The sequence below is a fragment of the Micromonospora sp. NPDC047074 genome, assembly GCF_040643815.1.
In the GTDB taxonomy this organism is placed as follows: domain Bacteria; phylum Actinomycetota; class Actinomycetes; order Mycobacteriales; family Micromonosporaceae; genus Micromonospora.
In genome coordinates this window covers 1-57,671 of sequence record NZ_JBEYVB010000017.1, presented here as the reverse complement: position 1 = coordinate 57,671, position 57,671 = coordinate 1, and the positions used below count along the sequence as shown (strand labels likewise).

Here is a 57,671-nt window from a genome sequence, read left to right as displayed (position 1 = left end):
GTGGTGGAAGCTCAGCGGCGAGGGACGGGCCCTGCCCAAGAGCGTGCACTCGAAGTGGTTCGCCATCTCCGGCCAGCTCAAGAGCGGCGCCCGGGAGGAGATTGTCTACACCGGCGCGCTCAACTGGACGGGCCCCGCGATCTACGCCAACGACGAGTCGCTCCTGCGGATCTCGGGCGGGGCCACCTTCCAGGCGTACTTCGACAACTTCTCCACCATCGTGCACGCCCCGGAGGCCACCGCCACCACGGCCGACGACTGGAAGACCACGACCGAACCCGGGGGAAGCTGCTGACGGCCGTTTCCGGCCTCACCCGACCACCAGCCCCGCCGGTGCCGATGCCGGCATTCCGGCGGGCTGGTGGCCCAGCAGCCGCACCGCGTTGCCCCCGGCGACCAGGCTTGCCCGGCCGGCGTACGCTGCCGCGATGAGCGCACCGTCCCGCATCCTGGTCTACGCGGTGTACGGGGCCGGCAAGTCCACCCTCGCGGCCCGGCTGGCCGAGCGCCTCGGCGTGCCGTGGTACCCGGTCGACGACCTGCTCTGGCAGCCCGGCTGGGTCGAGGTGCCGGTGACGCAGCAGCGCGACCGGATCGAGGCGATCTGCCGCCGGGAGCGCTGGATCCTCGACGGGGCCTACCACGGGTGGCGGGACGTGGTGCTGGCCCGCGCCGATCTGGTGGTCGGTCTGGACTACCCGCGCTGGCTCTCCTTCTGGCGGCTGCTGCGCCGCACCGCCCGCCGGCTGGTGACGGGGGAGGAGATCTGCAACGGCAACCGCGAGTCGCTGGGCAGTGTGCTGGGCCCGGACTCGATCCTGGTGTGGCACGTCGCCTCGTTCGGCCGGGCGCGGCGGCGGATGCGGGCCTGGCACGCCGACCCGGCCGGTCCGCCGGTGCTGCTCTTCCACTCCCCGGCGGCCCTGGACCGCTGGCTGGCCGGCCTGCCCCACCGCTGAGCGGCGCACCGCCGGCCGCCGTGCCCGCCGACAGCGGGTTTCAAACATGGCCGCTTGCGTGTCCCGCGACGCAATCTGCCTGAGTCAGGCAGGCGTCACGACCCGCTGACCCTCGGCTGCTGGTGGTCGGTCAGCCGGAACCCCACGCCGCGTACGGCCACGATGGTCACGCCGGTGCCTATCTCCTGGAGCTTGCGCCGTAGTCGCTTCACCAGGGACTGCACGTCCGCCTTGCGGTGGAGGCCCTCGTCGCGCCAGACCGAGCGGTGCAACTCGGCGTAGCTCCAGACCCGGATCGGCGCGGTGGTCAGGCAGGCCAGCAGGTGGTGTTCGAGTCTGGTCAGGCCGACCTCGCGGCCCTGGCAGCTGGCGACCGACCGGACCGAGTCGATGGTCAGGGTGTCGTCGACGACGTCTCCCGCCGGTGCCACGGGCGAGGGCTGCCGCGGGACCGCGATCAGTCTGCGCAGCTCGTCGAGGTCGGCGACAAGCAGCAGCGGCGCCACGCCGTCGAGGAGTTCCGCGAGTCGGATCCGCTCGGCTGGTGTCGGCGTCACCGCGATGACCAGCGGAAACGGTTCGTCTGCCGGAGCGGATCCGCCCGGCGCGACGCCTTCGTCGCGTGCCTCCACAGCACCCACCCGGAAACGATTGGCAATTTCTGCCCAGCTTCGTGCCGACCATGACAACTATTGGCAAGCGCCTCGTCAGCCGGCCTGCGGCTAGTGACAAATTGCTTACGGCAAGTTCTTGATCGTCCTTTCTTGTCGATCATAGTGTCCAGTCGGGCAGCCCACGTGATCCGTGCGGTTCCTTGGGGGGCATGGAGGGGCCCGATCCGGTTCGTCCGAACGGAGACCACCCCTGCACCCTCCACCATGGCTCGTTCAGCTCTGGGTCGTTCTGGAGGAGGCACCACTGATGCACAGACGTCCACCCGCGAGACGCTTAGCCAGGTCACTGGTGAGCGGCGGCGCGGCGATCATCCTCGCCGCCACAGGTTTGGCCACCATCGGTTCAGCCGCGCAGGCCGACACGGCCGACAAGATCCGGCCGGAACTCGCGAAGGAACTCCAGGGCAAGACGGAGGGCGACTTCTGGATCCGCTTCAAGGACCGGGCGGACCTGACCGGGGCCGCCGCGATCAAGGACTGGGCCAAGCGCGGCACCGCGGTCGCCGACGCGCTGAAGAAGACCGCCGCCGAGAGCCAGGCCAAGGTCCGCTCTGAGCTCGACGGCTCGGGCACGAAGTACCAGACCTTCTGGGCGTCCAACGCGATCAGGGTGAGCGGTGGCTCGCTGACGATGGCGCAGAACTTCGCCGCCCACGCCGAGGTCGAGGGCCTCTACGCCCCGGTCGCCTACGAGGTGCCCGAGGTCACCTCGGGCGCCGACGAGAAGACGGTGAACGCCCTGGAGTGGGGCATCGCCAACATCAACGCGGACGACGTCTGGTCCCAGTACGGCGTCAAGGGCGCCGGCATCACGGTGGCGAACATCGACACCGGGGTCCAGTTCAACCACCCGGCGCTGGTGAACTCCTACCGGGGCAACAACGGCGACGGCACGTTCGACCACAACTACAACTGGTTCAACGCTGCCGGCACCTCCGGGGCCTGTGCCACCGCGCCCTGCGACACCAACGGCCACGGCACGCACACGATGGGCACGATGGCCGGCGCCGACGGTGCCAACCAGATCGGTGTGGCGCCCGAGGTCAAGTGGATCGCCGCCAACGGCTGCTGCCCGAGCGACGCGGCGCTTGTCACCTCCGGCGAGTGGATGCTCGAGCCGACGGACCTCAACGGCCAGAACCCGGACGCCAGCAAGCGGCCGAACATCATCAACAACTCGTGGGGTACCCGGGTTCCCTCCAACGACCCGTTCATGGAGGACGTGACCCTGGCCTGGGCCGCGTCGGGCATCTTCGGCGTCTGGTCCAACGGCAACAACGGTTCGGCCTGCCAGACCAGCGGCTCCCCGGGCAGCCGGATCAGCAACTACTCGGCCGGCGCCTACGACATCAACAACAACATCGCCAGCTTCTCGTCCCGTGGCGCCGGCCAGGACGGCGAGATCAAGCCCAACATCGCGGCTCCGGGCGTGAACGTCCGGTCGAGCATTCCGGGCAGCAGTTACGCCAGTTACAACGGCACCTCGATGGCCGCCCCGCACCTCGCGGGCGCGATCGCGCTGCTGTGGTCGGCCGCGCCGGCGCTGGTCGGTGAGGTCACCGCCACCCAGGCGCTGCTCGACAACTCGGCGACCGACAAGGCCGACGCCCAGTGCGGTGGCACCACCGACGACAACAACGTCTTCGGCGAGGGCCGGCTGGACGCGCTCGCGCTGCTCAGCGCCGCCCCGATCGGTGACACCGGCACCCTGGCCGGCAAGGTCACCGACGCGGCCACCGGCGCCCCGCTCGCCGGTGCCACGGTGAGCCTGACCGGTCCGGCGGCCCGTGACCTGGTCACCGGCGCCGACGGGACGTACTCGTCGCTGCTTCCGGAAGGCGACTACCAGGTCGCCGTGTCCTCGTTCGGCTACGCGACCAAGACGACGCCGGCCACGGTCACCCGCAACGTGACCACGACGCTCGATGTCGCGCTGTCGGCGGTGCCGAGCGTCACCGTCAGCGGATCCGTCACCGACGGCTCCGGGCACGGCTGGCCGCTCTACGCGAAGGTGACCGTGGAGGGCCCGTCGGGTGTCTCCGACTACACCACGCCCGCCAACGGCCGCTACAGCCTCAGCCTGCCGGCCGGCGCCACGTACACCCTGAAGGTCGCCCCGCAGTACCCGGGCTACCAGACGGTGACCAAGGAGGTCGTGGTCGGCACGGGCAACCTCACGGCCAACGTGGCCGTGCCGGTGCAGACCAACGCCTGCACCGCGGCGCCCGGTTACAAGTTCGGCTCCGACGGCGTCTACGAGACCTTCGACGGCCGCTCCGTGCCGGCCGGCTGGTCGGTGGTGGACCACGCGAACAGCGGTCAGGTCTGGCAGTTCACGGACCCGGGCGCCCGTGGCAACCTCACCGGCGGTGCCGGCAACTTCGCGATCATCGACAGCGACGAGTACGGCTCCGGCGGCAAGCAGGACACCTCGCTCGTCAGCCCGGTCGTCGACCTGACCGGCGTCGCGGCTCCGGTGATCCGGTTCAACCAGGACTACAACTGGCTCAACAGCGACCGCGCCGACGTCGACCTCAGCCTCGACGGCGGGGCCACGTGGACCAACGTGCTCCGGCAGGCTGCCGACGCCCGTGGCCCGCGGGTGACCGAGATCAAGATCCCGCAGGCTGCCGGCCAGGCTCAGGTCCAGGTCCGGTTCCACTACTACGACGCCTCGTACGAGTGGTTCTGGGCGGTCGACAACGTGCTGATCGGCAGCCAGCTCACCTGCGTGCCGGTCAACGGTGGCCTGGTGGTCGGCCACGTCCGCGACAAGAACGACAACGGCTACGTCAACGGCGCCACCGTCACCAGCGTCGACAAGCCGGCGGAGAAGGCCACCACCGTGGCGACGCCGGACGACCCGGGGCTGGCGGACGGCTACTACTGGCTGTACTCGTCCGTGACGGGCGCGCACAAGTTCACCGCCGCGGCCGGCAACTACGTCAGCCAGACCAAGTCGATCGACGTCGAGACCGACTGGGCGACCGCGGCGAACTTCCAGCTGGCGGCCGGCCGTCTGACGGTCAAGCCGGCTCAGCTGGCCGGGACTCTCCGGATGCCGAGCGGCAAGGTCGCCAAGACGTTCACGGTGACCAACACCGGCGGTGCTCCGGTCGACGTCAAGTTCAGTGAGCAGGCCGGCGGGTTCGAGCTGCTCAAGGCCGACGGGTCCCGGATCACCCAGCAGCAGGTGATCGGGTCCCAGGGCGCGCCGGAACAGCGGCTCGAGGTCCCGACCTCGTTCGCCGCCAGCGCGTCCGGCATGTCGTCCACGTCCACCAAGGCCGCCGTGACTCCGCAGGCGGCGCCCTGGACCGACATCGCCGACTACCCGGCGGTGGTGATGGACAACCGGGTGGTGAACCTGGGCGGCAAGGTGTACTCCATCGCGGGTGGCACCGGGTCGGCGTCGTCGGCGAAGAACTACGTCTACGACCCGGTCGCGCTGAGCTGGGCGCCGATCGCCGATCTGCCCGGCGCGCGTACCGCCATGACGGTGGGCGTACTGGACGGAAAGATCATCGCGAGCGGTGGCTGGGGGCCGTCCGGCCCCGACGCCACCACCTGGTCGTACGACCCGGCGGCCAACACCTGGACGGAGAAGGCCGACAACCCCGCGCCGCGCTCCGCCGCCGGCCAGGCGGTCGTGGACGGCAAGCTGTACGCCGTCGGCGGCTGCACCACGGCGTCCTGCACGCCGATGTCGAACGACGTCGTCCGGTACGACCCGGCCAGTGACAGCTGGGAGACCCTGCCCGACTACCCGAAGGCGGTGGCGTTCGCCTCCTGCGGCGGGATCGACGGCGTCGTCTACTGCACCGGTGGCAACGACGGCACCGTCGCGCAGAAGGCCGGCTACTCGTTCGACCCGGGTGCCAACACCTGGACCGCCATCGCCGACGCGCCGGCCGACAACTGGGCCAGCTCGTTCGCCGTGGCCAACGGCAAGCTCCTCGTCGTCGGTGGCTCGCAGGGCGGCGCCATCACCAACGCGGGCTTCGCCTACGACCCGGCGAGCGACTCGTGGTCCGACCTGCCGAACTCCAACACGGCGCGGTACCGCGGTGGCGCGGCGTGCGGCTTCTACAAGGTCGGCGGCTCGTCCGGTGGCTTCACCGCCACCAACGACAGCGAGGCGCTGCCCGGGTTCGAGGAGTGCACGGCGAGCACCGCCGACGTCAGCTGGCTGACGATCGACAAGACGGAGGCCACGCTGGCTCCGGGTGAGGCCGTAACGGTCACCGTCGGACTGTCGGCGGCCGTCGACCAGCCCGGCACCTACACCGCCTCGGTCGCCATCAAGCAGAACACCCCGTACACGGTGGAGCCGGTCGCGGTGACGATGAACGTCCTGCAGCCGACGACGTGGGGCAAGCTGATGGGTACGGTCACCGGGACGAAGTGCCAGGGTGGCAGCGCGCCGATCGCCGGTGCCACGGTTCAGGTCGACTCGTGGGCGATGTCGTTCACCTTCGCCACCGACGACGAGGGCAAGTACGCCTACTGGCTGGACCGGCGGAACAACCCGCTCACGTTGATCGTCGCCAAGGACGACTGGAAGCCCCAGACCCGTCAGACGAAGATCAACACCACCACTCCCACCGTGGAGGACTTCGCACTGTCGCCCGTCCGCTGCTGACGGCTGACACCTGCTGACAGATCCGGCCCGTCTGGTTTCGACCAGGCGGGCCGGATCCGTCCTCGTGGGCGGCGATCAGGAGGTGGCCCGGCCGCGGACGGCGTCGGTGACCGGCCGCGCCGCGGCGACGGGTGGTGGGTGGTGGGTCAGACCGGGGCGAGACGGAAGCCGACGCCACGGACCGCGTGGATGGTGGCCGAGGCGCCCAGCCCGACGAGCTTGCGCCGCACCCTCCGTACCACGGAATGGATGTCGGAGCCGCGACCGAGGTGCTCGTTGCCCCAGACCTCGAGGTGCAGCCGTTCGAACGTCCAGACCTGCCCGGGCGCGCCGACCAGGCACAGCAGCAGATCGTGCTCCAGCCGGGTCAGCGAGATCTCGCGATCCAGCCAGCGCAGCACCCGTCGGTCGGAGTCGACGCTCAGGTCGGGTGGCGGCGGCGGGCCGGCGCCTTCCCCGACCTCGGCGACCACGGCCGGCACGGGCGTGGCGTCACCCGTGCCGTCGGGCGCCCCGGCCACGTCGAGGAACTCCCGCGCCTGGTCGACGCTCGAGACGATCAGAAACGCCTCGGTGTCGCCGAGCAGCCGGGCGAGCTGCCTGCGTTCGGCCGGCGAGGACGCAATGCCGATGACCAAGGACATGGCCCCCCTCATCCCACCCCTTCGGGTCCCCACCCGTACGAGGCTTCTCCCACGACGTCGATCGATCAGCGCCCTGACCCTAGTGGCGTTTGGTCTCGCTCCGGTTAAAAGTTCCGCGCCTAGGCGGACATGAATGGCCGGACCGTCGTGGGTGGAGCCGGGATGGGACCCTTCCGGGTGACTTGATAGTGTTCGGTCTGCAGTGTTCTGCGTCCTGCGGGGCGGTGGCCGCGCGTGACGCGTTGGTCTCGTCGCCGTGCCGTGACGTGCCGAAACTTGTGCTGGCAGCGGCGGATCAGGGCGGACGCGTGAGTGGCGCGGCTGCGGTGGCAGTCGCGTCGTCATAGGCCGAGATGGATGGGAAACCGCCCACAGCGTAGTGCGGCCCCACGTCCCGGACAACATCTCCCGAACATGTCCCCATGGCCCTCCACCAGGTCCGCTTTATCGGACTTGTATTTGTAGAAAATCCGACACGGGCACCGGGAGCCGGGTCCGGGCCGCATCCGCCGGTACGGTCCGGGAATGACGACGGGAGCGCTGACGCCGCGGTCGAGCACCGCCACCTTCGACTACTACCTGCTGCGCGCCGAGGCGGGCGACGGCCCGGCGACCGGGCTGCTGGTCGAGGAGTTCGTCCTGGGCGACGACCTGTCGGCGGTGTGTCTGCGCAGCGCCGGCTGGGCACCGGCCGAGGGCTGGTGGAGCTCGGCCGGGTTCGCCCGGGCGATCCGTACGGATCCGCGACTGCGCGCCCGCCTCACGGCCGTCGACCGTCCCGCCGCCGAGGCGACCCACCGCCGGCTCGGCGGTGGCAGCCTGCCCGACGAGGAGACGCTGCGCGGTCACTTCCGCGACGACGCCCCGCTGACCTCCGGGGCACCGCTGCGGCTGGGTGCCGGCCCGGACGTGCACCGGATACTCTTCGCCGGCGCACCGGACGGTCACCAGATCGCCCGCCTCAGCGCGCGGTTGCGGATGAACGACGTCCCCGGCCCGGGTGGGCCCGATCCCGGCGTGGCGGGCACCGGAGGGCTGCGGGTCAACGACACGAACCTCCGCTGGGACCTGCGCCGGGTCGGTGGCGGCATCGCCTGGTGCATCGACGTGACGTCCGAGCCAGCCGGTGGCGACGCGCTGCGCTGGCTGCTGCGTCAACTCATCGACATCGCACGCGGCCACGATCTGGTGCCCGCCACGATCGAGCGGCTCGGCTGAGCGCGGCGCGGCTCACCCGCGGGCTCGGCCCCGCTGGCGCCGTTTGTGCTTGGCGCGGACCGTGAACCCGGTGCCGTTCCCGGCGGGCATTCCCGGCCGGGCACGGCGTGGGCAGAGCAGCGCACCGCCGGTCACCACCAGCAGGGCGGAGCCGACGGTCGCCAGAATCGAGGAGCGACGCGGCGCGCTCTGCACACTCATCCGGTCGTGGTGTCCCGCCGAGGCAGATTCCTCCGGTGCCGGAACCCAGCCCGCTCGGGCGGTGTCATCAGTGCGTCCCGATCGGAGGTTGCCCTGGACGACGAAGAACTGGTCACCCGCGCCCGGGCGGGCGATCCGGCGGCCTACGAACTCCTGGTCGCCCGGCACACGGCGTCGGCGTACCGGACGGCGGTGCTGCTCGGCGCCGGCCCCGACGCGGAGGACATCATCCAGGAGGCGTTCGTGAAGGGCCACCGCAAGCTCGCCCGGTACCGGGGCGAGGCGACCTTCCGCTCGTGGCTCCTGGCGATCGTGGCCAACGAGACCCGCAACCTGCACCGGTCGCGCAGCCGGCGCGACGGGCTCGTCCTGCGCGCGGCGGTGGCGAACCCGGTGTCGGAGGCCATCGGTGACGTCGCCGTCGAGGCGGTCCTCGCCGGGGAACGCCGGACGACCCTGGTGCGGGCCCTGCGCATGCTGCCGGAGCGGGACCGCGAGGTGATCGTCTGCCGGTTCTTCCTCGACCTCAGCGAGGACGAGACCGTGACACTGCTGGGCTGGCCGCGCGGCACCGTCAAGTCGCGGACCCACCGGGCGCTGGCGAAGCTCCGCGGCCTGCTCGACGTCGAGGAGGTACGGCGTGGATGACCTCGAACGCGAGCTGCGCGACCTCTCCGCCTGGTTGGAGACACCCGAACCCCCCGACGTGACCGCCCGGGTACGCGCCCGCCTCGCCGCGCCCGTGCGTCGGCGACGTCGGTGGCGCTACCACCTCGCCGCGCTGCTCGTCGCCGTGCTCGTGGCGGTGCTGCCGCCGGGCCGCGCCGCTCTCGCCGACGCCGTGGCCGGCCTGCTGCGCTTCGCGGGGATCACGATCGCCGTGGCCCCCGCGCCGGCACCGCCCACCGGCAGCCCGTCGCCGCTGCCCGCGCAGCGGCCCGCGGCCGTCGACGAGGCGCAGCGGAAGGTGCGCTTCCCGATCCGCGTGCCGGCCAGGCTGGGCCAGCCCGAGCGGGTGTTGGTGGCCGACCCGGACGACAGGGGCAACTGCCGGGTGGCGACACTGCTCTACCGCGCTGGCACCCTGCGTGTCGATGCCTTCGACGGCCGTCTCGACGTGGTGTTCCACAAGCGGGTCAGCGGCCCGGGAACGGAGTGGGTGCGGGTCGACGGCAACTTCGCCGTCTGGATCAGCGCCCCCCACTCGGTGTCCTACACGGATCGCACGGGCGTCGTCCGTCTGGAGACCGCACGGCTCGCCGCGTCGACCCTGATCTGGGAGGAGGCCGGCGTGAGCTACCGGATCGAGGGCGATCTCACCGGCGCGGAGGCGATCGAGATCGCCGAGTCGCTGGAGTAGGGCCGGGGTGCGCGGTGGGTGCGTCCGCGCGGTACAGCCCAGGCGGGGCTGCCCGGGAACCCGGGTCGCCCGGGCGGTGTCGGACAGTGGGAGGCACGAGCCTCCCGCCGATGGACACGAGACCCTCCGGGAGGCACGAAGTGAATTCGGTACGCGGGGTGGTGCTGGCGGCGGTCGTCCTGCTGGCGGGGTGCTCGACAGCGGACCCGCCGGTGACCCGGGCCGGGACCGCGCCCAGCACGGCTGCGCCCAGCACGGCTGTGGCGGGCGCGGCGGCCAGCCCACCGACGGGCTGCGCTTCGCGGGTCGAAACGGGACGCCTGCCGGAGTGGGCGGACGCCGGCTTCAGCGGCGAACCCCGGGTGCCACACGTTCTCGGCGGGCAGGGCGAGATCGTCGCGATCCTGTTCGGGCGTCCACTCACCGCCTCCAGGCGGGACGGGGCGAACAACAAGATCCTCTGGGTGGCGCACCCCGCCGCGACGCCGTCCGCCGCGACCTCGCCGACCACCCTGACGATCACCGCGACCCTTCACGGCACGCGGACGCGGGTGACCCGGGAGGTCGCCGGTGGTCCCGGCCCGTCGATCGTCGACCTGCCGCAGGCGGGTTGCTGGCACCTCGAACTTCGCTGGTCCGGGCACACCGACACGATGGACCTCGTCTACGCCGACAGCTGACGGGGCAACCAGGCGGGATCTCCCACCGCACGCCGCCGGTCGGATCCACGGCGCGCCCGCGTCGGCCTGACGGTCGCGACCGTCGTCCGCCTCAGGTTCGGCCCTGGGCCGCCGCGGCGAGCGAAGCCGGGGTCTCCGCCGGCGACGCACCTGTCGACCGACACCTCGGCGGGGATGGCGCGGGCGACCGCTGCCTTCCCCGCCGAGGCTGCGCGACCAGGGCGCGTGGCGATGTGGTCCGACTGGCGGGTGACCCAGCGGTCAGGGGGTGCAGCCGGTGAGGTCGGGGCTGGACGGTGTGCCGGTGGCGGGCCCGAAGAAGAGCAACGCGCAGGCACTGAGGAAGGTCGGGTTCTCCTCGGGGATCCAGTGTCCACTGTCGGGGGCGACGACGGTGCGGACGTCGCTGGCGACCTGTTGGAAGGAGGTGGCGACGGCCGGTCCGAAAACGGCCTGGGCGCCCATGGCCATCACGGGAATGGTCAGGCGCTTGCTCTGCGCGTGGGCCTGGTAGTCGGCGGCGTCGGCCGGGAACGCCCGGTAGTATTCGTATCCCGCCGTCCGCTTGGCCGGGTCGGAATACGCCCGATAGTAGGCGTTACGGTCGATCGTCTCCGGGTGCTCGGAACGGTCGAAGAGCATCCCGAGATAGGTGGGGACGTCCTCGTTGTCCATGACGCGTTCCGGAATGGGCGCCGGTGAGGCGTTGAAAAGGAAGTGCCAGCTGATCCCGTAGAAGTCCTCCAGCCCGAATCCCGGCAGCAGGCTTTCCGCGACACCGATCCGGGTGACCTCGGTGGGGTAGTCGCGGGCGTAGTTGTAGGCGACCATCGCGCCGAGGTCGTGGCCGAACAGGGCGACCTGGGTGAAGCCGAGCTGGTTGACCGCCTGCCGGATCCGTCGCGCCGTGGTGGTCTTGTCGTAGCCGCCGGCCGGGACCGTGGAGGCACCCAGGCCGGGCAGGTCGAAGGTGATGACGGTGTGCTGCCCGGCCAGGGCGGGCAGCACCTTGTGCCAGATCCGCGACGTCTGCGGCCAGCCGTGCAGCAGCACCAGCGGCGTGCCGGTCCCGGCCCTGGTGTAGCGCAGGGACGCGCCGTCGACCGTGACGTTGCCCTGTTGCACGACCAGGCCGCCGATGGTCGGTGGTGTCGGCTTCGCCGGCGGGGCGGGTGCGACGGCGGCGGCGCCGGCCGCTGCCCCGGTCACCAGTGCCACACCGAGCGCGGCCGCGACGACGGCTCGCCCCGCTCGGCGGCGCGAACGACGACCGAGAGCTGAACTTGCCATGGAACCCAACGCAGAGAAATGCATGGACACTTCGCTTTCCGATAGTTGGCGACGGCTGTCGGCGGTCGGATCAAACAATGCGGAAACGGCGGATTTGGCAGGCGCGCATCTTGTGCCGATCTAGCGGCTTCGCAAATGTTACAACGGATGTCAAGACGTCGATCAATTGCTGCGTCCCGGCGGGCCCGAACGGCCGGGCCAGCGCCGTACACGTCCATATCCGGGCCCGGCAGGCCCCCACGGCGGCGACCACGACCGACCCGGACCGGAGGGGCGCGGCAGTGGGCACGGTGGAGGGTTCTCGCAGCTTTGCCGGTGCTCGGGACCGCGTGGCAGGATATCGACCATGACAAGCGACGAGCAGGTGAAAGCCAGCCACCGCAACACCCCGACGAGCGACGCTTTTCGCGCTTTCATCGCCTCCGGCTGGGCCAGTCCGGACGCGGCACCTGTCCCGCGCGGGGAGGCCGCCGACCACGCGGCGCGCCGCCGGGCGGCCTTGTCAGGGAGGTTCCCGGGCGAGCGCCTGATCATCCCCGCCGGCGGCCTCAAGGTACGCAGCAACGACACCGACTACACCTTCCGGCCGCACACGGCCTTCGCCTGGTTGACCGGCCTCGGGTTCGACAGCGAGCCGGACAGCGTCCTGGTGCTGGAACCGAAGCCCGACGGCGGCCACGAGGCCATCCTCTTCTTCCGGCCGCTCGCCCCGCGCGACAGCGAGGAGTTCTTCGCCGACTCCCGGTTCGGCGAGTTCTGGGTCGGGCCCCGCCCCACGGTCCAGCAGGTCGAGCAGCGGCTGGGCATCAGCGCCCGCCACATCGACTCGCTGCCCGACGCGCTGGCCAAGGACGCCGGTGCGACCCCCGTACGGGTGGTTCGCGCGGCCGACGGCGCGCTCGACCGACTCGTCGACGAGACCCGGGCCCAGGCGGAGACGGCCGAGCCGGCGACGCGGCAGCACGAGGCGGACGAGGAACTGGCCCGCCACCTGTCGGGGATGCGGCTCGTCAAGGACGAGTGGGAGGTGGGCGAGATGCGCAAGGCCATCGCCGCCACCCACCGGGGTTTCGAGGCGATCATCGCCGGCCTGCCCGAGGCGGTCCGCAAGGGCCGCGGTGAGCGGTGGGTCGAGGGCCTCTTCGGTCTCTACGCCCGGCACGACGGCAACGGGATCGGCTACGAGACCATCTGCGCGTCCGGCGACCACGCCAACACCATCCACTGGACGAAGAACACCGGGCCGGTGCGCGAGGGTGACCTCATCCTGGTGGACGCCGGTGTCGAGGTCGACTCCCTCTACACCGCCGACATCACGCGGACCCTCCCGGTGACCGGCCGTTTCACCGACGCGCAACGCAAGATCTACGAGGCGGTCCTGGAGGCGCAGGAGGCCGGCCTGGCGGCGGTGAAGCCGGGCAACAAGTTCAGCGACATCCACGCCGCCGCCAACGTGGTCATCGCCCGGCGACTGCACGAGTGGGGGCTGCTGCCCGAGGGGGTGACCCTCGAGCAGACGCTCGACCGGGAGAGTGGCGGCTGGCACCGGCGGTGGATGGTCCACGGCACCTCCCACCACCTCGGCATGGACGTGCACGACTGCCAGATGCTGCTGCGCCAGGACTACATGGACGGTGAGCTGAAGCCCGGAATGATCCTCACCGTCGAGCCCGGCCTCTACTTCAAGGCCGACGACCTGCTGGCGCCGGAGGAGTTCCGTGGCATCGGCGTCCGGATCGAGGACAACGTCCTGGTCACCGAGGACGGTCACGAGAACCTGTCGGCGGCGATGCCGCGTACCGCCGACGACGTCGAGGCCTGGATCGACCGGGTGCGGTCCGCCGCCTGAACCGCTGCCGGTCTGTCGGGCGCCGGGGCTCCGGCGCCCGACAACCGGGTGTCGGTGGTCAGCCGCCGTGGAAGGCGCAGCCGAGCTGCGCGCCGCCGCCCACGCTGACCACCCCGACCGTCGGATCGGTGCTGCCGCGAACGAGGCAGCCGGCGTATCCGTCCTCGCCGACCACGTCGCGGTCGGCCAGGTAGATCCCCCAGTTGAGGTAGAGGTCCCGCAGGCCGCCGGCGCCGTCGGGGAACGGCTCGGCGGCCGGGCGGACGCGGCGTTGCAGCACGAACGGGCCGTCCACCGCCGCGTCGAGCCGCGCCTCCCACTCGGCCGTGTCCACCTGCCAGCCGGCGACGACGCCGTTGCCGCCGTGTAGCAGCGTCGGCTTCAGGACCAGCTCGTCCTGCCGGGCCCGGGCATAGCTGAGCAGGTCGACCTCGGCGCCGCCGGGATCGGTGCCGCGCGGGCGTACGTACCGGGTCCAGGGCAGGATCCGGTCGACGCAGGCCAGCTCGTCGGCGTCGAACAACCCTCGGCGCCGGTCGTCGGAGAGCATCGCCAGGGCGCCCTTGTTGCCGTAGAGCTCGGCGTCCAGGCGGCTGACCAGGCCGAGCTTCTCCCGTTCGACGGCGACCAGCAGCGGCTCCAGATCGGCCGCCACCGCCGGGTCGGCCAGGTCCTCGACCAGGAAGTACCGCAGGACGACGTCGACGGCCCGGCCCGCGACGGTGGGCCTGCCCCGCGGGTACGTGAACTCGCCCAGGTGACAGGCGATCCCCTCGATCCCGTACCGGCCCAGCATCTCGGCGAGCATCCGGAGCCGGGGCCCCACGATCGGGAAGTTCTCCGCCGTGTCCACCACCGCGACGACAGGCGGCCGGTCGGTGGGGACCGTGGCGGCGCACTCGGCCGACATCGTCCGCACGATGCAGCCCAGCGTGTCCGGGTACCGGAGCCGGTGCCGCTCGACGAAGTCCCGCAGCGGCGGGTACGCCAGCATCGCCCGGTTGATGTCGGCGGTCTCGAAGCCGCCGAGCGCGCTGGTGACATTGAACTCGAGCAGGCGGAACCCCGAGCCGTCGTGGTAGAGGTCGGCGCGGCCCAGCGGCACGAGCGACCCGGCGCGGGCACCGCGCGTGATCAGTGCCGTCTGCAGGGGGTCCATGCCGACGGCCTCGGCGGTCGCGGCGACGTCCCCGTCGAACACCCGCTCGGGCAGGGAGCGCAGCAGGTCGTAGACCGTGCGGAGGTCCCGGGTGACACTGCCGCGCTCGGCCTCGCTGAGGAAGGCGGGGCCGAGCAGGAGCCGGTCCCGGTGCTCCGGCGCCAGCGTGGTGGACTCCCGGGCGGCGGCGGCCGGGTCGCCCGTCGACCCGCTCCGGGCGAGCTGTTCGCCGTACGCGCGGCCCAGCCGCGACCTGCGCAGCGTGGACGGGACGGTGGTCGTCATCGGATGTCCCTTCTGGAGCGGATGGTGCGCCTGGTTCCGGACGGACGGTGCCGCGCCGGCTCGGGTGCGGACAACGGCGCCACCCGGAGTCGAGCTGGTGCGCGCTCGCTGGGCGGGCGCATTCGGCGACCCCGTCGGCGAATCAATCCGTCCCCTTTCCACCTGCTGCTCCCGTCGCGGTCGAGAATCGACCGGACCGCCGGAAAGGCGCGCACGGTGCGGCGCGCGGAAGTGTGAGGATAGTCGAAATCGGCGTCTCCAGGATGCTGGCCGGACGGCCACCGAACCATCGACGACGGCTGGTCCCGGCTCCGGCGCGACGGTGGGCCGGACCAGGGCGGACCAGTGCCGCGCCGGGGCGGCGGTGCGGGCTGGCACCCATCGCTGCCTGCGGGTTCACCCTCCGGTGTGGCCTGTCGTGAGAGTGACGCAACAGCCTGGTCCGATCGGGGCGAACATCTGATAGCTTCAATGCCGGCAGTTGTCGCGGCACTCCGTGGAGTGACATCTGCATTGGTTGCCGTGCACATGAGACGGGAGCTTCTTCGGATATTACGTCGAGACTTCTGAGATCAAGCTTTATGTCCGATTGTTGCTCGACGGTACGGCAATTCCGGCCGAATGGAACGTGCCGCGTGGCCTTCGGCCGCGACGTGCCCCGGGCCACCGCCGGCGCCTCCGCCCTCCGAGGGAGCCACCGACCCCGACGCTCGGGGCGAACGCGCCGCAGTGTGGCGCCGCCGGCCGTCCGGCTCGGTTCCGACGTGGACGGATGCTCCGGCGCGGACCGGCGGTCCCGTGTGGACTCCACGCCTCGGCGGTGACGTCCCCGGGCGCGGACCCGCACACCCTGGGCGCCGGCGATGCCGGCGTGACCGCTTCCCACCGGCCGCGGCCCGGGCCGCCACCCGTACATCGATTGGTGAGGACGACGTACATGAGAACCTGCGATCCGGACGCCGCGACGCACGCGGTCCGCTCCCGGCGAGCCCTCGCCCGACGGCTGCGGGCGGCCCGCCGGCTCCGGCACGGAGGAGGCACTCCGTGAGCCTCGCCGCGGACGCGACCAGCACGAGCCTCGACGTCGTCGAGCCGGCCGCCGTCGCGGTGATCGGCACCGGTGCGATCGGCCAGGACCTGATCAGCAAGATCCACCGCTCCCGCGTGCTGGACTGCCGGTTGGTGGCCGGCCGCAACCCGGGCTCGGCCGGCCTGCGGCACGCCGAGCGCTTCGGCTACCCCACGAGCGCCGACGGGATCGACGCCGTCATGGCGGCCGCGAGCGCGTTCGACGTCGTGTTCGACGCGACCAACGCGGCGTCGCACCCGCACCACTGGCGGCTGCTGGAGCCCCTGGGCACACTGGTGGTCGACCTGACGCCCAGCCGGGTGGGGCAGATGGTGGTGCCCACCGTGACCGGGCTGGCGGCGGCCACCAGGCGCAACATCAACCTGATCAGCTGCGGCGGGCAGGCGTCCATCCCGGTCGTGCACGCCCTGGCGACCGGCTTCCCGGTGGCGTACGTCGAGGTCGTCTCGACGGTGGCCAGCGAGGTCGCGGGCCGCGCCACGAGACTGAACCTCGACGAGTACGTGGCGACCACCGAACACGCCGTCACGACGTTCTCCGGCGTGCCCGACGTCAAGGCGATCCTCAACATCAGCCCGGCGGTGCCGCCGGCGACCTTCCGGACGGCCGTGCACGCCCGGATCCCCGGCGCGGATCCCGCCGCGGTGCGCGCGGCCGTCGACCGGGCGGCCGAGCGGGTGCGTTCCTTCGCCCCCGGCTACGCGGTCACCGCCTGCGCCGTGGTCGACGACCGGGTGACGGTCACCGTGCAGGTCACCGCCGACAGCGACATCCTGCCCCGGTACGCCGGCAACCTCGACATCATCAACTCGGCCGCCATCATGGTCGCCGAGCAGCGCGCGGCCCGGCTGGGCCGGACCGCCCGGACGGAGGCGGGCCGATGAGGGACGTCGTGATCTACGACCCGACGCTGCGCGACGGCCAGCACGCGGTACGCCACCAGCTCGGCGCGACCGCCCTGCGCCGCTACGCCGAGGCGGCGGACGCGGCGCGGATCCCGGTGGTGGAGGTGGGCCACGGCAACGGCCTCGGCGCCTCCTCCCTCCAGGTCGGGCAGGCCGCCGTGAGCGACGACGAGATGCTGTCGACGGTCCGGGAGGCGCTTCGGCACAGCCGGATGGGCGTGTTCATGCTGCCCGGCTGGGGCACCTCCAGCGACCTGCGGCGGGCGATCGCCCACGGCGCCGACGTCGTCCGCATCGGCGTGCACGCGACCGAGACGTCGCTGGCCGAGCGTCACCTGGGCGTCCTGCGCGAGGCTGGCGCGGAGGCGCACTGCGTGCTGATGATGAGCCACATGGCGTCCCCCGGCGAGCTGGCCGAGCACGCCGCGCACGCCGTGGCGTACGGCGCCCAGGCGGTGGGCATCATGGACTCCGCCGGGCACTTCCTGCCCGCGGACGTCACCGAGCGGATCGCGGCGATGGCCGGGGCGGTGGACATTCCGGTGATCTTCCACGGCCACGACAACCTGGGCATGGCCGTCGCGAACTCCGTCGCCGCGGCGCAGGCCGGCGCCACCATCATCGACGGTTGCGCGCGCGGCTTCGGTGCGGGGGCGGGCAACACCCAGCTCGAGGTGCTCGTGCCGGTGCTGGAGCGCAGCGGGTTCGCGACCGGCATCGACCTGTACGCGCTGCTCGACGCCGCCGACCTCGCGGAACGCGAACTCATGCCCGCGCCGCCGGCGACCGCCTCGATGACCATCGTTAGCGGCCTGGCCGGGGTGTTCTCGGGGTTCAAGCACCGGGTGCTCGAGTTGTCCACCCGCGCCGGCGTCGACCCGCGCGACGTGTTCTTCGAGCTCGGCAGGCGGCAGGCCATCGCCGGCCAGGAGGACCTCATCGTGGACGTGGTGGCGGAGCTGAGCGCCCGCCGGGCCACCACGTCATCGGTCGCGTGACGCGGGCTTCAGCAGTGAGGAAAGGCGACATGGGAGTTTCGGACGCAGTATCCAGGGCGGACGGGTCGGCGGGGGTGCCGGTGGCCCGGATGACCTTCGACGAGTTCATGGCCGTCGGCCCCGGCGGCCTGTACAAGGCCGACGTACCCGTGGTGATCGCGCTGCCGGACAGCGTGCGGGGGCTCGGCCGCGACGGCGTCGCGGCCCGGCTGGCCGACATGACCGTCACCCTGTTCACCGAGCCGGGTGACAAGTTCCATCCGGGGCGCTGGGAGACCCGCGACATCAGGCTCCGCGAGTTCTTCGCGGACGAGCGGCACCTGACCACCCCGGGCACCTGGCACCGGGTGGTGTCGAACATCCGCAACAGCCCGGCCGACGTGAACGCCGTCATCGGCTTCGACGCGGAGAAGTTCTTCGGCTACGGCGGCGCGTTGTACGCGGCGAACCTGTGGATCAGCCACCAGGGCGTGTTCACCAAGAACCACTTCGACGAGTTCGAGAACTTCAACATCGCGCTGGAGGGCCGCAAGCGGTTCATCATCGCCCCGCCCGGCTCCCGGGAGTACTACCCGCGCTCGGTGCTGCGCGGCTTCGGCGACAAGTCCCGGGTGTTCGACCTGGACAACGTCGACCTGGCGCGCTTCCCGAGGGTGGCGCCCAAGCTCGCCCAGCGCCGCGACTTCGTCCTCGAACCGGGCCACATGCTCTACCTGCCGCTCGGCTGGTGGCACCAGGCCGAGTCGCTGGACGAGATGAACATCAACGTCAACTTCTGGCTGAAGTCGAAGAAGATCCTCCGCAGGCCGCACGCACTCGGCGTCGCGCTCTACACGTACGCCTACCGGAGGGTCAAGGGTGTCTACAGCTACAAGCCCACCGAGGTGAACTCCTGATGAGCGAGCGCAAGACCATCACCCCCACCCACCGGTACCGCAACAACGACAAGCTCATCGGTGTCGGGAACACCTTCTGGAACATGTCCGAGGAGCACGGCGTCGCGGGGATCGTCGGCGACCTCTCCGACGGCGTGTTCCGGATGGCCGACGGGCACGAGTTCGTCAACTTCACCGTCTGCTCCTACCTGGACCTCGACACCCACCCCAAGGTCATCGACGGCGCGGTCGACGCGCTGCGCCGCTTCGGCGTACTGGACCACTGCATCCCGCGTACCCGGGTGCAGACCAGCGTGCTGCTGGAGCTGGAGGAGTCGCTGGGCGAGCTGTTCGGCGCCATGGTGGTCAGCGCGATCTCCACGGCGGCGGCCAGCACCGGCCTGCTGCCGCTGATCGCGTCGGGGCACCTCGGCAACGGCACCCGGCCGCTGATGGTCTTCGACAAGAACGCCCACGTGTCGATGGCCAACGCCAAGCCGAGCTGCGCCGACGAGACCGAGGTCGTCACCTGCCGGCACCACGACCTCGACTACCTGGAGGACATGTGCCGCACCTACGAGCGCGTCTGCTACGTGGTGGACGGCTCGGACAGCCTGGGCGGCTACGCGCCGGTCAAGGAACTGGCCGACCTGCAGGACAGGTACAACCTCCTGGTCTTCTACGACGACTCGCACTCGCTGTCCGCGTACGGTGAGCGCGGCATCGGCTACGTCCGCTCGCACTGTCCGACGCTCGACGACCGGACGATCACCGTGGCGACCCTGAGCAAGGGCTTCGGGGCCGGCGGCACGGCGATCCTGCTCGACGGCTTCCCGCAGGAGACGCGGCGGATCATCGAACGCTTCGCCGGCCCGCTGGGCTACTCGCAGAAGATGAACGCCGCCGCGGTGGGTGCGGCGCTCGCCTCGGCCGAGATCCACCGCACCGAGGAGCTGTCGCAGCTCCAGGGGCGGCTGCGGGCCAACATCGCGCTGTTCGACTCGCTGCTCGCCACCGAGCAGTCCGGCAGCACGTACCCGATCCGGGTGGTGCCGATGACCGACGAGACGGTCGTCGAGGCGGCCCAGCGGGTCTTCGCGGCCGGGTTCTACACCTCGCCGGTGTTCTTCCCGATCGTCTCCCGCGGCACCGCCGGGCTGCGCGTCATGCTGCGCGCCGGCCAGACCGAGGAGCAGATCACCCGGCTGTGCTCGGTGCTCGTCGAGGCGGGCGCCCGCCCGGCCACCATGTCGCCGGAGCCGGTGACGCGATGACCGGCACGGTACGGGCGATCCCGCGCAGCATCCTGTACACGCCGGCGCTGTCGCTGGACCGGGTCGTCAAGGCCTGGTCCTACGACGCGGACGTCCACCTGATCGACCTGGAGGACTCCGTGCCGGCGGCCGAGAAAGCCGCCGCCCGTACCGTGTGCCGGGCCGCCCTGGAGAAGGCGCCCCGGCCGGAGAACGTCGCGGTGCGCGTCAACGAGCTGGGCACCGTCGCGGCGGTGCATGACGTGGTGATGCTCACCGACTCGCCGGTGCGGCCCGGCATCGTCATGATGACGATGGTGACGACGGCGGCCGAGGTGGCCCTGCTGCGCCGGATCCTGGCCTCGGCGGGCGCCCATCCGGAGATCTACGTGACGGTGGAGACGGTGGAGGCGATCGCGGAGATCGACGCGATCGCCGGGGTCAGCGACGGGCTGGTCCTCGGCTCGGCCGACCTGGCCGCCACGCTCGGGGTCGAGATCACCTGGGAGGCCATGCTCGCCGCCCGGCAGGCGATGGCGCTGGCCTGCGCCCGGCACGACACCGCCTGCATCGACACCGCCAACTTCCGGCTCGCCGAGCCGGCCGTACTGGCGCGGGAGACCGCCCGGGTGCGGGCGCTCGGCTTCCACGGCAAGGCGACGGTGCACCCCGGCGAACTCGCCGAGATCAACCGGGTGCTGCGCCCGCACGCCGACGACCTGCGGCTGGCGCGCCGGGTGGCGGAGGCCGTCGGGGCGGCCAACGGCGGCATCGCCGTGCTGGACGGGAACATGGTCGGCCCGCCGTTCGCCCGGCTGGCCCGCGCCACGGTGGCGCGCGAGGACGCCTGGGCCGCCCGGTTCGACGTCGGCGGGGTCGCCGGATGACGGGCCCGGTCACGGTCGGTGCCGCCCAGATGGCGGGCACCCGGCAGTTGGTGGGGGTGATCGACACGCTGGGCGAGATGTTCGCGGACCTGGCCGCCGGCCGGACCACCTCCCCGGCGCGAACCGTCATCGAGCACGGCCCGCAGCGGGTCCTGCTGGTCAGCCCCGCCGTCTGGGAGCGGCGCGGGGTGGGCAGCGTCAAGATCACCACACTCACCCCCGACAACCCCGGGCGGGGACTGCCGCTGATCCACGGGATCGTCGCGCTCACGGACCTGACCACCGGGCAGATCACGGCCCTGCTCGACGGCGCCGAGCTGACCGCCGTGCGCACCGGCGCGGTCGCCGGCCTGGCGACCCGCTGGTGCGCCGCCGCAGACGCCGAGGACCTGGCCGTCATCGGCGCGGGAGTGCAGGCGAGAGCCCTGGTGTGCGCCGTGGCGGCGGTGCGGCCGATCCGCACCGTGCGGGTGTTCTCGCGTACCCGGGCCCGGGCCGAGCGGTTCGCCGAGTGGGTCTCCGACGCCGTGCCCCACCCGGTGCGCGCGAGCGTCTGCGACAGCGCGAAGGCCGCCGTCGCCGACGCGGCGGTCATCTGCACGGCGACCTCCACCAGCGACGACACCCCGCTGGTGGAGGCGGGCTGGGTGGCGCCCGGGGCGCACGTCAACGTGATCGGCGGGACTCACCCGGACGCCGTCGAACTCGACCCGGCCCTGCTGGCGGACGCCCTGGTCGTCGTCGAGGACCGGACCGCGGCGCGGGAGGGCGCCGGTGAGGTCCGGGCCGCCCTGGCCGCCGGGGCGATCGGCGTGGACGACCTGCACGAGCTGGGCGCGCTGGTGACCGGCGAGGTCCGCGCCGACGGGCGGACGTCGGTCCTGCGTACCGTCGGAATGGCCATCGAGGACACCGCCGCCGCGCTGGCCCTGCACGAGGGGGCGGCGGCGGGGGCGTAGCTCAGGAAGCCTCCCGGCAGCGGACCATGAAGGAACGCTCGAAGACGATGACGGTCTCGCCGGTGGACTTGGTGCCCGTCGTCTCCACCGTGACGATGCCCTGACCGGGCCGGGATCGGCTCAGGCGTTTGTCGAGGATCCGGCTGGTGGCGTAGAGCGTGTCCCCGACGAACACCGGCTCCCGCAGGCGGACCCGGTCCCAGCCGAGGTTGGCCACCGCCCGCGCCGACAGGGCCTGCACCGTCATGCCGCCGACCAGGCACAGGGTGATTCCGCTGTTGACGAGCACCCGGCCGTACTCGCTGCCCTGACCGTAGTGCTCGTCGAAGTGCAGCGGGTGCTGGTTCATGGTGAGCAGGGTCAGCCAGGTGTTGTCGGTCTCGGAGATGGTGCGGCCCGGCCAGTGCCGGATCACCATGCCGGGCTCGAAGTCCTCGTAGTCCCCGCCGTGTTCCTCGCGGTACTCGTTGCCCTGCACGTGGCGCAGTGTCATCGACGACGCTCCCGTGTCGCTTGTGGACGCGACGGCCCACCCCGGACGTCAATGTTAGTCTATGTCGATCACGATTCCGGCACGTGCCGGCCCGGAGCGGGCACGCTCCGGCTGCCGGTGCGACGGTCAGCATTCGGGGAGCGTCAGATGACCGCGCGCGAGGATGTCGACAGCACCGGACCGGCCGGGCACCCGTGGTTCGGCGATCATCTTCTGGCACCCGCCGCGCCGGCGGAGACGATTCGCCAGATGCTCCGGCACGAGCTGCGTGACACGGGCTGGCCGTACCAGCGGCTCCTGCCCGCGGCGCCGCTGGCGGTCCCGCGCGCGTCCTACGCCGAGCTCTTCCGGGTCGCCGCCGCGCTGGTCGACCTGCTGCGCCGCACCGCACTCGAAACGGCACCCACCACCGAGGGCAGGCTCGCGGCCTACCGGATGCCGAAGAGCGAGCACCAACTCTTCGTCCGCGACCAGTTCGTCGAGGAACGGTACCCCGACTGCGTCGTCCGGCCCGACGTCGTGATCGGGGCGGACGGGCCCCAGTTCCTGGAGTTCAACGTCAGCGGCGCCCTCGGCGGGGTCGTGGAGACGCACGCCCGCCTCGAGGTGTGGCGCAAGCTGCACACCGACGCGCAGGGCAGGACCCCGTTCAGCTCCCCGAGCCCGTACGCCGTCCGCGCCGAGATGTACCGCTCGCTCTGTGCGGAGCTGGCGCTGGCGCCCCGGGTGGCCATCGTCGGCAGCGCCCGCGTCAACGGCGTGCAGAGCCGGTACTTCCAGCTGGAGGCCGACTACCTCAACAACCACGGGCTGACCGCGCGGTTCTTCGAGCCGGAGGAGCTGCCCGAGGCCTGGGACTGCCCGCCCCACCTGCGCTATCCGGTCGGGCTGCGCAACTTCACCATCCCCGACTGGCTGGAGGTCGGCCTCGACACCTCCTACGTGCAGGACGCGCTGGACAACGGCTGCCTGCTCGTGGGCACCCAGACGTCGACCTTCATGCACAGCAAGCTGACCGTGGGTCTGCTGTCGGAGGGGCGTCCGTGGATGAGCGCCGCCGACCGGAGCCTGGTCGACAGGTACCTCCCCTGGACGCGGATTCTCGCCGACCGCAGGACCGACCGCGAGGGTCGCACGGTCGAGCTGTTGCCGTTCGTGGTGGCGAACCGGGAACTGCTGGTGCTCAAGGCGGCCCTCGGCGAGAGCGGCAAGCAGGTGGTCATCGGCCGGGAGGTCGACCAGGCCACCTGGGAGTCGGCCGTCACCGAGGCCGCCGACGACGGCACCAGCGTGGTGCAGGACTTCGTGGCGCCGCGGATGTGCCGCACCACGCTGATCGCCGACGGCGACGACGTACCCCACGAGGTCGAGGTCGCGCCGGTGCTCGGGCCGCTGCTGTTCGGCCGGCGCCCGGCCGGCCTGTTCTGCCGGTACTACGGTGACGGCAGCGCCGGGATCGTCAGCGCCCGGGGCCGGGACAGCAGCTCCGACAACTGCATGGTGGCGGTCTGAACCCGGGAGACGAGCATGAGCACGTCGACGTCGGCCGTTGACGGCCTCCTCACCGCCGCGGACCGGAAGTGGCGCGCTCTGGGCATCAACCGTCGCGACAGGGTGGCCCTCGCTGCCGACCTGCGCGCCGAACTGGAGGCGGCGGCCGCCGACGGGCTCGATCCCGCGGAGCTTCTCGGCGCTGATCCCACCGAGTTCGCCCTGCGGATCGCCGAGGAGGCCGGCGTGGAGCGGATCCCGCCGCGGTACGGCCAGGTGCTCGGCGTGGCGAGCGCGGGCGGAATCCTCTCCCTCGTCGTGGGCTACGTCGCGGTCATCAGCCTGCACCAGGCATTCGTGGCGGCCTTCGATCTGCCCCGCAGCGTGCGCGTGCCGGTATGGCTTGCCGCTGGCGTCTTCTACGGCGGCGTCGCGGCGGTTGTCGTCGCCGGCGCCGTCCTCGCCGTGCGTGTCGCCCTCCGCGATGCGCCGCGCATCCGGCACACCGCTGCGCGGATGGCGCTGCTGCTGCCGCCCGCCCTCGCGGCCGCGACCGCCGCGGCGGCCGCATTCGGCTGGGCACTCGACTTCCCACTCACCCCGATCGCGATCGGGACCGAAGCGGCGATCGTCCTCGCGGCCTTCCTCGCGGCGGCTGCGCTGGCCCGGCGCTGGTCCGTGACAGCGACGGGATGAGCCGGCCGGCGCGACAGGCATGGCCTGGAGACCAGTGCGCCGGGCCCTGTCATCGAGTGGGTGACCTCGGCAGACCCTGACGGACTGCCGCGCTGTCGAACTGCCCGCGCGGATGGGGCAGCGACCGGAACGGCCTGTTTCCGTGGGCATGGCGGCGTCGCCGCCGGGGCGGGGCATCGTGGCGTGCGGCGTTCGTCCGGGCGGTCGGACCCGGCGGTCCCATGGACGGGGCAGCTCGACAGGGAGCGAACCGGTTGACCGGTTCCCGCCGGCTGCCCGAAACCCGCCGGCTGCCCGTCGGAGGCCGTGACGATAGGGGTTCGCCCGACGAATGAGGTGTTGTCGTGGCCCGGGCCCCGTGTCACGATCGCTGCCTCCGGAACCGCCCTGCCGTGCGACCACGGCCAGCCCGGCGCGTGCCGGGCCGCGCCGCCGTCGAACGGAAGGACCAGCCATGCCTGCCGAGTCCGATGTGTACGGCCAGCCGGCCGGGTGGGACCCGGACCGGGCGGTACCCGCCCTGATCTGGGCGGCCGCGGGAAGTGACGGGCACCGGACGGCCGTCGTCGGCGCGGACGCGACGCTGAGCTACGCCGAACTGCGGTACGCCGTCGCCGGGCTCGCCGACGTGTTGTCGCGCCACGGTGCGGGATCCGCCCCGGTGGCCGTCCTGACCGACCGGGGCGCCGCCCAACTGGTGGCGTGCCTGGCCGCCCTGCACACCGGGGCCGGCTACGCCTGCGTGGACGCCAACCAGCCCGCAACCCGGATCGCGACCCAGCTGCACCGCTGCGGGGCCGCCGTCGTGGTGACGGATCGCGTCGACGCGCCGGTGGCCGGGCAGGCCGTGCTCCCCGTCGACCTGGCCGGCTGGGTCGCGGCGGGGCGCGCGGGGGAGAGTGACGGAACGCTGCGCGGTCCGCTGCCGGTGGCGGCGGACCAGCTCGCGTACACCGTGTTCACCTCCGGCTCCACCGGCGTACCCAAGGTGGTCGAGATACCCCACGGCGCCCTGGCCAACTACGCGGCCTTCGTCGCGCGGCTGGTGGGCCCGGAACGGGCCGGCGGCGGGCCGTTGGGGTTCGGGTCGGTCACCAGTCTCGCGACGGACCTGGGGCACACGGCGGTCTTCCCGGCGCTGGTCGGGGGAGACACCGTCCACCTGGTGCCCGTGGAGACCGCGACGGATCCCGACGAGTTCGCCGAGTATCAGGACGAGCACGGGCTCGACGTACTGAAGATCACCCCGTCGCACCTGGCGGCGCTGCTCGACGAGGCCGAGGAGCGCGTCCTGCCCCGCCGCCTGCTGGTCGTCGGCGGCGAGGTCTGCCGCTGGGACCTGGTGGACCAGGTCCGTGAGCTGTCGGACGTACGTATGGTCAACCACTACGGCCCGACGGAGACCACGGTCGGCGCGCTCACCTTCGAGGTGCCCACCGACGCGGCGGCACGTCCGGACACCGCCACCGTCCCGATCGGCCGTCCGATCGACAACTGCCGGGTCGCCGTCGTGGACGCCGACCTCCGCCCGGTCGCACCCGGCGCCGAGGGGGAACTGCTGATCTTCGGCGCGGGCCTCGCCCGGGGCTACCGCGGCGACAGCGGGCTGACCGGCGAGGCGTTCCCGACCGGGCATCCGGACGGCCGCTGCTACCGCACGGGCGACCTGGTGACCCGGCACCCCGACGGCCTGGTGGAGTTCCACGGCCGCCGGGACGGCCAGGTCAAGATCCGCGGCCACCGCGTCGAGCTGGGCGAGGTGGAACAGGCGGTACGGCGGTGTGCCGGAGTGCGCCGGGCGGCCGTGGTGCCGGTCGGCGGGGCCGGCTCCGCACCGCGGCTGGTGGCGTACGTGGTGCCGAGCGAGCCGCCCGGGCCGACCGCGCGCGAGCTGCGCGACCAGCTTCGCGAGGTGCTGCCGGAGTACCTGCTCCCCGGCGCCCTGGTGTGTCTGGACGAGCTGCCCCGGACGCCGAGCGGAAAGCTGGACGTCCGGGCGCTGCCGACGCCCGGCCGGCCCGGCGCCGCCTAGTCGGCGGACGGGTCGAGCCCGAGCGCGACCCGCCCGATGAAGGGGTAGCCGTCCAGCGGCCCGAACGGCTGCATGAAGCCGCCCGCGCGGGCGTCCCGGTACAGCCGGGACAGGGGGTGCCGGCTGCTGAAGGACGCCCCGCCGCAGATCGTCATGGCCCGGTCGACCACGCCCACCGCCGTACGGTTCGCCAGCAGCTTCGCGGTCTGCCACGCCCGTACGACGTCGTGGACGGCGTCCACCGGGTGCTCCGCCGGGTCGGCGAACAGGGCGTCGACCAGGCGCCCGGCGCGTTCCAGCACCCCTCGGGCGGCGGCCAGGTCGACCTCCATCGTGGCGATCTCCCGCTGCACGGACGGGTGGTGCGCCGCTGCCGCCCGCCCCGGCTGCCGGGGCACCCTGGTGGCGTGCTCCACGGCGATCAGGTGGGCGGCCTCGGCGATGCCGAGTGAGGCGCCCAGCAGGGGGAAGTTGACCGCGCAGGAGCGCGTCAGGTCGTCCACCGTCGGCGGGCCGAACGGTTCACCGAGCGTGACCCGGTCGGCGGGGACGACACAGTCCTCCAGCAGGAGACCGTGACTGCCGGATCCCCGCATGCCCAGCGCGTCCCAGTCGCCGAGCACGGTCAGACCGGGCGTGCCGGCCAGGACGACGGCCTCGGCGTGCCGCCATCCGCCGTCGGCGTCGGCGACCCGCACCGCGACGTTGAAGGAGTCGGCGACGGCCGAGTTGGTGACGAAGGTCTTGCGGCCGGTGATGACATACTCGTCGTCCTTGCGGACGGCCTCGGTGAGCGGGCCGTTCCACGACGCGCCCGGCTCGGTGGCGGCGCCGGCCATGATCAGGTCGGAGCCGCCCAACGCCTCCAGGAGTGTGTCCAGCCGCGCCGCCGTGCTCCGGTCGCCGGCCGCCTCGGCCCGCTCCCAACGGCGGACCTGGCCCCACACCGAGGCCATGTGCATGTTGGCGCAGATGGCCGTCGACCCGCAGCCCCGGGCCAGCCGTGATACGGCCACCAGCACGTCGTACAGGGAACGGACCCCCAGCCCGCCGTGCCGGAGCGGGGCGCACGCGGCGAGCACCCCGCTGTCGCGCAGGTCGGTGAAGTTGTCGGCGACGAACGTGTTCTGCCGGTCGTGTCGGCCGGCCCGCTCGGCGAGGGTGGCGACGTGGCCCTCGGCGAGGCGCACCAGGTCCCCGCCGGCGGGAGTCGTGGCGGTGAGTTCCCCGAACACCTAGAGCATCCTCATGATGGCGAGGAACTCCTCGGCCCGCTCGGCGTGGGGCTGCTGCGGGCCGTCGAACCGGGAGCCGGCCTCGGTCGGCACCGGTGTCGGCAGCACCCTGGGGAACAGCGGACCCCCGATGGGGTCACCGGGCCGCAGGCCGTGTTCCCAGAGCAGCGGCAGGACGGCGTGCTGCGGCTGGAAGGTGACCCCGTTGCCCACCCACCGGGAGACGAACGCCCGGCGCTGCCGCTCGGGCCCGGTGCCGGTGGCGCCGTGCAACGCGGCGGGGTGGAACAGCACGATGTCGCCGGGCGTCAGGTCCCAGCTGAGGATCTCGTGCTCGGACACGTCCGGCACCGCCTCCAACTCCTCGCGCCGGCCCAGGTGCGAGGCCCCCGGCGTGATCGGCACGTAGCGCCGGCCCCAGCGGTGCGAACCGCGTACGACCTGGAGCGCGGCGGTGTCGGGGGTGCAGGGGTCGAGGGGGATCCACATCGCGCACACCTGGTCGCCGGCGATCGGCCAGGAGCTGACGTCCTCGTGGAACGGCGTCGGGGCGCCCGACCCGGCCGGCTTGGCGAAGATCTGGTCGTAGAAGGCGGTGATCGTGGCGGAGCCGAAGAGTTGCTGGGCGATCCGCGCCGCCGGGGAGAAGAACATGAAGTCGCGGAAGCCGTCGTGGGTCTTCCACATGAAGGCGTCCCCGGCGAAGCCGCCGCCACCCAGCACCGCGGTGGCCTGCGCGAGCACGGTCGGGTTGGCGAGCAGGTACTCCACGCCTTCGGTGATCCGGCCGAGCCACCTCTCGTCGATCATGCCGGCCAGCCGGACCACGCCGTCGGTGTGGAACGCGTCGATCTCGGCGGGGGTCAGGTCACGTGGCGGCGCCTCGGGAGGGCTGATGTCCATGTGTCGATCTCCGTCAGGGGAAGCGCCGCCAGTGGGCACCGAAGAGGGTCTCCTCGTCCGGCAGGCTGGGCGGCAGGGGATGTGAGATGTAGGTGTAGTTGAGGAAGTCGCGCCAGGTCACGTTCTCCGACCGGGAGCAGCCGCCCCAGCTGCCGCTGGCGATGACCTGGGTGAACGGCATCCCGTTGTCGAAGCTGCCGCTGTTGCCGACCGCGGTCGACTGGTTCACCATGACGCGTCCGGCCCGGGCCCGTTCGGCCAGCCGGGCGGCCCGGTCGGGGTGCGTGGTGTGGATGCCGCAGCTGTGACCCTGCCCGATCCGGCCCAGCAGCGTCTCCACCGCGGCCAGCGCGTCGTCGAAGGCGGTGAACGTCGACACGGTGAAGACCGGCGCCAGCTTCTCGCCGAGCATCGGATCGTCGAGCGCCAGGGCCCCGCCGGGCGCGAGGGGGGACAGCGAAGCGACCAGGGCGACGGTCTTGGTCGGCTCGGCCAGGTCGATCCCGGCGCCGGCGGCGAGCGCCGCGGCGGGTCGGCCGACCGCGTCCCGGTTGAGCTGCCGACCGTCCGGCCACAGCAGCGTACGCAGCCGTGCCGTCTCGGCCGGATCGCACAGGTGGGCGCCCTGCCGGGCCAACTGCTCGCGGAAGGCGGCGGCCACCGCGGCGTCCACCAGCACGTTGCTCTCCGAGGAGCAGGAGGTGCCGTTGTTGAAGCTGCCACCCAGCACGATCAGCTCCGCCGCGGCGGCCACGTCCGCCGAGTCGTCCACGATCACCGCCGGGTTGCCGACGCCCGCGCTGATCGCCGGGGTGCCGCTGCGGTAGGCGCGGCGTACGGTGCCGGGGCCGCCGGCGGCGATGACCAGGTCGGCGGCGGCCATCAGCGCCTCGGTGGTCTGCCGCTCGGTGACCGGCAGGCACTGGATGAGGTCGGGCGGGGCGCCGACCGTCTCCAGGGCGCGACGCAGCAGCTCGACGGTGCGGGCCGCGGAGTGCCGGGCGCGGGGGTTCGGGGTGACGACCACCGCGTTGCGGGTCTTGAGCATCGGCAGGGCGTTGCCGACGACCCCGGAGCACGGCGCGGTGGCGGGGCTGGCCACCGCGATGACGCCGATCGGCTTGGCCAGCCGGCGCAGGCCGCGCTCCGGCAGCTCCTCGATGATCCCGCTGGTCACGACCCCGTGCAGGTCACGCAGGGTGCCGAGGACCCGGCGCCGGTAGAGCGTGAACAGATGCTCGGGGTCACCGAGGCCGGTCTCCCGGTACGCGAGGTCGGCGAGCGACCGGGCGGTGTCCTCCTGGTACGCCGCCCATCCGACGGCCGCGACCAGGTCGTCGACGCGTTCCTGCGGCCAGAACTCGATCTCCGCCTGGGCGCGTCGGGCGCGGGCCATGGTGGCGTCGACGTCGGGCTGTGGGGCCGGCCCGACCGGCGGCGCGGTGCGCGCCGCGCCGCCGTCGGGCTCGTGGCGGTCACCGCTGGACACGGGCGGGCTCCCGGCGCGAGGGGTAGAGCGAGCGGAGCCGGTCGATGGTCTCCTCCAGCATCTCGTCGGTGACGGTGAGGGAGAGCCGGAGGTGGCCCGGTGCGCCCATCACCGAGGCCGGCAGCACCAGGAGTCCGCGTTCCTCGAGCCGGGCCGCGTGGTCCCAGTCGTCCGCGTCCGGCACCCGGGCCAGCAGGTAGAACGTGCCCTCGCTCGGCTGGACCTGGTAGCCGGCCTCGCGCAGGGCGTCGACCAGCAGGTCACGGCGCTGCTCGATCGGCTTGACCGGCAGCGCGTGCTGCTCCAGCTCGGGCAGGGCGAACAGCAGCGAGTTGTTCGGGAACGCCCAGCCGGTGGTCAGGCGGGCCACGGACAGCGCCCGGCGGGGCACCGCCGGGTCGGGCATGGTCGGCGGGATCGCCACGTAGCCGACGCGTTCCCCGGGCAGCAGCAGCGTCTTGGTGTACGTGTGCACCAGGAACGTGAACGGGTAGTGCGCCGCCGGGCTCGGGCAGGCCCGGCCGTCGAACACGATGCGCCGGTACGCCTCGTCGGACACCAGGTACACCGGCCGCCCGTTGCGTGCGGAGGCCACCCGCAGCACCTCGGCCAGCGCCGCGAACTCGTCGTCGGTGTAGACCACGCCGGTCGGGTTGTTCGGGCTGTTCACGATGACGGCGCTGGTACGCGGGGTGATCGCCGCCGCGATCCGCTCCGGGTCGAGCCGCCAGGAGCCGGGGCTCAGCTCCACCGGCCGGGGGACCGCGCCGACCGAGGCGATGATCGGCTCGTAGTAGAACCAGGCGGGGTCGAGGTAGATAACCTCGTCGCCCGGGTCGCAGACGCTGCGCAGGCAGATGGTCAGGCCGGCGAAGGCCCCGTTGGTCAGGGCGATGTCGTCGGCGGTGAACGGCAGGCCGAGTTCCCGGCGCAGCGTGGCGGCCACCGAATCCTGGGCCGGCGGGTGGTCCCTCGTGTAGGCGAACCAGTCGGTGTGCTGCGGGTCGAGGTGTCTCTGCAGCACACCGACCAGGGCCGGTGCGGGGAACTCGTGGGGGTCGCCGAAGGCGAGGTCGATGACTCCCGGTCCGCCGCGCAGCCGCGAGTAGGCCGACTGTTCGAGGTAGGCCCCCAACCGTCGGCCGTACGCGTCGGTCGCGTCGGTCATCTGCCGACTGATCCGGTGCTCCATCCTGCTCCGATCTCCGCCCTGGTCCGTGCCCGGCGAGGTGGCCGGGTTCACGACTTGGCGGGTTGTGCGGCGGGGACTCGTGCGGGCAGCTGGCGCACGGACCGTGCGGAGAAGGTCGCGACGGTCACCAGACCGAGCACCCCACCAGCGATGACCAGCGTCTGCGCGACACCGATCCGGTCCGCCAGCGGGCCGACGACGGCCAGGCAGAGCGGGCCCAGCACGAACGAGCCCATGGCGTCGTACGAGCTGATCCGCGACAGCGCCTCGTTGGGTACGTGGTTCTGCAGGGCGGTGTCCCACAGGACCTCGAAGATGTCGACGCAGACGCCGTTGACGAGCATCGAGGCCGCGATCAGCCAGACCGGCGCGCCGGCGGCGATCAGCGCGAACGGCGGAAGGAAGCCGAAGGTCGCCAGCACCGCGACCCGCATCGGCCGGCGGGGGCGGATCCGCATCGCCACCAGGCTGCCGCCGACCAGGCCCACCGCCTGCGCGGTCATGATCGCCGACCAGGCGGCGACGCCGCCGAGCTGTTCCTTGGCGGTCAGCGGGCCGAGCACGTAGATCGCCGAGAAGCAGCCGTTGACGAACGCGAACTGCACGACCACCAGCCAGACCCAGGACCGGGAGCTGAACTCCCGCCAGCCCTCGCGCAGGTCGGCGAGGATGGTGCTGGCGGCGGCCCGGGCGGGGTGGGCGACCCGGACCCCGGCGAGCAGCATCGCCGAGCCGAGGAAGGTGGCGGCGGGCACCGCCAGCGCCCAGCCGGCGCCGAGGGTCGCCACGAGGACCCCGGCCAGGGCGGCGCCGCCGATGGTGGTGCCGTTGCGGGACAGCCGCAGCAGCGCGTTGGCCGACTGGAGCTGTTCCTGGGCCACCACCTGCGGCACGACGCCACGGGAGGCCGGCAGGAACAACGCGGCGGCGGCGCCGTTGACGGCGGACAACGCGATCACGACCGGCAGCGTGGGCCGGCCGCTGACGAACACCACGGTCAGGGCCGCCTGCGCGGCGAAGGCGAGCAGGTCGGCGCCGACCATGAGCCGGAACCGGTTCATCCGGTCGGCGAGGACGCCGCCGAACAGCAGCAGCGCGACCTGCGCCAGCGACCGGGCGGCGAGCACCAGGCCGAGGTCCGTGGCGGATCCGCCCGGCGCGTCGAGGACGGCGAAGGCGAGCGCCACCGGGATCACCGCGCTGCCCAGCAGCGACAGCGTCCGGGCCAGGAACAGCATCCGGTACGACCGGTCGGCGAGGATCCGGAGGTCATCGCGCACAGGATCACCTCCGGTCGGCCAGGAACAGACTGCGCACTTGTTGCAGAGTGGCGTCAAAGTCGTGCCCATCATGTGGCAGGCGTCCGGCTTCCCCAACCCCTAGGGTTCCGGACGGATCCTGCCAAAGGCGAGGTCAAACCCCTATAACCGTCGCGGTCGCTGACTTCACACTCAGCGAGCTGGTACAGATCGATGATCGGCAACCGGAGCGGTGGCTGCTCGCGTCCGGGCCCGTCCGGTCAGCGAACCGGATCACCGGCGGACAACGGAGGACCAGTGGGACGGCAGGAAGATCCGGTCGCGAGCGACGTCACGCAACGAGTGGCGCGGCTGTCCAGTTCGGCGCGGGCCCTGCTCGACCAGCGGCTGCGCGCCGGTCGCTCCGATCCGGCACCCGTCGCCGCCAGCATCCCCCGGCTGGGCGCCACCGAGGCGCCGCTGTCGTTCGCCCAGGAGCGGCTCTGGTTCATCGAGCACCTGGAGGACGACGCCGTCCACCACAACGACGCCACGCTGCTGATCCTGACCGGTTCGCTGGACCGGGACGCGCTGCGCCGCGGCATCGAGGAGGTCGTCCGCCGGCACGAGATCCTCCGTACGGCCTTCCGCAAGGCCGGCGACCGGGTCGTGCAGACCGTCACGCCGCCCGCCCCGCTGACCATCGACGTGGTCGACCTGCCCGACGCCGCCGCGCACCCCGACGACCCAATCCTGCGGGCCGCCGTCCTGCGGGAGATGCAGGTCCCGCTCGACCTCGCCGCGGGGCAGAGCCTGCGGACCGTGCTCTACCGGATCGCCCCGGAGCTGCACGTGCTCGGGGTCACCGTGCACCACCTCGTCTGCGACCTGTGGTCGTTCGCCATCTTCTGCCGCGAACTGGCCACCACGTACGCCGCCTTCGCCACCGGCGACGCGACCCCGGACCTGCCCGAACTGCCCGTCCAGTACGCCGACTACGCCGCCTGGCAGCGCACCGCGGTCAGCGAGGAGCGGATGGCCGCGCACCTGCGCGAGCGGGTCGACGAACTCGCCGGGGTGCCGCCCCTGCTCAGCCTGCCGACCCGGGGGGCGCGGCCGGCGGTCCAGCAGTTCGTCGGCGCCTCCGAGTGGTTCCGGATCGACGCGGCCGACGCGGAACGGATCCGCTCCCTCGGGCAGCGCCAGGGCGCCACCACCTACATGACCCTGCTCGCCGCCTTCACCGTCCTGCTGGCCCGGCACAGCGGCCAGCGGGACATGGTCGTCGCCAGCCCCATCGCCACCCGGGAGCAGCACGAGCTGGAGCACCTGATCGGTTGCTTCCTGAACATGATCGTGGTGCGGGCCGACCTCTCCGGCGATCCGACCTTCGCCGAGCTGGTGACCCGGGTCAAGGCCGCCTCCCTGGACTCGTTCCGGCACCGCGACGTGCAGTTCGAACGGCTCGTCGCCGAGTTGCAGCCGGAGCGCAGCCGCAGCCACCAGCCTCTCGCGCAGGTCGCCTTCGTGCTCCAGAACGTGCCGGCGGGGCGGCTCGACCTGCCCGGGCTGCGGGTCGACGTGCACCAGATGGACACCGGCCGGTCCCGGATGGACCTGACGATGAAGGTCACCGAGACGGCCGACGGGCTGACCGGCGAGATCGAGTACGACACCAGCCTGTTCACCGCCGAGGCGATGCGCGCCCTGGCCCGGCAGTTCGAGCTGCTGCTGGTCGAGGCGGCGCGACAGCCCGACACGTGCGTCTGGCGGCTGCCGCTGCTCGACGACGCGCAGCGCGCGCGGATCCTGCACGAGTGGAACGACACCGGGGTCGACCTCGGCCCCGAGGCGCTCGTGCACCGGCTGGTCGAGGCGCAGGCCCGGCGCACCCCCGACGCGGTCGCCGTCGTCGAGGGCAACGTCCGGGCGACGTACCGCGAACTCGACGAACGGGCCAACCGCCTGGCGCACCACCTGCGCGACCTCGGCGTCGGCGTGGAGGACCCGGTGGCGGTGTGCCTGCCCCGCTCGATCGCCGAGGTGGTGGCGATCCTGGCGGTGCTGAAGACCGGCGGCTACCACCTGCCGGTCAACCCGCGCGATCCGCAGGCCCGCCGGGACGCGCTGCTCGGGCAGGTCCGCCCGGCGGTCGCGATCTCCGCCGGGGACCTGTGCGACGAGGTGTGGAGCCCGGGCCGGCGGATCGTCGACCTGGCCGCGGAGGCGTCGCTGACCGGCGCGTACCCCGCCACCGACCCGGCCGTGCCGCTGCACCCGGACAACCTCGCCTACACGCTGTTCACCTCCGGCTCCACGGGGCAGCCCAAGGGCGTCCAGGTCACCCACCGGGGGTTCACCAACCGGATGCTGTGGGCGCAGCGCAACTTCCCGCTCGGCACCGACGACCGGGTGCTGCGCAAGGCGGCCTGCACCTTCGACGTCTCGCTGGACGAGCTGTTCCGGGCCCTGTTCAACGGCGCGGCAAGCGTACTGATGCCCGAGACGGCGACCTTCGACCCGCGCCGGCTGGCGGCGGTGATCGCCCAGCACGGGGTGACCGACGCCGACTTCGCGCCGACCGCCCTGCGCGAGGTGCTGCTCGGCGCCGACGTCGCGGACCTGCGGTCGCTGCGGCGGATCGTCTCGGGCGTGGAGGAACTCACCCCCGAGACCCAGCAACTGGTCTTCGACCGGCTCGACGTCACGATGTTCAACCTGTACGGCCCGACGGAGGTCTCCGTCTCCTGCACCGCCTGGCCGTGCGACCCCGCCGACGAGCGGCCCTTCGTCCCGATCGGCCGGCCGATGGCGAACGTCCGGGTGTACGTGCTGGACGAGGCGATGGAGCCGGTCCCGCCGGGCGTGGCCGGGGAGGTGTACGTGGGTGGCGCCGGGCTGGCCCGGGGCTACCTGGGCAATCCCGCCCTGACGGCGGGCCGGTTCCTGCCCGACCCGTTCGCCGGCACGCCCGGGGCCCGCGTCTACCGCACCGGCGACCTGGCCCGGTTCGACGCGGACGGCGTGCTGGAGTTCCTCGGCCGGGGCGACGGGCAACTGAACCTGCGCGGCTACCGCATCGAGCCGGGCGAGGTGGAGTCCGCGCTGCGCCGCCACCCGGCGGTACGCGAGGCCGCCGTCGTCGTGCGCCGGGATCCGCCCGGCGGCGACGCCCGGCTGGTCGGCTACGTCGTCGGCGACGCCCTGCCGGGCACCGCGGACCTGCGCGCGCACCTGCGCCGGCGGCTGCCGGACTACCTGGTCCCGGCCGCCTTCGTCAGCCTGCCCGGGCTGCCGCTGACCAGTCACGGAAAGCTCGACGTGGCGGCGCTGCCGGCACCGGGCCGGGACGAACCCGGCACCGCCAGCACCGACGGCCCCCGCGACGAGCGCGAGCGGGTGCTCCTGGACATCTGGTGCGACGTGCTCGGACGCGACGGCATCGGCATCCACGACGACTTCTTCGACCTGGGCGGCGACTCCCTCACGGCCACCCGGATCGTCGCCCTGGCCGGCGCGAAGCTGGGGGTGGACGTCGAGGTGGCGGTCATCTTCGACGCGCCGACGGTCGCGGAGCTGGCCACCCGGCTCGCACCGGGTCAGCCGTGACGCCCGGTCCGATCCCTGTGCAGCGAGTGGAGAGCCAGATGACCGACCACCCCGGCGCGTTGGTCCACGAGGCGACGCACGTCGTCAACCTGGGCGCCGCCCTGTGCCACCAGGCACGGGTCCAGCCCGCGAGCCCCGCCCTGCACCTGGTGGCCGAGGACGGCTCGGCCAGCACGGTGGACTACGCGACGCTCGACGCCCGGGCCCGCCGGGTCGGCGCGGCCCTCGCCGGGCACTGCCGCCCCGGCGACCGGGTGCTGATGCTCGTCGGGGCGGGCGTCGACTTCCTCGCCGGCTTCTTCGGCTGCCTCTACGCCGGCACCGTGCCGGTGCCGTTGGCCGCCCGGCTCAACCGGGCCAGCGCCCCGGTCGTCGGGCGGATCCTGGCCGACGCGCGGGCCAGCGCCGTGCTGGCGGCCCGCGCGGTCACCGGCGCGGTCGACCTGAGCACGCTGATGCCGGGGGACCGGCTGCCGGTGCTGGAACTGGAGTCCCTCGACGCCGCCCCGACCGGCTGGCAGCCGGCGGTGGACGAGGGCGGGCTGGCGTTCCTCCAGTACACCTCGGGCACCACGAGCACCCCGAAGGGGGTGATGGTCAGCCACCTCAACCTGCTGGAGAACCTGCGGGCCATCCGCCGCTCCTTCGGGTTCGACGACGCGACGGTGATGGCCTCCTGGCTGCCCCCGCACCACGACATGGGACTCATCGGCACCCTGCTCACGCCCGTCTACCTCGGGGTGCCGACGGTGCTGATGGACCCGGCGACCTTCATCCGTACCCCCGTGCGGTGGCTCCAGGCGATCAGCCGGTACCGGGCCACGATCAGCGGCGGCCCCAACTTCGCGTACGACCTGTGCGTGCGCAAGGTGGCCGGGGCCGACCGCGCCGAGCTGGACCTCAGCTCGTGGCGGGTGGCGTTCAACGGCGCGGAGCCGGTGCGCGCGGCGACCCTGCGCGCCTTCGCCGAGGCGTTCGCCCCGCACGGGTTCGACGAGCGGGCGTTCCTGCCCTGTTACGGGCTGGCCGAGGCGACCCTGCTGGTCGCCGGGCGGGCCCGCCCGCAGCGTCCCGTCGTGACCACCGTGGCCGACGAGAACCCGACCGGTCCCACCGGTGACCGCCCCGGCACCGAGGTCGTCGGCTGCGAGATCCTGCCCGAGGCGGAGGTCCGGATCGTCGACCCGGCCGGGCACGAGGTTCCCGACGGCAGCGCCGGGGAGATCTGGGTCCGCGGCGGCAGCGTCGTCGACGGGTACTGGAACCGGCCGGAGGAGTCCGCGCGGACGCTGCACGCGACCCTCGGCGGCGACCCCGGCGACGGACCCTACCTGCGCACCGGCGACCTCGGCTTCCGCCGGGACGGTCACCTGTACGTGCGCGGCCGGATCAAGGAGACGGTGGTCGTCCGCGGCCAGAACCACTACCCGGACGACATCGAGCAGACCGTCCGGGCCGCCTGCCCCCGCCTCGGCGGGCGGATCGCGGCGTTCGGTGTGGACGTCGCCGACGACGGGCACGGCGTCGGCGAGGCCGTCGTCCTGTGGTACGAGACCCGTTCCGACCAGGCGGCGGACGAGGCGCCCGCCATCGCCGAGGCGGCCCGCCGGGCGGTGGTGACCGCGCACGGCCTGGACCTGCACCGGGTGCTCGCCGTGCCGCCCGGCACCATCCCGGTCACCACCAGCGGCAAGACCCGGCGCGGCGACTGCGCCCGGGCGTACGCCGCGGGCAGCGCGACGATCGTCGCGGACGACCCGCTGCGCCCGACCGCGCGCCCCGCCCCGGCCGCCGCGCCGGCGACCGCGCAGCGGCTGCGCGCCCTGGCCGGCGCGCTGCTCGACGTCGACCCGGAGCGGATCGCCCCGGACCGCTGCCTGCCGGAACTCGGCTTCGACTCGCTGCGGGCCGTGGAACTGCAACACCTGATCGAGGGGGAGTGGGGCGTCCGCCCCGCCCTGAGCGACCTGCTGGGCGACCGCACGGTGGCCGAACTGGCCGCCGCGCTGCCGGCCGCGCCCGCGCCGGCCGACCCGCCGGCCACCCCGGCCGTCACCGGCGAGCCCTACCCGCTGTCGTACGGCCAGCGCGCCATCTGGTTCCAGGGGGCCCTCGCCGAGGATCCGGCCAACCTCAACCTGTGTCGGGCGGTCACCGTCGACGGCGACCTGGACACCGCGGCACTGGCCTGCGCCGTCCGCGACCTCGGCACCCGGCACCCGGCCCTGCGCACCCGCTACGACGACGGCGGCGCCGAGGTGACCCAGCGGGTGGCCGACGACGCCGAGGTCACCCTGGAGGTGCGCGACGCGGCGGGCTGGCCGGCGGGCCGGCTCGACGAGGAGATCGAGGCGGAACTCGGGACCGGCTTCGGCGCCCCGCCCCTGCTGCGCGCGGTGCTCTTCCGGCACGCGGCGGACCGGCACACGCTGCTGCTGTGCACCCACCACAGCGTGATGGACGTGTGGTCGCTGGCGGTGCTGGTGGAGGACCTGGCGACCGGCTACGGCAGGCACGCCGCCGGGGCCGGCGTGACGCCGCCAGCGCCCGCCGCCCACCCGGCCGAGTTCGTCGCCTGGCAACGTTCCTTCCTGGACTCCCCGGCCGGTTGGGAGCTGACCGCGACGTGCCAGGCCCAGGTCGCCGACCTGGTGCCGCTGGACCTGCCGACCGACCGGCCCCGGCCGCCGGTGCGCACCTTCCGGGGCGCCGCCCACGCGTTCCGGATCGACGCCGACCTGTGCGCCGGGATCGACGCGCTGGCCGCCGCGCAGGGGATCAGCCGCACCGCCGTGCTCTTCGCCGGCTACGCGGCCGTGCTGGCGCGATACGCCGGGCAGACGCGGTTCCCGCTCGGTTTCGTGCACGCCGGACGGGTTCGCGGACGCTTCGCCGACCTGGTCGCCTACCTGGTCAACCCGCTGCCGGTGCCGGTGGACCTGTCCGCCGACCCGGAGTTCGGCGCGCTGGCCCGGGCGGCGCACGACGGGGTGCTGGCCGCCTCCGACCGCGCCGAGGTGCCGTTCGGGAGGATCGTCGAGGGGCTGGGCCAGGCCGCCGACGCCAGCCGGGGCGCGCTGCTCAGCGCGGCGTTCGCCTACCAGCACGGGCGCGGCACCGACCGGCTCGGGCTCGCCCCGATGGTGCTCAACCACGAGGGGGAGTTGGGGGACTGGGCCGGGCTGCGGGTGTGCAGCCGGCCGGTGCGGCAGCGGGCCACCTACTACGACCTCTCGCTCTACCTCGGCGAGCACGGCGGCGAACTGCTGGGCACCTTCGACTACAGCACCGACCTGTTCGACGCCGACACCATGCGGGTGCTGGCCGAGGCGCTGACCGCGCTGCTGTCGGCGGCCGTCGCCGCGCCGGCGACGCCGGTCGGGGCCCTGCCGCTGCTCGCCGCCGAGCGGCGCCGGCAGGTGCTGGTGGAGTGGAACGACACCACCGCCGGCTACGACACCGAACGGTGCGTGCCGGAGATCGTCGCCGAGCAGGCCCGCCGGACCCCGGACGCGCCCGCCGCGATCGACGACACCACCCGGTTGACCTACGCCGAGCTGAACGCGGCGGCGAACCGGCTGGCCCACCGGCTGATCGGGCTGGGCGCCGGGCCGGGCGGCCGGGTCGGCCTGCTGGTGCCCCGCTCCACGGTCAGCCTCACCGCCGTGCTGGCGATCCTCAAGACCGGCGCGGCCTACGTGCCGCTCGACCCGTCGTACCCGGTGGACCGGCTGCGGTTCATGCTCGCCGACTCCGGTGCCCGGCTGCTGGTCGCCGCCCCCGGCGCAGCCGCCGACCTGCCGGGCGTCGCGCTTGTCGACCCGGCCGAGGAGTCGCTCGCGGCCGAGGACGACCGCGACCCGTCGCCGAGGACCCACCCCGACGAGGTGGCCTACGTCGTCTACACCTCCGGTTCCACCGGTACGCCGCAGGGCGTCCTCGGCCTGCACCGGGGCATCGTCAACCGGCAGCGCTGGATCATGGACCGCTTCCCGATGGGCCCGGACGAGGTGGGCAGCCACAAGACCTCGCTGAGCTTCTTCGACTCCGGCGGGGAGATGTTCCTCCCGCTGTTCGCCGGCGCCCCGGTCGTCGTGGTGCCCGAGGACATCGGCCGGGATCCGGCCCGCCTGGTCGAGCTGCTCGCCCGGCACCGGGTCACCCGGCTGGTGGCCGTACCGTCGCTGCTGCGGGCCATCCTCGACGGTGTCGCCGACGCCGGGCAGCGGCTGTCGGCGCTGCGCTACTGCCACTCCAGCGGCGAGGCGCTCACCCCGGACCTGGCCGCGCGGTGGCTGGCCGCCCTGCCCGGCTGCGTCCTGGTCGACCTCTACGGCTCGTCCGAGATCTCCGCCGACGTGACCCTGGACGTGATCACCGGCCCGGAGCAGGTCGGCAGCATCGGGCGGCCCATCGGCAACACCCGGATCCACGTCCTGGACGAGGCCATGCGGCCGGTGCCGCCCCGCTTCGCCGGCGAGGTGTACGTCGGCGGGGCCGGCCTGGCCCGTGGCTACCTCGACCAGCCGGCGTTGACCGCCGCGCGGTTCGTCCCCGACCCGTTCGCCACCGGCGGACGGCTGTTCCGCACCGGCGACCGGGGCCGGTGGAGCCACGACGGCCGGCTGGAGTTCCTGGGCCGGGCCGATCACCAGGTGAAGGTGCGCGGGTTCCGGATCGAGCTGGGCGAGATCGAGGCGACGCTGCGGGCCCACCCCGGGGTGGCCGCCGCCGTGGCCGCGCTCGCCGAGGCGCCGGGCGGCGGGGAACAGCGGATCGTCGCGGCGGTCGTGCCCCGCGGCCGGGGCGGATCGTCGGGCGGGGCCGCGGGCGACGACCCGAGCGGTGCGCCGGCCGCCACCCGCGTCGCCGACTGGCGGCTGCTCTACGACCGGATGTACACCGACGCCGGCCCCGCCGAGGAGGCCCAGCAGGCCATCTGGACCAGCAGCTACACGGGTGCGCCGTTCACCGACGTCGAGATGGGCGAGTGGATCGACCAGGCGGTCCGGCGGATCCGGGACCTGCGGCCCCGCCGGCTGCTGGAACTCGGCTGCGGCACGGGCAACCTGACCCTCGCGTTGGCGCCCGACTGCGAGGCCTACGTCGGCACCGACTTCTCCGACGCGGGCCTGAAGGTGCTCGAACAGCGGCTCGACGCCGAGGGCGTCGACCGGGACACGGTGACCCTGCTGCTGCGCGAGGCCGACGACCTCACCGGCATCGAGGCCGGCAGCTTCGACACCGTGGTGCTGCACTCGGTGACCCAGTACTTCCCGCACCACGACTACCTGCGCCAGGTGCTGCGCGCGGCGGTCACCGCCGCCTCGCCCGGCGGGCGGATCTACCTGGGCGACGTGCGCGACCTGGACCTGCTGGAGGTGTTCCACGCCTCGGTGGAGCTGGCCGCCGACCCGGAGCCCGGCCTGACCGTCGCCGAGCTGCGGCGCCGCGCCGCCGCCCGGGTGCTCGCCGACGACGAGCTGGTGCTGGCCCCCGACCTGTTCCTGACCGCGCCGGACTGGCTGTCCGGGGTGACCGCTGTGGAACTGCACCTCAAGCGCGGCCGGCGGGCCAACGAGCTGACCGCGTTCCGCTACGACGTCGTCCTGCACGTGGGCACCGCCCCCGAAGGCAGCGCCGCCGCCGACCCGGCCGAGCCGGTGCGGCTGGACTGGGCGCGCGACGGGCTGGACGTGGCCCGCCTGCGCGTCCTGCTGCGCGGCAACCGTGACCGCCCGGTGGAGGTGCGCGGCGTGCCGAACGCGCGGCTGGTCACCGTCGCCGGGGCGGTACGCCGGCTGGCCGACCTCGCCGACGCCGAGCCGGTGACGCGCCCGACCGGCGAGCTGCCGCCCGGCGTCGACCCGGAGGACTGCTGGAGCATCGGCGAGGCGCTGGGCCGGCGGACCTCGGTGGTGCCGTCGGCCGCACGCGACCCGTACACGATGGACCTGCGGTTCTGGCCGGCGGCCCGGCCGGACGACCCGGTCGGCTGGACCCCGCCCCGGGCCCTGCGTGCCGACTGGCCGGAGCTGGCCAACGACCCGCTGCGGGCCTCCGCACGCCGGGACCTCCTGCACGGCCTGCGCACCCACCTGCGGCAGCGGCTGCCGGAGTTCATGGTGCCGCTGCTGCACCTGGTCGACGAGCTGCCGACCACGGCCACCGGCAAGGTGAGCCGCCGCGCCGTGGCGGCCGAGGCCACCGAGGCGATGGCCCGGCAGGGCGGGGGCGCGACGGCCCGGCCGCTCGCGGCACCGGCCGGCGGGCTCCAGGCCCAGGTCACCGAGGTGTGGCTGGACGTCCTCGGCGTCGGCGCCGTCGGCATCGACGACAACTTCTTCGACGTGGGCGGCAACTCGCTGAGCCTGGTCCAGGTGCACATCCGCCTCCAGGAACTTCTCGGCCGGCAGTTCCCGCTGGTCGACCTGTACGAACACTCCACCGTGCGCAGGCTCGCCGAACACCTTGGCGGGCCGGCACGGCCGGCGACGGAACCAGCCGTCGAGCCGGGACCCGACCGCACCGAGCAGGTGGCGAACCGCCGCCGGCTGATGCGCCAGCGCATTCAGGAAGTGGGGAATCGATGAGCAGCGAGATGGACGTCGCCATTGTGGGGATGAGCGGACGGTTCCCGGGCGCGGCGAACGTCGCCGAGTTCTGGGAGCTGCTCCGCGGCGGTGTCGACGCCGGCCGCCAGCTGACCGCCGCCGAGCTGGACGCCGTCCCGGCCGCCGAGCGTGACGACCCGGCGTACGTGCCGGTGTGGTCCGGGATCGAGGGCGCCGACCAGTTCGACGCGCAGCTCTTCGGCTACTCGCCGACGGACGCGACGCTGATCGACCCGCAGCACCGGATCCTGCTGGAGTGCGCCTGGGAGGGGCTGGAGGACGCCGGCTACGACAGCCGCCGCTTCCCCGGCGACATCGCCGTGTACGCCGGCTGCGGCCTGAACCAGTACCTCCTCTACCACCTGCTTCCCCAGCAGGAGCTGGTCGACTCCGCCGGTCGGCTGGGCATGGCCGTCGCCAGCGACAAGGACAACCTGGCCACCCGCATCTCGTACAAGCTCGACCTGACCGGGCCCAGCGTGTCGGTGCAGACCAACTGCTCGTCGGCCCTGGTCGGGCTGCACCACGCGATCAGCAGCCTGCTCGACTACCAGTGCGACATGGCGATCGTGGGCGCGGTGAGCGTGAAGAACCCGGTGCCGCGCGGCTACCGGCACGAGGCCGACGGCGTCAACTCGCCCGACGGCCGCTGCCGGGCCTTCGACGCGGAGGCCGCCGGCTACCACCTGGGCGACGGCGCCGGTGTCGTGGTGTTGCGCCGCCGGGAGGACGCCGAGGCCGCCGGTGACCGGATCTATGCGATGGTCAAGGGCTCGGCGGTGAACAACGACGGCGGCGGCAAGGTCAGCTTCACCGCGCCTGGCCGGTCGGGCCAGGTGCGGGTGATCCGCCGGGCGCTGCGGGTCGCCGACGTCGAGCCGGGCTCCATCCAGTACGTCGAGGCCAACGGCAGCGGCACCCTGATGGGGGACTCGATCGAGGTGGCCGCCCTGGAGGAGGCGTACGGCGCCTCCGGGGCGGGATGGGCGATCGGCTCGGTCAAGCCGAACGTCGGCAACCTCGACACCGCCTCCGGCGTCACCTCGTTGATCAAGGCGGTCCTCGCCGTCCACCACGGCGAGCTGCCGCCGTCGATCCACTACCGCAAGCCCAACCCGCAGACCTCCCTCGACCGGGGGCCGTTCCGCGTCAACGACCTGCTGCGGGACTGGCCCGAGACGGCCGGGCCGCGCCGGGCCGCGGTCAGCTCGTTCGGCGTCGGCGGCACGAACGCGCACGTCGTCCTCGAACAGGCGCCGCCGACCGTGCCGGCCGGTGCGGAACCGCAGGCGGTGCTGCTCACCGTCTCCGCGGCCGGCCCCGAGGCGCTCGCCGCCGCCACCGGCCGGCTCGCCGCACACGTCGGGAGCCACCCCGAGCAGTCCCTCGCCGACATCGCCTACACCGGCCAGGTCGGCCGCCGGGCGCTGCGCCACCGGGCCGTCGTGGTGGCCGCCGACCACGACGAGGCGGTCCGCGCGCTGTTCGCCGTCGGCACCGGGGAGGCGACGCCGGAGGGCGCCACGGTCGCGTACGCCTTCCCCGCCACCTGCCCCGACCTGGCCGCGCTGTGCGCCGCGCTGCCCCGGCTGCGGGCGGAGGTCGAGCGGGTGGCCGGTGAGCTGGGCGTCGACCCGGACGCCGGCGCGGCGGGTGCCGACGCGGCCACCGTCACCGGGCAGCTCGCGCTCGCCCGACTGCTGGCCGCCTGCGGCGTGTCCCCGGTCGCCGCCCACGGCGACGGGGCGGGTGCGCTCACGGCCGCCGTCGTCGACGGCCGCTGGACGGTGGCGGAGGCGGGCCGCGCGCTGCGCGCCGGCACCCGGCCGCCGGCACCGGCCGGGGCCCCGGCGGAGGCCGACGTGACGCTGGTCGTCGGGCCGGCCGAGGCGTCCCCGCTGGCCCTGACCGGCGACGGCGGCGACCTGCGCGCGCTGCTGGGCGCGCTCGGTGAGCTGTGGCGCCGGGGCGTCGAGGTGGACTGGGCCGCCCTGCACGAGGGCGCGTCCCGGCGGCGGGTCGGCCTGCCGACGTACCCGTTCCAGCGGTCCCGGCACTGGATCGACCCGGTGGCCGTGGCACCGGTCTCCGGCCCGCAGACGGCGGCCCCGACCGCCGACACCGCAGCAGCCACCGGCTCGGTCCTGGAGGAGGCGGTGGCCGCCGTGTGGCGGCGCCGGCTCGGGGTGGACCGGATCGGGCCGCACGACTCGCTGCTGATGCTCGGCGCGGACTCGCTCAACGCCGCCCGGACGCTGCGGGACCTCGCGCAGGCCTTCCACGTCGACCTGCAACTCGGCGTGTTCCTGGAGACGCCCACCGTCGCCGCCCTCGCCGAGGTGATCGACGGCAAGCTGCGCGAGGCGCAGGAGATCCGGGCCGCGCTCGCCGCGGTCACCGAAGAGGGAGCGTGAGGCGTGCCCGACGTCAGCTTCATCACCGTGGTGCCACGGGTCCGGGACCTGAACACGTACGCGGACACCGCGATGTCGGTCGTCCGCCGGACCGACGCGGCGGACCTCGACGGCGTGCTCATCTTCACCGGCAGCGGCGCGGTGCTCGACCCCTGGATCCTGGCGACCGCCGCGGCGGCCGGCACCACCCGGCTCAGCCCGCTGGTGGCGGTGAACCCCGTCTACCAGCACCCGTTCACGGCGGCCCGGATGGTCGCCTCGCTCGGCCTGCTCTACCAGCGGCGGATCGACCTGAACCTGATCACCGGCACCGCCCTGAGCGACCTGGATGCGCTCGGCGACCGGCTGGAGCACGACGACCGGTACGCGCGGCTCGCCGAGTACGTCGAGGTCATGATGGGGGTGCTGGGCAGCCGCCGCCCGTTCAGCTTCGACGGGCGGTTCTACCAGGTGTCCCGGTTGCAGCTCGCGCCCGGGCTGCCCGCGCACCTGCTGCCCCGGCTGTTCGTCGCGGGGCAGTCGCCGGCCGCCCGCGAGGTGGCCGACCGGGTGGGCGCGACGAGCATCCAGATGCTCACGGCGGGCCGGCCCGACGCGGGCGCGGCACCGGCCGGCGCGCTGAACTTCGGGCTGCTGACCCGGGCGACGGCGGAGGAGACGGAGCGGGCTGCCGCGGCCCGCTTCCCGGATGACCCGGACGGCGCGAAGATCACCGCGGTCACCATGACCAACACCGACTCGGTCTGGAAGCAGCGGCTGTTCGCCGAGGCGGAGGCCGGCCACGGCGCCGTGACCGTCGATCCGGCGTACCGGCTCGCGCCGTTCCGCTCCGGTCAGGCCGACGGGCCGTACCTGGTGGCCGACCACGCCGGGGCCGTCGACCGGCTGCTGGCCATGATCCGGGCCGGGGTGCACACCTTCGTGCTGGACACCCCCGCCGACGACGAAGACTTCCACCACCTCGCACAGGTCGTCCGGACCGTCCGGGACCGACTGCGCACGGACTCCACCGAGGGAGCGCGATGAACCAGCCCTTCGCCAGCCACGACCTGGTCCACGCCCGTCCCAACCTGGCGCTGGAACCGCTGGTCCACCGGTACTACGCCTGGCTGAACCTGGTCTCGCCGGTGCCGGCGGCGATGAACTTCGCCAAGCTGCACGTGCCGCTGCTGCGCTCGTTCCTCGACGCGCCGGCGCTGCACCGGCGCTCGGCCCGGGACCCGAAGCTGCGCGGCGGCATGTTCGTCGACCTGGAGGACGACCAGCTCGACGGGGTGTCCGACCTGGCGACCCGGCTCGCCGACGGGCCGATGCCGGAGCTGTCGGCGGCGATGGACGAGCTGACGGTCAACCTGGAGAAGCTCGCCGACGGGTTCGACCTGACGCCCCGGTACGGCGAGATCCCGCCGGCCCTGCGCGGCTACGTCGAGCTGGTCTACGACCTCAACGACCACGCCCGGATCCGGCTCGCGGAGCGGATGCTCTACCGGTCGCGGCACTTCGACGAGACCGCCCACTCGGTGGACCTGTCGCTGGCCACCGGCGACGAGCGGCCCTTCGCGATGACCACCCCCCGGTTCCCCGGCAACGGGCACGTGCAGGCCACCATGCCGCTGCGCGACCCCCGCATCGATCTGCTCTTCTCCACCATGACCACGGCCCGGCCCTTCGGCGAGCTGCGCGAGGCGTTCGACGTGTCGGACGCCGACCTGGCGACGTTCAGCGGATTGTTCTCCGCCGAGCCGGGCGGGAGCCCGGACCGCAACCTGGACGGCCCCGGGCTGCGGGTGCGCTACTTCGGGCACGCCTGCGTGGTGGTGCAGTCCGGCCCGGTCACCGTGATGACCGACCCGTTCCTGTCCGACGCCCTGGGCGACGGCGACCGGTACGCCTACGCCGACCTGCCCGACGTCATCGACTACGTGCTGATCACGCACGGGCATCAGGACCACCTCGAACTGGCCACCCTGCTGAAGCTGCGGCACCGCATCGGCACGGTGGTCGTCCCGAAGACCGCCGCCGGGGCGTTGCAGGATCCGTCGCTGCGGCTGTGCCTGGAGGCGCTCGGCTTCCCCAACGTGGTCGACGTGGAGCCGGGGGAGACCATCGAGCTGCCCGACGGCCAGATCGTGGTCTGCCCGTTCGTCGGCGAGCACTGCGACCTCGACATCGCCGCGAAGGTCACCTACTCGGTGCGCACCGGCGGGAAGAACCTCTACTTCGGCGCGGACAACCGCTGCGTGGACCCGGCGCTGTTCGGCCACATCCACGACATGATCGGCGACGTCGACATGGCCTTCCTCGGTATGGAGTGCGACGGCGCACCCCTGTCCTGGATGTACGGCCCGCTCTTCTCCCGGCGGATCGACCAGAAGATGAGCCGCAGCCGCAAGCTCAACGGCTCCGACGCCGTCGAGGCGATGGGCATCGTGCGGCGGCTGCGGGCCCGGCAGGCGTACGTGTACGCGATGGGTCGCGAGCCCTGGCTGGTGTTCGTCATGGCGACGAACTACACCGACGACTCGTACCAGCTCAAGCAGATGGCGGAGTTCTTCCAACGGTGCACCGACCTCGGGGTGCCGGCGCGGGAGCTCTACGGACGGGCCGACCTGGTATGAGCCGCACCTGGACCTGCCGTTCGCAGTACGTGGCCACCCGCGACGGCACCCGGCTGGCCGCGTACGTCTTCCGGCCGGTCGGCCAGCGCGACCCGGCGCCCGCCGTCTGGGCCCACGACCGCTACCACCAGGTGTCGCCGCGCCCCGGGCGCGACGACTTCCTGGCGGTGGTGCGGGCCGAACTGGCGGACGTCGACCTCACCGACATCGAGGACCTCGGGGTGGCCGAGGTGGCCCCCGGGGAGGTGACGCTGCGGGCCTTCCCGGTCGCGCAGCGGCTGCTGGCCCGGGGCTACGTCGTGGTGGTGGTGGACAGCCGGGGCAGCGGCGCGTCGTTCGGCACCAGCGACGGCCCGTTCGCCACGGTCGAGGCGACCGACACGTACGACGTCACCGAGTGGATCGCCGCGCAGCCGTGGTGCGACGGCCGGGTCGGCATGTTCGGCCGCTCCTACCTCGGGGTGTCGCAGTACCTGGCGGCCAGCACCGCCCCGCCGCACCTGGTGGCGATCTTCCCGCAGATGGCGTTGTTCGACCTGTACCGCTTCGCCTGGGACGGCGGGGTGTTCCGCGACGACTTCGCCCGCGCCTGGGGCGAGGACGTCCGCGAGCTCGACCTGCGGGGTCCGGTCGCGCCGCTCGACGACGACCCCGACGGCCTCCTGCTGGCCGCCGCCCGCGCCGAGCACGTGGCGAACCGGGACGTCCGGACCATGTTCGCCGGCCTGCCCGAGCGTGGGTCCCGGCTGCCCGACACCGGCGAGGCGGCGTACCTGACGCGCAGCCCGTCGGCGCTGCTGGAGGCGATCAACGCCTCCGGGGTCGCCGTCTACCACCTCGGCGGGTGGCACGACGTCTGGGCGCGCGACGCGACCGAGTGGGCGCGCCGGCTGACCGTGCCGCACCGGGTGGTCATCGGCCCCTGGGCGCACACCGGTGGCCTGCTGGGCGGGGCCGGCTACAACCTGGCCGACGAGCACCTGCGCTGGTTCGACCACTGGCTGCGCGGCCGGGACACCGGCGTCATGGACTCCCCGGCCGTCCGGTACCACGTCATGGGTGCCGACACGTGGCGTACCGCCCGGTCCTGGCCGCCGGAGCCGGCGAGCAGCGGGACGTGGCACCTCGGCCCGGCCGGCGAGCTGGGCCCGGAGCCCCGGGCGGGCGAGGCCCGCCGCTACGAGGTGGACTACGCCACCACGTCCGGCAAGACCACCCGGTGGGCCAGCGGCTACGGCTCGCCCTTCCAGCGGCCGGACCTCACGGACAACGACACCCGGGCGCTGTGCTGGACCTCCGCACCGCTGGCCGAGGCGGTCGACCTGGTCGGCGCCCCGGTGCTGCGGGTGTCCGTCCGGGTCGACGACGGGCCGGCCGACGTCTTCGGCTATCTCGAAGCGGTGGCCCCCGACGGCACCTCGCTCTACGTCACCGAGGGCTGCGGCCGGGTCGACGGGGCGGAGGACTCCCGGCTGGAGATCGAGCTGCACCCGATCGCGTACCGGTTCGCGGCGGGCGACCGGATCCGGCTGGCCGTCACCGGGGCGGACGCCGACAACGCGCTGACGGTGGTCCGGGACGTCGCGCCGGTGCTGACGGTGCGGCAAGACGCCGAGGCCGCCCCGACGCTGGAACTGCCCCGCGCGGTGCTGCCCGGACAGCGGGACCCCGACGCCGGCACGGCCCCGCTGTCGGTGGCGCAGCGGGCGATCTGGCTGGCCGAACAGGCCGGCACGAGCGGGGCGGCGTACCACCTGGACGCGGCGGTCGAGCTGACCGGGCCGGTGGACACGGGCGCGTTGCACGCGGCGGTCGACGAGATCGTCCGCCGGCACGAGGCGTTGCGGACGACCATCGTCGAGATCGACGAGGAGCCGGCCCAGCGGATCCATCCGCCGGCGCCGCTGACCATCGCGCGGCTGGACCTCGGTGACGCGCCCGTGGAGGGCTGGGCGAACGACGAGCGGGTGACCGGGTTCCGCGACCGCCGCTGGGACCTCGGCCGGGAGTGGCCGATCCGGGTCGCGACCGTGTCGCTGCCCGCCGGCCGGACGGCGCTGCTGCTGGTGGTCCACCACGTGGCCGCCGACCCGACCGCCGCGGAGATCTTCTTCGCCGAGTTGGCCCGGCTCTATCCCGGGTACGCGGGCGGCGAGCCGGTCCGGCTGCCGGACGTGCCGTGCCAGTACGCGGACGTGGCCCGTCAGCAGCAGGCCGAGCTGGCCGGGCCCGGCATGGCCGACCAGCTCGCGCGGTGGCGGCGGTACCTGGACGGCGCCCCGCAGGTGATCAGCCTGCCGACGGACCGGCCCCGGCCGCCGGTCCTCGACCACCGGGGCGGATCGGTGCGGTTCACCGTCGACGACGCGCTGGCCGCCCGGGTCGTGACGGCCGCCGCCGCCGCGCGGACCAGCCCGTTCACCCTGCTGACCGCCGCGTTCGCCCGCACCCTGAACGCGTACGGCGCGGGCGACGACCTGCTGATCGGCACGCCGAGCCTGCAACGTGACGACGAGTCGACCCGCGACCTGATCGGCTGCCTGGTCAACCTGCTGCCGTTGCGGGTCCGGGTCGACTCCGACGCCACCGTCGCCCAGTACCTGCACGACGTGCGCGGCTCCGTGCTGTCCGCGCTGGAGCTGCGCCGGGTGCCCTTCGACACGCTGGTCGGCGAGCTGCGGCCGCGCCGCGATCCGGCTGTCTCCACCCTGGTGCAGGTGTCCGTCCGGTTCGGCCGGGCGGTGCCGGACCGGTTCCGGCTGGGGCCGGTCGAGGCGGTCCGGTGGGAACCGCCGGAGTGGACCTCGGCGAAGTACGACCTGGCGCTGGCCGTGAACCAGGTCGGCGCCGACCGGATGGTGGGCAGCCTCGACTTCCGGACCGCCCTGTTCGACCGGGCCACGGTCCAGCGGATCCTCGACTCGTTGCTGACCGTGCTCGACCAGCTCGTCGGCGACCAGGAGCGGCAGGTGGGCGAGCTGGCTGTCCTGCCCCGGCGGGAGCTGCGTACCCTGCTCGACGGCTGGAACCCGGCCCGGCTGCCGGACACGTTGGTCGGGCAGGGCGACCTGCCGGCCGTGGCCCGCTGCTACGTCCTCGACGACCGTGCCCGGCCCGTGCCGGTGAACACCCCCGGGCGGCTGTGGGTCAGCGGAGCCGGCGACGTCGCCGACCCGTACGCCGGCACGCCGGACGCCCGGATGCGCGACACCGGGGCCACCGCGCGGTGGACCTCGGCGGGGCACCTGGAACTGGTGCCACCCGCCACACCGCCGGGTGCCGCCGCCCCCGATCAGCCGGTCGCGGCGACGGCGACCGTGGCCGCGGCCGCCGCGGAGCCGACCGACGACGGCCGGGCCGAGGTGCGCGACCGGCTCGGGCAGATCTGGGCCGCCCTGCTCAAGGTCGACGACGTCGGTCCCGCGGACGACTTCTTCGACCTGGGCGGCGACTCGCTCTTCGCGATCCGCCTGATCAGCCGGATTCGCAAGGCGTACCAGGTCCGGCTCTCCCTGCAGGACGTGTTCGCCGCACCGACCCTGGCCGAGCAGGTCGACCTGGTCTGCGAACGGCGGACGCCGTGACCGGGCCGGTCTTCTATCCCTGGTCCGCCCAGGAGGAGATCGACCCGGTCCGCATCGCCGGCGGCGCGGGCAGCTGGTTCTGGGACGACCAGGGCAACCGGTGGCTCGACCTGCACGCCCAGCTCGGCAACCTGCACCTGGGCCACCAGCACCCGGCCCTGGTGGCGGCGGTGACGGAGCAGGCCGGGCGGATGTGCACGATCGCGCCGTCGTTCGCGGTCGACATCCGCGACGAGGCGGCCCGGGCGATCGTCGAAGTGGCACCGGGCGACCTGGAGACGGTGCTGTTCACCACCGGCGGCGCGGAGGCCGTGGAGCACGCGGTGCGGATGGCGCGGGTGGTCACGGGGCGGCCGAAGGTGCTCGCCGCCTACCGGTCCTACCACGGTGCCACGGCGGGGGCGCTGGCGCTGACCGGCGATCCCCGCCGGTGGCCGGTGGACACGGCCAGCGGCGGCGCGGTGCACTTCCTGGGCCCGTACCCGTACCGCAGCGAGTTCCACGCGACGGATGCCGCGCAGGAGGGCGAGCGGGCGCTGGAGCACCTGCGCCGGCTCGTCGGCTACGAGGGGCCGGAGACGATCGCCGCGATCCTCGTCGAGCCGGTGGTGGGCAGCAACGGCGTGCTGGTGCCGCCGGACGGATACCTGGCCGGCGTGCGTCGGCTCTGCGACGAGAACGGCATCCTGCTGATCGCCGACGAGGTGATGACGGGCTTCGGCCGGTGCGGCCGCTGGTTCGCCGGTGACCTGTGGGGCGTGGTGCCCGACCTGATGACCTTCGCCAAGGGGGTCAACTCCGGCTACGTGCCGGTGGGCGGGGTGCTGCTGTCCCGCGCGGTGGCCGCCCACTTCGCGCACCGCCGCTACCCCGGTGGACTCACCTACTCCGGGCACCCGCTGGCCTGTGCCTCGATCGTGGCGGCGCTGCGGGTGCTGCGGGAGGAGAACCTGGTCGAGCGGGCGGACGCGCTCGGCCGGGAGGTGGTGGGCCCGGCCCTGGCCGCGCTGGCCGACCGCCACCCGATCGTCGGCGACGTGCGCGGCGTCGGCCTGGCCTGGGCCGTCGAACTGGTCCTGGACCGGGCGACCCGCGAGCCGCTGGCGCCGTACGCGGCCCCGGGCACGCTGGCGCCGGAGATGGCCGCGCTCCTGGGGGCCTGCAAGCGGCAGGGTGTCTGGCCGCTGGCGGCGGGCAACCGGCTGCACCTGTTCCCCCCGTTGACCATCACGGAGGAGGAACTGACCGCCGGGATCGACGGGATCGACCGGGCCCTGTCCGCGGTGGCCGAACGGTGACGAGAGGAGCATGACGATGGCGCAGACGGAGACGACCGACACCTGGCGGGTCGTGGTCAACGACGAGGAGCAGTACTCGGTCTGGCCGGAGGGCCGCGACAACCCGCCGGGCTGGCGCGACGAGGGCTACGTGGGGCCGCGGGCCGGGTGCCTGGAGCACATCGGGTCGGTGTGGACGGACATGCGTCCGCTGAGCCTGCGCCGGGCGATGGGGGAGGCCGCGCGGTAGCGGGCGGTCGGGGCCGGGCCGCGCGGGGCACCCGTCGGCCGGCCCGACCACGCATCCGGTGGACTGATATCACCGTTCGTGAGCGGAAGGCGGCGAGCGGTGATTTTTCGCGTCGGCGTTCGGAATGGGCGACGAAAATGCGGGGGTTGTGCCGCGGGGGAACAAATACTAGCGTCTGTACACAGTGGACCCCGGCGGTTCCGGATGGGAGTCTAAGATGCGCGCTAACTGCTACACGGCAACGACCCTGGTTGACGTCGACCTCGTTGTGCGGCCCCGCAAGAGCCGCCTCGCCTGATAGCTGAAAACGGGGGCTCCAGCCTCTGTGGCAATTCTGGTACGACCCTCCTGAAAACACGCCTGCCGGAACGTCGGTAGGTGGTCTTGTTAGATTGCAAATTAGTCAGGTTATTTGGCCCGCCGGGGCCACCTATTCGTTCGGGGATTCAGGTGCGGGACTATTTCGAGACGAGCGAGCACCAGGAATACCTGTGCCGCCTCGACGGTAGGGTCGATCCCGCGATGCTCACGACCCAGGCGTGTTACCGCCTCGATGGTGACCTCGACGTCGACGCGGTGCGCCGGGCCGTCAGCCTCCTGGGCGAGGCACACTCGTTGCTGCGTCGGGCGTTCGACGAGCGGGACGGGTTCGTGGTGCTGCGCGACGGCGGCGGCCGGGCCGACCTGGAGGTCGTCGAGGTCACCGACGACCGGGCGGCCGTCGACTGGTGCCAGGCCGCCCTGCGCCGTCCGCTGGACCTGTGGTCCGGGCCCTGCTGGGCGGTCTCGCTGGCCCGGACCGGCACCGGAAGCGCCTACCTGCTGCTACGCGCCCACACGGCACTGCTGGATCACCAGTCCCTGGACCTGCTTGTCGACGACCTGGCGGTCCTCTACCGGGCCGAACTGGACGCCGGCGCGGCCCGGCTGCCCGCCGCCGAGGCGGTCGACGATGTCCTGGACCGGCTCTTCGAACTCGGCGAGGAACAGGCGGACGACGACCTCGGCTGGTGGCTCGACACGTTCAGCCGGCTCGACCCGGTCGAGACGGGGGCCGACCTTCTCGACCCCTTCGACGCGTCGCCCGACGCCCCGGCCACGGCCCTCGGGGGCCACCTGGTGGAGGCCCACCTCCCGTCCGGCGAGATCGTGCCGGCGATCCGCCGGCTGCGGGTCTCCCCGTTCGCCGCGTACACCGCGGCCCTGCTCGGCGCGGTGGGGGAGCCCGCCAGCACCCGATCCTTCCGGGTGGCGTTCGTGGTGGACATGCGTTCGTTCCTCGACTGCGAACGAGTCGTCGGCCAGCTCAGCCAGGCCTCGGTGCTCAGGGTCGACGTACCGGCCGGGATCGGGCTCGCCGACCTCAGCCGCCGGGTCGCCAATCAGGCCGCCGAGTCGCTGGGCCACCAGGCGGTGCCGTTCGAACGGGTCGTGGTCGAGCTGAAGCGGCGGGGGGTGCCGGTGCACCTGCTGGCGCCGCTCTCGGTCAACTTCTCCGTGCTGCGCGTGGTCGACTGGCCCGGCGCGGAGGCCGGGGTGATCGAGCTGGACAGGGCCACGGGGGCGGACGACACCGGGCTGGGCGGCTACTTCGACCAGCTCGACGGCGAGGGCCGGCTACGGATCAGGTTGTCTGCCGCCGCCGGTTCCCACAGCGCCGGTCGGGCTGCCGAGCTGCTGGCCGCGACCCGGCGGCACCTGGAGGCTGGGCTGGCGGTACCGGACCGGCCACTCGCGGCCACCGTCCCCACCAGCTGACGACGGAGGCCGCTGCCCGACCCCGCCCCGAGGCGGTCCCGTGGCCGTCGCCAGCGGTCGCACCGCGAGCGACGGCCGGGGCGCCGCCGCTCACCGGCCGTCCAACGCCCGGGCCAGCCACTCGGCGATCCGTTCCACCGTGGGCCGCCGCAGCAGTGAGTAGTGGTCGCCTTCGTACTCGTGGACGGTGGTCCGGGCGCCGGCGTACCGCTGCCAGCGTGGTTGCCAGCGCGGCGACGCGGTGGCCTGGACGAGCGTCACCGGCAGCTCCGCGCCCTCCGGGTGGTAGCCGGCAACGGCGGTCACGTGCCGGGCGAAGGTCTCCACCCGGCGGCGCACCTCGCGCACCGGCAGCGCCACCGGGGTCACCCCGGCCTCCACCAGCCACCGGCGCAGCAGCATCGTCTGCTCCTCGACCGGCAGCGCGGCGAGCGTCGCGGCCGTCGGCGCGGCATGCTCCCGGCCGAGCGACGCCGCGAGGTCCGCAGCGAACCGGGCCGCCACCGCGGCGGCGCCGGTCGCGTCGGCCGGGCGTGCCTGCCCGGGCGCGGTGTCCACGACCACCAGCAGGTCGACCGCGCGCCCGGCCCGCACCAACTGGCGCGACATCTCGTACGCGAGCAGCCCGCCCATCGACCAGCCGAACAGCCGGTACGGCCCGGCCGGCCAGCGGGCGACGACCTCGGCCAGGTACGACTCGGCGAGCGCGTCGACGGAGTCACCGGTGGCGTCGGCGGTCGACTCGATGCCGACCAGGTGGTGCGCGGGCAGCAGCCGGGCGAGTTCGGCGTACGCGCCGACGGTGCCGCTGACCGGATGCGGCAGCAGCAGCGGCGGCCGATCCGTCGGCCCGCCGAGGTGCACCAGCGCGCAGGGCGCCGCCCCGCCAGGCCGGTGGCGCACCACCGGTCGTGGGGGCACCGCCGTCCCGGTGCTGGCCGGCATCGGTTGCCGCACCGGCAGCGCGTCGAGGGCGATCTCCGGATCGTCGGCGACGGCGCTCAGCAACGCGGTGAAGTCGTCGGCGACCGCGGCCATGTCGGCCGGGTCGAACAGCTCGTCGCGCCAGGTCCAGGCCGCCACGAGCCCGCCGGATTCGCCGGTCAGGACGTCCAACTGCACGTCGAACTTCGCGGTGCCGGTGTGCACGTCGATCCAGGCGGTGGTCAGGCCGGCGAGCCGGGGCGGTGGCGCCGGCCGGCCCTCCACGCTGAACGCGAACTGCGAGAACGGCATTCGCCCCGGCAGCCGCGCCGGCCGCACCTCCTCCACGATCCGTTCGAAGGGCGCCGCCAGGTGGGCGTACGCGTCGAGGGTCAGGCCCCGGACCCGGTCGACCACCTCGGCGAAGGTCGGGTTGCCGGTCAGGTCGGCGCGGAGCACCACGGTGTTGACGAAGTATCCGATCCGGCTCTCGTCGGCCTCGCTCGTCCGGCCCGTCGTCGGCGACAGCACGGCCACGTCGCCGCTGCCGGTGCGCCTGGACAGCAGCACCAGGTACGCGGCAAGCAGCGTCATGAACGGGGTGGCCCGCCGGCTCCGGCCGAGCCGGGTCAGGGCGGCCGTCACGTCCCGGTCGAGCGGGACGTCCAGCCGCCGCCCGGCGGTGAGTTCCCGGGCGGCCCGGTCGCGGACACCCGGCAGGTCCAGGTCGGGCAGGCCGGCCAGCTTGCCCTGCCAGTAGGCCAGCGCCTCGGCCAGGTCCTCCGCGTCGGGGACGTCGTCCGCCTCGTCGTCATCGGCCTCGTCGGGCTCCGCCGGGTCGAGGTCCGGCACCCGCCCCGCCCGCAGCGCGTCGTACGCCGTGGCGAGGTGCTCCCAGAAGACCGCGCGGGATCCGCCGTCGAAGACGATGTGGTGCACGGTGACCGCGAGCAGGTGTTCCCCGGGCCCGCACCGGACCACCACCGCCCGCAGCAGCGGGCCGGCGGCCAGGTCGAACAGCTCGTCGTGGGCCCGCGTCAGCTCCTGTCGCACCCGCTCGTCGCGGGTCGCGGCGTCGGTCGCAACCAGGTCGACGACCGGTACCGGCACGGGCGTCGACGGACCGATCCGCACGACGACCTCGTCGTCGACCATGGCGAAGGTGGCCCGGAGCAGGTCGTGCCGGTCCGTGACCGCGGTGAGCGCGCCGCGCAGGGCCGGCAGGTCCAGCTCGCCGGTCAGCCGCACCACCGTCAGGATGTGGTACGCGGTGCTGGTCGGCTCCAGCTGCTGGAGGAACCACAGCTGCCGCTGGGCGATGGTCGCGGGGCTGGCGGGTGCGGCGGGCAGGCGCTCGTGCAGCAGCCGCACCAGGAGCTGCCGGTGTTCCTGGGCCGACCAGCCGGGCGGCGGCCGCAGCAGCGCGGCGACGGGGTCGGGTGACGGACCGCTCATCGCGGTGCTCCTGTCCTGTCGTACGGCTGGTCGGGCCGGCTGGCGGCGGCCAGCGCCCGCCGGGCCTCGTCCTCGGTGAGTGCGGCGACGGCCTCGCGCAGGACGGCCACGCTGTCCACCCAGCCGGGGCGGCGCTCCACGCGGCGCAGCTCGCCGGCCAGGCCGGCGATGGTCGGGTCCCGGAACAGCGCCGCGACCGGCAGTTCGACCTCGAACGCGGCGCCGGCCTGCGCGGTCACCTGGGTGGCCAGCAGGGAGTGCCCGCCGAGGGCGAAGAAGTCGTCGTGCACGCCGATGCCCGCGCCGGTGGTGCCGAGGACCGTCGCCCAGATCTCGGCGAGCTGCCGCTGCACGGTGTCAGCGGGCGGCGCCGAGTGGGTGGTGGTGTCGGGTGTGGGGAGGGCGGTGCGGTCGATCTTGCCGTTGCGGGTGAGGGGGAAGTGGGGGAGGGCGATGATGCTGTGGGGGACG

39 protein-coding genes (1 of these 39 running past the window's edge) are annotated in these 57,671 nt (G+C 73.4%); 26 read left to right on the top strand and 13 right to left on the bottom strand.

The genetic code is table 11. The features are described from left to right. Positions 1 to 295 carry the 3' portion of a phospholipase D-like domain-containing protein gene (locus tag ABZ809_RS20890; RefSeq protein ID WP_357564223.1) on the top strand. It extends 1,010 nt beyond the left edge of the window, so the window shows 295 of its 1,305 coding nt (coding positions 1,011–1,305); its start codon lies off the left edge, out of view; it ends in the stop codon at positions 293 to 295. Between the two features lie 133 nt (positions 296 to 428). After that, positions 429 to 959: an adenylate kinase gene (locus ABZ809_RS20885; RefSeq protein ID WP_357564222.1), complete on the top strand. Its 531-nt coding sequence runs from the start codon at positions 429 to 431 to the stop codon at positions 957 to 959. Positions 960 to 1,054: 95 nt separating this feature from the next. On the opposite strand, the gene ABZ809_RS20880 is transcribed toward ABZ809_RS20885, so the two are convergent. Next, positions 1,055 to 1,600, bottom strand: a complete 546-nt coding sequence (locus ABZ809_RS20880; protein ID WP_357564221.1) for a winged helix-turn-helix domain-containing protein — start codon at positions 1,598 to 1,600, stop codon at positions 1,055 to 1,057. 322 nt (positions 1,601 to 1,922) lie between these two features. On the opposite strand from ABZ809_RS20880, the gene ABZ809_RS20875 reads away from it, so the two are divergent. Next, the gene (locus ABZ809_RS20875) at positions 1,923 to 6,275 is read left to right on the top strand and encodes a S8 family serine peptidase (RefSeq protein WP_357564220.1); all 4,353 of its coding nucleotides are present in this window, start codon (positions 1,923 to 1,925) and stop codon (positions 6,273 to 6,275) included. A gap of 146 nt (positions 6,276 to 6,421) precedes the next feature. Here the strand turns inward: ABZ809_RS20875 and ABZ809_RS20870 are convergent, their stop codons facing one another. Continuing rightward, positions 6,422 to 6,919, bottom strand: coding sequence for a winged helix-turn-helix domain-containing protein (locus tag ABZ809_RS20870; protein WP_357564219.1), 498 nt, complete (start codon positions 6,917 to 6,919; stop codon positions 6,422 to 6,424). 525 nt (positions 6,920 to 7,444) lie between these two features. Here ABZ809_RS20870 and ABZ809_RS20865 point away from each other — a divergent pair. Further along, positions 7,445 to 8,137 (top strand): hypothetical protein, encoded by a 693-nt coding sequence (locus ABZ809_RS20865; protein WP_357564218.1) that lies wholly within the window; start codon positions 7,445 to 7,447, stop codon positions 8,135 to 8,137. A gap of 12 nt (positions 8,138 to 8,149) precedes the next feature. Here ABZ809_RS20865 and ABZ809_RS20860 read toward each other — a convergent pair whose 3' ends face one another. Then, positions 8,150 to 8,338 carry a hypothetical protein gene (locus tag ABZ809_RS20860; RefSeq protein ID WP_357564217.1) on the bottom strand — a complete coding sequence of 63 codons (189 nt, stop codon included), beginning with the start codon at positions 8,336 to 8,338 and terminating at the stop codon, positions 8,150 to 8,152. 6 nt (positions 8,339 to 8,344) lie between these two features. Here ABZ809_RS20860 and ABZ809_RS20855 point away from each other — a divergent pair, with 6 nt between their 5' ends. The 3 genes from ABZ809_RS20855 to ABZ809_RS20845 all read left to right on the top strand — a co-directional run bounded on the left by ABZ809_RS20855 (position 8,345) and on the right by ABZ809_RS20845 (position 10,378). Next, a complete protein-coding gene (locus ABZ809_RS20855; RefSeq protein ID WP_357564216.1) occupies positions 8,345 to 8,986 on the top strand; it encodes an RNA polymerase sigma factor in 642 nt (213 codons plus the stop codon). Then, entirely contained in the window at positions 8,979 to 9,698 is a 720-nt protein-coding gene (locus ABZ809_RS20850) for a hypothetical protein (protein ID WP_357564215.1), read from the top strand. The genes ABZ809_RS20855 and ABZ809_RS20850 overlap by 8 nt, the downstream gene beginning before the upstream one ends. Before the next feature lie 140 nt (positions 9,699 to 9,838). Next, positions 9,839 to 10,378: a hypothetical protein gene (locus ABZ809_RS20845; protein ID WP_357564214.1), complete on the top strand. Its 540-nt coding sequence runs from the start codon at positions 9,839 to 9,841 to the stop codon at positions 10,376 to 10,378. A gap of 261 nt (positions 10,379 to 10,639) precedes the next feature. Here the strand turns inward: ABZ809_RS20845 and ABZ809_RS20840 are convergent, their stop codons facing one another. After that, the gene (locus tag ABZ809_RS20840) at positions 10,640 to 11,587 is read right to left on the bottom strand and encodes an alpha/beta hydrolase (protein WP_357564213.1); all 948 of its coding nucleotides are present in this window, start codon (positions 11,585 to 11,587) and stop codon (positions 10,640 to 10,642) included. A 427-nt stretch (positions 11,588 to 12,014) separates the two neighbouring features. On the opposite strand from ABZ809_RS20840, the gene ABZ809_RS20835 reads away from it, so the two are divergent. Continuing rightward, positions 12,015 to 13,517, top strand: a complete 1,503-nt coding sequence (locus ABZ809_RS20835) for an aminopeptidase P family protein (protein ID WP_357564212.1) — start codon at positions 12,015 to 12,017, stop codon at positions 13,515 to 13,517. A gap of 58 nt (positions 13,518 to 13,575) precedes the next feature. Here the strand turns inward: ABZ809_RS20835 and ABZ809_RS20830 are convergent, their stop codons facing one another. Continuing rightward, positions 13,576 to 14,961, bottom strand: coding sequence for a hypothetical protein (locus tag ABZ809_RS20830; protein ID WP_357564211.1), 1,386 nt, complete (start codon positions 14,959 to 14,961; stop codon positions 13,576 to 13,578). Positions 14,962 to 16,005: 1,044 nt separating this feature from the next. On the opposite strand from ABZ809_RS20830, the gene ABZ809_RS20825 reads away from it, so the two are divergent. The 6 genes from ABZ809_RS20825 to ABZ809_RS20800 all read left to right on the top strand — a co-directional run bounded on the left by ABZ809_RS20825 (position 16,006) and on the right by ABZ809_RS20800 (position 21,928). Beyond that, entirely contained in the window at positions 16,006 to 16,935 is a 930-nt protein-coding gene (locus tag ABZ809_RS20825; protein ID WP_357564210.1) for an acetaldehyde dehydrogenase (acetylating), read from the top strand. After that, positions 16,932 to 17,954 carry a 4-hydroxy-2-oxovalerate aldolase gene (gene dmpG, locus ABZ809_RS20820; protein ID WP_357564209.1) on the top strand — a complete coding sequence of 341 codons (1,023 nt, stop codon included), beginning with the start codon at positions 16,932 to 16,934 and terminating at the stop codon, positions 17,952 to 17,954. The genes ABZ809_RS20825 and dmpG overlap by 4 nt, the downstream gene beginning before the upstream one ends. Positions 17,955 to 18,043: 89 nt before the next feature. Further along, a complete protein-coding gene (locus ABZ809_RS20815; RefSeq protein ID WP_357564208.1) occupies positions 18,044 to 18,850 on the top strand; it encodes a cupin-like domain-containing protein in 807 nt (268 codons plus the stop codon). Beyond that, positions 18,850 to 20,103, top strand: coding sequence for an aminotransferase class I/II-fold pyridoxal phosphate-dependent enzyme (locus tag ABZ809_RS20810; protein WP_357564207.1), 1,254 nt, complete (start codon positions 18,850 to 18,852; stop codon positions 20,101 to 20,103). Before ABZ809_RS20815 ends, ABZ809_RS20810 begins: the two co-directional genes overlap by 1 nt. Next, positions 20,100 to 20,969: an aldolase/citrate lyase family protein gene (locus tag ABZ809_RS20805; protein ID WP_357564206.1), complete on the top strand. Its 870-nt coding sequence runs from the start codon at positions 20,100 to 20,102 to the stop codon at positions 20,967 to 20,969. The genes ABZ809_RS20810 and ABZ809_RS20805 overlap by 4 nt, the downstream gene beginning before the upstream one ends. Next, on the top strand, positions 20,966 to 21,928 hold the full coding sequence (locus ABZ809_RS20800) for an ornithine cyclodeaminase family protein (protein WP_357564205.1): 963 nt from the start codon (positions 20,966 to 20,968) through the stop codon (positions 21,926 to 21,928). Before ABZ809_RS20805 ends, ABZ809_RS20800 begins: the two co-directional genes overlap by 4 nt. Position 21,929: 1 nt before the next feature. Here the strand turns inward: ABZ809_RS20800 and ABZ809_RS20795 are convergent, their stop codons facing one another. Next, positions 21,930 to 22,421, bottom strand: a complete 492-nt coding sequence (locus ABZ809_RS20795; protein WP_357564204.1) for a MaoC family dehydratase — start codon at positions 22,419 to 22,421, stop codon at positions 21,930 to 21,932. A gap of 147 nt (positions 22,422 to 22,568) precedes the next feature. Here ABZ809_RS20795 and ABZ809_RS20790 point away from each other — a divergent pair, with 147 nt between their 5' ends. From ABZ809_RS20790 to ABZ809_RS20780, 3 genes are all read left to right on the top strand, one after another. Then, the gene (locus ABZ809_RS20790; RefSeq protein ID WP_357564203.1) at positions 22,569 to 23,933 is read left to right on the top strand and encodes a hypothetical protein; all 1,365 of its coding nucleotides are present in this window, start codon (positions 22,569 to 22,571) and stop codon (positions 23,931 to 23,933) included. 15 nt (positions 23,934 to 23,948) lie between these two features. Further along, positions 23,949 to 24,608 (top strand): hypothetical protein, encoded by a 660-nt coding sequence (locus ABZ809_RS20785; protein ID WP_357564202.1) that lies wholly within the window; start codon positions 23,949 to 23,951, stop codon positions 24,606 to 24,608. A gap of 454 nt (positions 24,609 to 25,062) precedes the next feature. After that, positions 25,063 to 26,640 (top strand): amino acid adenylation domain-containing protein, encoded by a 1,578-nt coding sequence (locus ABZ809_RS20780; RefSeq protein ID WP_357564201.1) that lies wholly within the window; start codon positions 25,063 to 25,065, stop codon positions 26,638 to 26,640. Here ABZ809_RS20780 and ABZ809_RS20775 read toward each other — a convergent pair. The 5 genes from ABZ809_RS20775 to ABZ809_RS20755 form a co-directional block, all read right to left on the bottom strand. Beyond that, the gene (locus tag ABZ809_RS20775; protein ID WP_357564200.1) at positions 26,637 to 27,875 is read right to left on the bottom strand and encodes an acyl-CoA dehydrogenase family protein; all 1,239 of its coding nucleotides are present in this window, start codon (positions 27,873 to 27,875) and stop codon (positions 26,637 to 26,639) included. The genes ABZ809_RS20780 and ABZ809_RS20775 overlap by 4 nt on opposite strands. Beyond that, a complete protein-coding gene (locus ABZ809_RS20770) occupies positions 27,876 to 28,778 on the bottom strand; it encodes a phytanoyl-CoA dioxygenase family protein (RefSeq protein WP_357564199.1) in 903 nt (300 codons plus the stop codon). Positions 28,779 to 28,791: 13 nt separating this feature from the next. Continuing rightward, a complete protein-coding gene (locus tag ABZ809_RS20765) occupies positions 28,792 to 30,267 on the bottom strand; it encodes an aldehyde dehydrogenase family protein (RefSeq protein WP_357564198.1) in 1,476 nt (491 codons plus the stop codon). After that, the gene (locus ABZ809_RS20760) at positions 30,254 to 31,435 is read right to left on the bottom strand and encodes an aminotransferase class I/II-fold pyridoxal phosphate-dependent enzyme (protein ID WP_357564197.1); all 1,182 of its coding nucleotides are present in this window, start codon (positions 31,433 to 31,435) and stop codon (positions 30,254 to 30,256) included. Before ABZ809_RS20760 ends, ABZ809_RS20765 begins: the two co-directional genes overlap by 14 nt. 71 nt (positions 31,436 to 31,506) lie before the next feature. After that, positions 31,507 to 32,739, bottom strand: a complete 1,233-nt coding sequence (locus ABZ809_RS20755; protein ID WP_357564196.1) for an MFS transporter — start codon at positions 32,737 to 32,739, stop codon at positions 31,507 to 31,509. 276 nt (positions 32,740 to 33,015) lie between these two features. Here ABZ809_RS20755 and ABZ809_RS20750 point away from each other — a divergent pair, with 276 nt between their 5' ends. The 9 genes from ABZ809_RS20750 to ABZ809_RS20710 all read left to right on the top strand — a co-directional run bounded on the left by ABZ809_RS20750 (position 33,016) and on the right by ABZ809_RS20710 (position 54,821). After that, positions 33,016 to 36,306, top strand: a complete 3,291-nt coding sequence (locus ABZ809_RS20750) for an amino acid adenylation domain-containing protein (RefSeq protein WP_357564195.1) — start codon at positions 33,016 to 33,018, stop codon at positions 36,304 to 36,306. Positions 36,307 to 36,344: 38 nt separating this feature from the next. Further along, positions 36,345 to 42,899: an amino acid adenylation domain-containing protein gene (locus ABZ809_RS20745; RefSeq protein ID WP_357564194.1), complete on the top strand. Its 6,555-nt coding sequence runs from the start codon at positions 36,345 to 36,347 to the stop codon at positions 42,897 to 42,899. After that, positions 42,896 to 45,334 (top strand): beta-ketoacyl synthase N-terminal-like domain-containing protein, encoded by a 2,439-nt coding sequence (locus ABZ809_RS20740; protein ID WP_357564193.1) that lies wholly within the window; start codon positions 42,896 to 42,898, stop codon positions 45,332 to 45,334. Before ABZ809_RS20745 ends, ABZ809_RS20740 begins: the two co-directional genes overlap by 4 nt. A gap of 3 nt (positions 45,335 to 45,337) precedes the next feature. Further along, positions 45,338 to 46,360 carry an LLM class flavin-dependent oxidoreductase gene (locus ABZ809_RS20735; protein WP_357564192.1) on the top strand — a complete coding sequence of 341 codons (1,023 nt, stop codon included), beginning with the start codon at positions 45,338 to 45,340 and terminating at the stop codon, positions 46,358 to 46,360. Then, the gene (locus ABZ809_RS20730; RefSeq protein ID WP_357564191.1) at positions 46,357 to 47,952 is read left to right on the top strand and encodes an MBL fold metallo-hydrolase; all 1,596 of its coding nucleotides are present in this window, start codon (positions 46,357 to 46,359) and stop codon (positions 47,950 to 47,952) included. The genes ABZ809_RS20735 and ABZ809_RS20730 overlap by 4 nt, the downstream gene beginning before the upstream one ends. Beyond that, positions 47,949 to 51,536: a CocE/NonD family hydrolase gene (locus tag ABZ809_RS20725; protein ID WP_357564190.1), complete on the top strand. Its 3,588-nt coding sequence runs from the start codon at positions 47,949 to 47,951 to the stop codon at positions 51,534 to 51,536. Before ABZ809_RS20730 ends, ABZ809_RS20725 begins: the two co-directional genes overlap by 4 nt. Then, complete coding sequence (locus ABZ809_RS20720; protein ID WP_357564189.1) at positions 51,533 to 52,834, top strand: aminotransferase class III-fold pyridoxal phosphate-dependent enzyme; 1,302 nt, start codon at positions 51,533 to 51,535, stop codon at positions 52,832 to 52,834. The genes ABZ809_RS20725 and ABZ809_RS20720 overlap by 4 nt, the downstream gene beginning before the upstream one ends. A gap of 16 nt (positions 52,835 to 52,850) precedes the next feature. Then, entirely contained in the window at positions 52,851 to 53,063 is a 213-nt protein-coding gene (locus ABZ809_RS20715; RefSeq protein WP_357564188.1) for an MbtH family NRPS accessory protein, read from the top strand. Positions 53,064 to 53,513: 450 nt separating this feature from the next. Beyond that, positions 53,514 to 54,821 (top strand): condensation domain-containing protein, encoded by a 1,308-nt coding sequence (locus ABZ809_RS20710; RefSeq protein WP_357564187.1) that lies wholly within the window; start codon positions 53,514 to 53,516, stop codon positions 54,819 to 54,821. Positions 54,822 to 54,911: 90 nt separating this feature from the next. Here ABZ809_RS20710 and ABZ809_RS20705 read toward each other — a convergent pair whose 3' ends face one another. Beyond that, a complete protein-coding gene (locus tag ABZ809_RS20705; protein WP_357564186.1) occupies positions 54,912 to 57,200 on the bottom strand; it encodes a condensation domain-containing protein in 2,289 nt (762 codons plus the stop codon). Further along, positions 57,197 to 57,671: phosphopantetheine-binding protein (locus ABZ809_RS20700; RefSeq protein WP_357564185.1), on the bottom strand; the 475-nt coding region annotated here is incomplete at its 5' end. The genes ABZ809_RS20700 and ABZ809_RS20705, both read right to left, overlap by 4 nt.

Coding starts and splice junctions, on each gene's coding strand:
- ABZ809_RS20885 (WP_357564222.1), top strand. CDS start 429: ATGAGCGCACCGTCCCGCATCCTGGTCTACGCGGTGTACGGGGCCGGC.
- ABZ809_RS20870 (WP_357564219.1), bottom strand. CDS start 6,919: ATGTCCTTGGTCATCGGCATTGCGTCCTCGCCGGCCGAACGCAGGCAG.
- ABZ809_RS20865 (WP_357564218.1), top strand. CDS start 7,445: ATGACGACGGGAGCGCTGACGCCGCGGTCGAGCACCGCCACCTTCGAC.
- ABZ809_RS20860 (WP_357564217.1), bottom strand. CDS start 8,338: ATGAGTGTGCAGAGCGCGCCGCGTCGCTCCTCGATTCTGGCGACCGTC.
- ABZ809_RS20835 (WP_357564212.1), top strand. CDS start 12,015: ATGACAAGCGACGAGCAGGTGAAAGCCAGCCACCGCAACACCCCGACG.
- ABZ809_RS20830 (WP_357564211.1), bottom strand. CDS start 14,961: ATGACGACCACCGTCCCGTCCACGCTGCGCAGGTCGCGGCTGGGCCGC.
- dmpG (WP_357564209.1), top strand. CDS start 16,932: ATGAGGGACGTCGTGATCTACGACCCGACGCTGCGCGACGGCCAGCAC.
- ABZ809_RS20815 (WP_357564208.1), top strand. CDS start 18,044: ATGACCTTCGACGAGTTCATGGCCGTCGGCCCCGGCGGCCTGTACAAG.
- ABZ809_RS20810 (WP_357564207.1), top strand. CDS start 18,850: ATGAGCGAGCGCAAGACCATCACCCCCACCCACCGGTACCGCAACAAC.
- ABZ809_RS20805 (WP_357564206.1), top strand. CDS start 20,100: ATGACCGGCACGGTACGGGCGATCCCGCGCAGCATCCTGTACACGCCG.
- ABZ809_RS20800 (WP_357564205.1), top strand. CDS start 20,966: ATGACGGGCCCGGTCACGGTCGGTGCCGCCCAGATGGCGGGCACCCGG.
- ABZ809_RS20795 (WP_357564204.1), bottom strand. CDS start 22,421: ATGACACTGCGCCACGTGCAGGGCAACGAGTACCGCGAGGAACACGGC.
- ABZ809_RS20790 (WP_357564203.1), top strand. CDS start 22,569: ATGACCGCGCGCGAGGATGTCGACAGCACCGGACCGGCCGGGCACCCG.
- ABZ809_RS20785 (WP_357564202.1), top strand. CDS start 23,949: ATGAGCACGTCGACGTCGGCCGTTGACGGCCTCCTCACCGCCGCGGAC.
- ABZ809_RS20780 (WP_357564201.1), top strand. CDS start 25,063: ATGCCTGCCGAGTCCGATGTGTACGGCCAGCCGGCCGGGTGGGACCCG.
- ABZ809_RS20770 (WP_357564199.1), bottom strand. CDS start 28,778: ATGGACATCAGCCCTCCCGAGGCGCCGCCACGTGACCTGACCCCCGCC.
- ABZ809_RS20760 (WP_357564197.1), bottom strand. CDS start 31,435: ATGACCGACGCGACCGACGCGTACGGCCGACGGTTGGGGGCCTACCTC.
- ABZ809_RS20745 (WP_357564194.1), top strand. CDS start 36,345: ATGACCGACCACCCCGGCGCGTTGGTCCACGAGGCGACGCACGTCGTC.
- ABZ809_RS20740 (WP_357564193.1), top strand. CDS start 42,896: ATGAGCAGCGAGATGGACGTCGCCATTGTGGGGATGAGCGGACGGTTC.
- ABZ809_RS20730 (WP_357564191.1), top strand. CDS start 46,357: ATGAACCAGCCCTTCGCCAGCCACGACCTGGTCCACGCCCGTCCCAAC.
- ABZ809_RS20725 (WP_357564190.1), top strand. CDS start 47,949: ATGAGCCGCACCTGGACCTGCCGTTCGCAGTACGTGGCCACCCGCGAC.
- ABZ809_RS20715 (WP_357564188.1), top strand. CDS start 52,851: ATGGCGCAGACGGAGACGACCGACACCTGGCGGGTCGTGGTCAACGAC.
- ABZ809_RS20705 (WP_357564186.1), bottom strand. CDS start 57,200: ATGAGCGGTCCGTCACCCGACCCCGTCGCCGCGCTGCTGCGGCCGCCG.